This is a genomic window from Myxococcus sp. MH1 (assembly GCF_059738865.1).
Genome location: NZ_AP026947.1, coordinates 3,194,195 through 3,251,237 on the forward strand (window position 1 = coordinate 3,194,195; position 57,043 = coordinate 3,251,237).

Here is a 57,043-nt window from a genome sequence, read left to right on the forward strand (position 1 = left end):
AGCGCGTCTTGTTCTTCGCGGACACCTGGGACTCGACACGCAGCGACAGCACGTCGTTCCACCGGACGTCGAGCCGCGCCTTGCGTCCCAGGATGGGCGGCAGCGAGAGCCTCCGCTCCCGGCGGTGGAGGCGGACCTCGTAGTGGCCGGCCTTCTTCCGGGCGTGGAGGTAGCGCCCGACGAGCAGTCCGCACGCGAAGACGACGACCCAGGCCGCCACGCCCGCGGCCAGGGGTGGGTTGACGCCCGCGAGGGTGCTCGTGAGCACGACGCAGAGCAGGGCGGAGGTCGCCATGGTGATGGCCGCCGAGGTGGCCGTGTCGGGTGCGTCGAGCACCACGCACTCGCTGCCGTCCTCCCGTGTGAAGGGGGACAGCAGCGGCGACTCCGGCTTGAAGGACCCCACCACCAGCTTCAGCAGCCAGAGCCCCACCAGGTTGAAGGGAAGCAGTATCAGGAGCACGACCAGCTCCGTGCCCCCGAGACCCGCCTGGAGGACCGCCTCCGAGGGGTCGCCCGGCGCGTGGTGCACGGTGACGCGAGCCCCGACGGGGTACCGGGCGACCAGCGCCTGGGCCTCCTCGAGGTCCCCCGAGCGCGAGGTCATGATGCGGTACTTGTGGCCCTCGTGCCGTCGTCCGTCGACGGAGTACGTGTAGGTCAGCTCGAGGCCGTGCGTGGTGCTCTTGTTGCCGCGGACCGAGCGCACCTCGCTCGCGGTGATGGTGCCCTGCGCGGTGGGCCAGCTCGCGGACTGGGCCTGACGCCTCACGCTGGAGCCCGCCATGTAGTCGGCGAACCCGGTGATGGCCCACCACGGCAACGCGAACACGAGCAGCACGACGGAGGAGCCCACGCGAGCAAGCATGGCGCGAGTCTACTGGAGTCCTCCGGAATCAACGAAGCAGGGGGAGGCCGGCCGCCCGCGCCCGGCGACGTCTGGCGGCGGATTCCGACCGCTGGTCGGGAGCGTCGCCGCCGTGCTCGTGCAGAGGTGCCACCTTGTCAGGGCTTCACGCCGTGCTCATCGCCCGTCGAACCGGAGCCCCTCCATGTCCATCTCGATTCCCCGAACCTCGTACCGCGCCGCCGTCGGCCTCTCGCTCTTCGCCGTGTCCTGCCTCGTCTGGCTGAGCCTCGGTGTCGGCATCATCGGCTCTGACGGTGCGCGCGTGAACCTGCTCCATGGTGGGGTGGTGCTCATCGGCGTGGCCGGTTGCTTCATCACCCGGCTGCGCGCGGCAGGCATGGCGCGGACGCTGGTCGCGATGGCCGTCACCCAGGCCGTCATCGGCCTCGTCGCGGTGCTCGCGGGCTGGGGCTTGCCGTGGAGTCCTCCGGCCGAGGTGCTGGGGCTCACCGCGGGCTTCGTCTCGCTGTTCCTGGGGGCTGCCTGGTTGTTCCAGCGCGGCGCGGGTGGTCGCGCCGTGGCCTCGTGAGCACTCGGGGGCCCTTGCCAGGTCGCTCGACGTCGCGTCGCACGTCTGGGAGCGGTCCGGCGTGCGCCTCCAGGCCTGCTGGTGGCGCCAGAGGGTGATGGCCACCCGGCGCGCCGTGCGGTGGGCTCCGCCTGGACGAGAGCCCTGAGCCTCGGGAGGCACCATGTCGCGCCTGTTCAGGAGCCTGTGTCACCTCGGGTGGGCCGTCATGGTGTGGGTCGTGTGCGCGTGTGGCGAGAAGGCGTCGCTCGCCTCGCCGCACTGGCTGCCCGCCTTCACCGCGCCGATGCACCCGTCGGCCTCGGCCACGGTGGGAGGTGAGCTCGCCGGACCGAGCTTCCGCGACCAGACGGTGCGCATGTTCGTGCGGCCCACGCTGGCGGGCCCCCGGCTGCGGCTGGTGTTGAGCAACCAGTACGGTACGCAACCCTTGCAGGTCGCGTCGGTTCGCGTCGGATTGAGGACTCAGGGCGTCTCCATCGACCCCTCGACGGACCGGCAGGTCCGCTTCGCCGGCACGGCGTCCGTCAGCATCCCTCCGGGGAGGACGGCCACCAGCGAGCCCGTGGAGCTCGCGATCGATGGCCTGCGGGATGTGGCGGTGTCGCTCTACTTCCTGGAGCGCTCGGGGGCCGTGTCCTGGCACCTGGAGGGCACGCGGAGCACCTATGTCTCTGGCCGTGGCGACCACGCTGGGTCCGCGAGCTTCGTGCCCGCGCTCACCACGCGCAGCCTCTACTTCCTCACCGCGCTGCACGTCGACGCCGTGGCGGATGCGTCCCTGGTCGTGGCGTTCGGCGACTCCATCACCGATGGTGTGGGGACCACGGCGGACCAGGAGCGCACCTGGCCCGCGCGCCTGTCGCAACGCCTGAGGGCGCGAAGCGGACGCGCCGTGGGCGTGCTCAACGCGGGGCTGTCGGGCAACCGGCTGTTGGAGGACGGCTATGGCCCCAGCGGCTTGCGCCGCTTCGAGCGCGACGTGCTGACCCAGCGCGGCGTGAAGGCCGTCATCCTGCTGGAGGGAATCAACGACATCGGCCGCCCGGGGGCGGCATCCGGGGCCGAGCGCATCACCCAGGCCTACGAGCAGCTCATCCAGCGGGCGAGGGCCCGGGGCATGAAGGTGTATGGCGGGACGTTGACGCCGATGAAGGGTCATCCCTACTTCACGGCGGCGAGCGAGGCCACGCGCGAGGCGGTGAACCAGTGGATTCGCACGGCGGGTCGGTTCGACGCGGTGATTGACTTCGAGGCCGTGCTGAGGGACCCGGCGGACCCCGACGCGATGCGAGCGACGCTGACGGTGGACGGACTGCACCCCAACGATGCGGGCCACGCGCTCATGGCGGAGGCCGTGGACCTCCACCTGCTCGAGTGATGTGCCAGGGTACGGGAAAGTTCTCCTGTCGACGAATGCCGGACACGCCTGACACGTCAAGTGCCCGCCCTGACGCGTCAAGTGTCTGGAGGGGGTTCGCAAATGCCTGTGTTTGCGTTGGAGTCCGGCTCTGGCGTGCTGGCATGTCTTCTGCTCCGAGGGAGTGCACCACCCCCAATGGAGGAACTCCAGATGAAGGTCGTGCAGCCCATCAATCCAGGCGGCAGCTACAACATCATCCAGACGGTCTACCGGCTCTCGCGGTTCTCCGGCCTGGGGGACCAGCTCGAGGACACGGCCTCCAACATCGCGCTCGCGCTCGGGCCCATCATCGACAGCGCGTTGACCCAGAATGCGCAGCAATTGGGCGTGTGGACGCGGGTGTGGGGTCCTTGTGTCTATCAAACGGACAAGGACTGCTCGGGGAAGGGGCGCGTGTCGAAGGTGGCCGACAACGTCATGTACGTGGCCTACAACGCGCAAGCGGACTGCTATGTCGTGGCGGTTGCTGGAACCAACGGGAATCGGGACACGACGTACAACTGGTACGACACGGACTGTCTGGACAACAACGTCTCGGTCACCGTGCCCTATCCGATGGGCATCACCCCGACGAACAGCACCAATCCCAGTCGTTCCAACATCGGGAACGTCTCCCAAGGGGCGGCCTGGGGGACCACGAATCTGCTGAACATGCTGGACCCGCGGACGAATCAGTCGCTGCAGACCTTCCTGGGGACGAAGGAGTCGCCCAAGTCGACGCTGGTCTTCACGGGGCACAGCCTGGGAGGCTCGCTCAGTCCGACGTTGGCTCGCTGGCTCTATCCGAGCATCTTCGATGTGAAGCGTTGGAACGACGTCTTCGTGCTGCCGACGGCCGCGCCGACGACGGGAGACCAGGGCTTCGTCAACTACTTCAGCGGGCTCTTCGTTCCGACGTACATCACCGGCATCGCGAATTATGGCTACTGGAACCAGGTCATCACGAACGTGTACGACGTGGTGCCGCATGGCTGGACCAACCTGATGAACGTCCAGCCGCACAGCGTGCAGAATGACGTCGTGTGGGATTACGTCAAGAACCAGTCCATCCAGACGCTCTACGGCCCCCTCACCGGTGTCTTCGGGCTCGACGCCAACCTCGCCTATGGGACCATCCACCCGCTGTACGAGCGGGTCCCGAACCCGAATCCCTACGTCAGGCTGCCTTCGCAGTTCTTCATGCCGTCGCCGCTGCCCGCCCAGCCGGCGGACTTCGCGGACTTCATGACGACGGTGGGGCAGCAGCACATCGACGCCTATGACGCCTTCTTCGGGGTGCCCGCCACCGTGGCCAGGCCGAAGGTGAGCCTCCTGAGCGCTTCACCCGGCGCGGGGACGACGGAGGGCTCCGCAGCGGTGCGGAACATCGCCTGAGGTCGAGAAGGCGAGCGGCCCCCGTCGGTCAATCGGCGGGGGCCTGCTTCGAAAGCAGCGGCGCCAGCATCGCCACGCTGCGCGGCCCAGGTCTCCACGATGACGAGCATTCGCATGAGCGGGATGTGGCCCGGTCAAGGGGGGGCGGTTGCCGTGGAGCTGGCTCGCGAGGGTGGGGACGTCCCGCGGGAGGGGGCGTAGCGACGGAGCGGCTGTCGCGCTCACCGTGCCCACGGGACAGGTGACCACGGGCAACCACCTGGAGTCAGAGCACTTGAACGAGGCTCAGGGACAGGAGCCCGTTGAGCGAGGACAGCCCTTCGGGCGAATCACAGGCCGCGAGGTCCGTGGAGACGAAGGTCGCGGTTCGTACCGAGGTGGCGCCCTCGAACTTCCCCGACAGGACGGTGCCGGTCTCCTCCGCGATGGCCACGGCCGGCTCGGAAGCCACCCGCACCTGCGTGCTGCGCAGGGTCGAGGTCTCGCCTGTATTCCACGTCAGCGACAGCGTGGTGGAAGGCGTCTTGAGGAGGTTCGCGCAGGAGAGGCCCGGCTCGTTGAGCTGCCTCCAAGCGGTCGCCGAGGTCACCGGCGAGCCCAGGAGCGTGACGCAGTTGCTCAGGACGCCCGTCGAGGTGGTGACGACGTCCTGGGGCGTCCGTCGCAGCGGCGGGTCGAACGTCACCGTCACGGAGCCCACCGGACAGGTGACGAGCGTCGACAGGCCCTGCTCGACGGAGGCAGGCACCTCGCCCTCCGCGGAGCCGCCCTGATGCTCACCGCAGCCCACGTACAGCATCCCCGTCGTAACCACCGCAACGAGCCAGCCAGGCTTGACCATCGAGACCTCCAGAGGGGTTGCTCCACGAGGCTAGCGGCGCGTCCGACTCAGCGTCTCCGAAGCGGTCCGCGGCAGCGTTCGTCGCCTGACGCTGGCCCTGTACGATGGTCCCATCTTCCCTGCATGGAGCGGCTGCTCCACCCACCCACCCCTCGCTCACCTCCTCCTCGCCTGCTCGAGGCACCAGGGGCGAAGGGCGACGCCCAGCGCTCTGTCAGCCCATCTCCACGCAGGGTGGACCTCAGGCGCGCCGTCCGAGGCCGTCCGAGAATCACGAACTCGGGTTCATCCGGCCACCGCGACGGCCTTGGCCTTCTGTTCCTCCAGCCAGGGGAGGTAGTGGCGCGCCATGAACTCCGGCTTGAAGTCGCGGTAGCTGCTGATGGCGCCGAGCCAGTGCGCGCCGCGGATGCACTGCCAGGCGGGGTCGAACTGGTACGGCAGGAAGCCCGCGCGCGCGCCTTGCGGATAGAGGTGGTGGTTGTTGTGCCACTCCCCGGTGATGAGGCCCGGCCAGCGCTGGTTGATGGACTGGTCGCGCCGGTTGAAGTCCACCCCGTCACGCCGACGGTCCTTCCCACCCCCGTGCCCGTCATAGTTGAACGTCCGCACGCCCACGACCCACACCCCGGACCAGCCGAAGAGCGCCAACGCCAGCGCGTGCCCGCCGAGCAGGAAGAACACGCCGTACCAGACTGCCCAGTTCGCCAGGAAGTGCGCCACCGTCCAGGCCGGGTGACAGAGTGAACCCCACTTCTGGTACTGCGCATGGCTGTTGAGGTGCACCCCCGTGTGCTCCATCAGCTTGCACAGCTGCGCGTAATCCCTGGCGTTCAAGTCCTTGCGGATACCCTGATGATTCGCGTCCGCCAGGAAGCAGTAGAGCCAGCCGGCCTTCGCGTTGTAGGGGTCGCCCGGCTGCTCCGACCTGGCGTGGTGCACGTGGTGGGAGATGACATAGGCCTCCTCCGAGATGGTCTTCACCACCAGGTTGCGGCACAGCTCCCGGAAGAAGGCGTTCTTGAACTTGAACGCACGGTGCGTGGCATAGCGGTGGAACCAGATGGTGCCGTGGGTGCCCAACACCACCATGCTGTAGACGAAGCCCGCCAGCAGCAGCCACACGCTGAAGTGATGGGTGAAGAAGAGCGCCAGCGGGATGCCGAACCCCAACGTCGTGGCCCACCCCGTCAGGGCCAGCCAGTTCTTACGGGTTCGTAGAATGTTCAGTCGGGAGAAGAACTCCGAGAGGATTTCCCGGTGGGTGGGCACATGGAGCGCGCCGTTCTTTTCGTAGCCGTAACTCGGAGGGTCGAGGATGCGATCCAGAAATGACATGAAATCCTGAGCAGGCTGCCGGACGCGTGGGAAAGCGTGAGTGTCTCATGAAACTCCGGCGGTCGTGCCAGGTGTCACCCGATATTTGATTTCGAGGGGGCAGGCGCGAGCGTCGCGAGGGAGGAGACGCGCTCCCCGGCCTCGTGAAACGTGCCGGGGGGCCCTCCTCATCCTGCCGGTCCGCGATGACTCAGCCTCTTGCCTGGCGCGCGGCTGTCAGCGAGGGGTGGCCTCACCGGCTGCCCTCAATCTGGCCCGCGGCGCCATGCCCCGCGTCGATGGCCTGGCGGAAGATGCGGGCGACGAAGCGGGGCACCGCATCGCTGATGCCATCTTCCTGAGACAGCTGCACCAGCCGGGGGATGTCGTTGCCCGCCGTCTCCCAGCGTGCTCTCGGGGTTGGCGTAGCCCGCGGTCTGGAGCTCCTTCGCCATGTGGCGGGCGTCCTGACCCAGAGTGGGAGCGAGCGCGTGCAGCGCCCCGCCGAAGGCCGTCGCGTCCAGTTCCTCGGCGCGGCAGACGCGCGCCATGGGCAAAGCCCATCCAGTGCGTGGCCAGATACGTCAGCACCGCCGAGAACATCGCGCAGGCGGCGCCTATCGCCTCGCCCATGTGAGCGTGCCGCCCAGGGCACGCAGGACGCCCTCATGTCGGCGCAGCACCTCGCGGGGGCCCGAGAGCACGATGGCGCCGTCCTCGGTGCCAGCCTGTCGAGGCAGGCGAGGACTGCCCCGCGGAGCAGGTCGATGTCCCGTCCGCGCGCCCAGGTCTCCAGGTCGCGAGCCTCCTTCCGTGTGCTGGAGCTGAGCTGCACGAACGTGTGCCCCGACAAGGCCGAGGTCACCTCCGGCACCTCGAGGATGTCGCGACCACCACCAGCGGGCTGGCCTCTACCGCCGCCGCCGCGCTGGGGCCACCACCGCCCCGGCTTGTCGCAGAAGCTCGGCGCGGCTCGCGGTGCGGCTCCAGACCGTCACCCGATGCCCGGCCCGGAGAAAGGCTCCCGCGAGAGCCGAGCCCATCTTGCCCAGCCCGATGACCGTCACGTCGCCGCGTGGATTGCTCATGTCGGCTGTCCCCGGGGGCGCTCCTTTGGATGCGTGCGTCTGTTATTTGGATGAATCGCGGCGCGGCACAAGTCCTTACAAAATTGTAAGTGCCGGACGAGGAGGAGACGGGAACATGGTGAGAAGGCAATCGGCCGCGGACTGCGACCTCGGTGTGGCGCGGGCCTTCATCGGAGGCAAGTGGAAGTCGGCCATCCTGTGCGAGCTGTACGCGGGGCCAGTGCGCTTCGGCGAGCTGCGACGTCGGGTGCGCGGCGTCAGCGAGAAGGTCCTGTTCGAGCAGCCCCGGGAGCTGGAGGCCGCTGGCGTCGTCGGCCGCGCGGTGTTCGACGAGGTGCCGCCCAAGGAGGAGTATTCGCTCACGCCCACGGGCCTCACGCTCGCCCAGGCCGCCCACCCCCTGGTGGAGTGGGGATTGCGTCACGCGGCCCAGGTATCGGCCGAGCCGCACTGAGGACGCCTCCGGTCCGATTCGATTGAAGGCGGGAGTGCCGGCCCGCATATTGGGGGCGGACTCCACACAGGTGAATCATGGGACAGAGCACTGAATCCTCGAAGACTCCTCCGTTGGTCCTGACGAATCCGAAGGGGTTGTTCGACCCGGCGCCCTACGGCTTCTCGCACGTGGCGCAGGTGGCGGCCGGAACCCGGCTCATCTATCTGGCGGGGCAGGGCGGCGAGCGTGAGAGCGGCGCGCTGGAGCCCGACTTCCGCCTCCAGGTGAGGCAGGCGCTCCAGAATGTCCGCACGGCGCTGGCGTCGGTGGGAGCGGGCGTCGGCGACGTCGCCAAGCTCACGATGCTCGTGGTGGACCACACGGAGGAGAAGCTCCGCATCATCGGCCCCGAGCTGGACGCGGCCTGGGGGGATGGAATGAAGCCGACCTGTACGCTGATTCCCGTGCCCCGGCTGGCGCTGGACGGGATGCTCTTCGAGGTGGAGGCGGTCGCCGTCCTTCGGACCTGAGGAGCCGACGCTCCGGCTCGGGAGACCCTCGTGCGAGGCGGCCTTCGTCGTCACGCTTGCCGATGGAGGGGGGGCTCCACGGGCTCTCCTCGGTGACTCAGGGCCAGGGTTTGACGGGCGCGGCGAGAATCCGCCCGAGGGATTCGTCCCGGGCGGCGTCATCGTCTTCCGTCAGTGCGCGCAGGAGCGTCAGTCGCTCATCCTGGTGCGCCAGGTCGTAGGCCCACAGGCCATGTCGCGTCATCAGCATCTCGGCGGCGTCGAGCAGCATCGACTCCCGAGGCCGCGTGCGGATGAGCCGCGCCAGACGCGCGCTGGCATCGCTCGATGGCGAGGCCCGGCGCAGCCCTTCCGTCGCGATGCCCTTGGCCCACGGGTCCTGGATTCGGGCCACGGTGTCCTCGAGCAGGTCCAGGGCCAGCGGTTCGCCCGTGAGCACGCCGAGCGCTGATGCGACCTCCAGGTCGAAGTACTCGCGCCTCGCTCCGGGCTTCCACGGCAGCGGGAGTGCTTCACGCAACAGTGTGACGGTGGCTGGTGTCGGGGCCAGGAGGGCCAGCGCCACGGGGGCCCGTTCCTCCCGCTCGGAGAGCAGCCGCGTCAACGTGGCGAGCACCTGGAGGTGCTCTTCTGGCGTGAGGTGTCGAAGGTTGCCCAGCGAGAACCCATCGGCACGCTCCCGTCCCTGGGCATCGACCTCCCGTAGGAACAACTCGTAGGCCGCCGTCATTCGCGAGCGCCTCCAGGGACTGCGTTCCGTCGACCCGAGGCCACGTCCACCACCGACAGCACGGCCCTGGCGTGGCCCTCGTGCAGGTCGTCTTCGGGGAAGACCTCCAGTTCCTGCTGGGGAGGGATGCCGCGTGCCTCGAACAGCTGCCCCTTCGGGTCGAGATAGCGCTCGTTGGAGAGCTCCACGCTCCATCCATTCGGGAGCGGCTTGACGAGCACGTCGGAGAGGGCGCCTCGGGTGGTGGTGCCCACGTGGGTGACATTCGGCAGCGCGCGCATGGCGAGGGTGAAGACTTCCCCGGCGCTCACGGTGATGTCGCTCGTCACCAGGTAGACAGGACCGGTGTAGCGCGGTCCGGAGGCGGGCTCGACGTGGAAGGCCTGGGGAGGCACGTCGGAGTTGAAGGGGACCTTGGTGTAGGCGAGCCGCCGGGTGTCGGTGAAGCGCGCGGCGATGGCTCGGGAGATGACGTCATGTCCGCCCCGGTTGTTGCTCACGTCGACGATGACGGCCCGTGCGCCCTGGAAGGATTGCAGCGCCGTGTCGAGCGCCTCGTCGAGGACCCGGAGTTCCTCGCGCGGCGGGACATCGTCCTCGTCGACATAGCCCCCCATCGTCACCACGTTGAGGTAGCCGACGTCGCCCACGAGCCCATGGAAGATGCGCTTGTTCGCCACGTGGTGGCCCGCGCCCTTCAGCACCGTCTGGAGGATGCCGTCGCGGTAGGCGGCGAGCCAGGCGCGCTGGGCGTCCCGGGATGACTGTCCCGCCTTGCTCCCCTCGGCGTCCACGCGCTCCAGCGTCCGGGCCTCTCCCTCTGCGTGGCCGAGTGTCTCCCCATCCACCTCGGCGGCGATGCGGGTATGCGCGTCCCCGAGTCCCGTCGTCAGCGCCTGGAAGACTCCGAACAACGCACGGGGCTTTGTCGCGTCGGTGACCCTGGGGCGGAGCGCGGCGACACGGGCGCTGAAGTCCACGTGGCGCTCCGCGAAGAAGGCGTAGTGCTCCGTGAAGGTCGCGGCGAAGAGCTCGAACAGCCGCGGTGGCGTCCACTCGGTGTTCGCCGAGCACTCCGGGGGCAGGGCGGGGAGCCGCTCGAAGAGGTACCGCGTGTCGCCGGGGACGGCGCTGAGGGACAGGCTGTCGGGAGCCGAATCGGGCATCACGTGGACGAAGCCCGACAGCGCTCCGGGTTCTTCGCCGGGCTGCGGGTAGCAGCCGGCGGCTGTCGCATGGTGCAGCTTCAGGTCCTTCGCGGAGACGGTCAGGACGTGCCCATGGCCGCGCGAGCGCCAGACCCCCCGGGCTGCCTCCGCGGTGACGCCGTCCTGGACGAGGAGCACGGGCTCCGCCGAGGTGGAACGGACGCGCGAAGGGGAGGTGGCGCAGCCTGGAAGGCCCGCGACGAGCAGGAGGAAGACGGTGGATTTCACGAGGTGAGGGCGCACGAGGGTGCGGCCCACGCTAGACCAACTCCCGCCCGGGGATGCGCGTGTGGCCAGGGGCCTGGTCGTCTGCTGGCCCAGGTGGGAGTCCGTGGGTCTCCCACCTCGCGTTCAGTTCCCGCCAGCCTTCAGGACGCTTCCACTATGCCGGGGCTCCCCCGGCCTCGCTGTAGTAGGTTGGTGTGAATGGTACGTACTTCTGTGCTGGTGTTGATGGGGTTGTGCATCCTCGCCTCCGCCGAGGCCTTCGCCGCGCCTCCGGAGCCCGGCGCCGCGAAGTCCATCGCGGAGGCCACGAAGAAGGTGGAGTCGGCTCGCGCGGCGCTCGCGACGGCCGTCCAGAAAATCGAGGTGGAGCCGCCGCGCAACGCGGACCTCGACGCCGCCGTCGTGGCGGTGGAGGCGCTGAAGGACGCGCTCAACGCGGGGGCGAGCTTCGAGACGGAGGACCTGGAGTACGCCAAGCTCGTCCTCGCCGCGCGCAAGCAGCTGCGCACGCAGCGTGAGTACGTGGACGAGCGCCGCGCCAAGGTCCACATCCACGAGTTCCGCCGCCGCATCGACGGCGCGCTCGCGCCCCTGAACGAGCGGATGGCGAAGCTCGTGAAGGAGGACTCCGGCTCCAAGGGCATGGACGAGGCGCGCGCCGCGGTGGATGGGCTCAAGAAGCTGGCGGAGGAGGGGCGGCCCTTGAAGAGCCAGGACCCGAAGTTCGCCCAGTACCTCACCGAGGTCGACGCGACCATCGCCCGCCACGAGAAGACGCTCGACGAGCGGTGGCTGCAGCAGTCGGCGCAGAAGCAGCGCGGGCTGTTGGACGAGAGCCGCAAGTCGCTGGCGAACGCGCTCGCCGAGGTGAACAAGGCCTGGTCGGACGAGAAGTTCTCCGCGACGGACAAGGCCACGGTGGCCCTGCAGAAGACGCTCGACGAGGGCACGCCGCTGGAGGCGCGTGACAAGGCGTACCGCGCGGAGGCGGACAAGGCCCGCGCGGAGATCACCCAGGCGCGGCGCCGGATGGATGAGCTCGTCGTTCAGGCGGGTGTCTCCCGGGTCAAGGTGGAGCTGGAGCCCGCGCACGAGGAGCTGCGCGCGTCCGCCAAGGCGCTCCGGGCCCGCCGTCCGACGCCCGAGCAGCTCGCCGAGGCGAAGACGGCGGCCTTCGTCGCGCGCAAGCTGGTGGACAAGTACGAGCCCCAGGCGGCGAGGAGCCAGGCCATCGGCCAGTACCTGGGCGAGGTGAAGAACACGCTCGTCGAGGTGGAGGTGGCGCTCCAGGTCCGCACGCTCGACGCGGCCCGCGCCGAGGTGGTCCAGGCCCTGCGCAACGTGGAGAAGCGGGCCGTGACGCCCGAGCAGTTCGAGGAGGCCAAGACGGCGATGGTCGTCCTGGAGAAGACGCTCGAGACGGTGCACGTGAAGAACCCGGCCATCAGCCCCTCGGCGGCGGAGGCGCGGCAGCTGCTCAAGGACGGCCGGGCGACGATGGAGCGGCGCCGGTACGAGGTCGACCTGACGCAGCAGCGGATGAAGGTGGACGAGGCGCGCAAGAACGCTGCGGCGCTCGTGACGCAGATCCAGAAGGAGTCTCCCACCCCGGCGCAGCTGCAGGAGGCGGACAACGCCGTGAAGCAGATTGGCGTGGTGCTGGAGGCGGGGGCCGCGTTCGTGAAGAAGGACCGCGACTACGCCATCTACGCCAAGGAGACGAAGGAGCGCATGGCGGAGCTGGCGGAGCGGATCAACCGCCGGAAGATCGTCCTGTCCGCGGCGGACGCCCGGGCGCAGCTGGCCACGCGACTGGCGCTGACGAAGGAGAAGCTGGAGGCGGCCAAGAGCATCTCCGCGACGGACGGCGACGTGGAGACGGCGTCGAAGGGCGTGGACGAGGTGATGCAGTTCTTCGAGGCGAACGCGGCGCTGGAGCGGCAGGACGCGGGCTACGCGGCGAACGCGGAGCGGGGGCGCGCCGAGTGGCTGAAGCTGGTGGAGGCGCTGGAGTTCGCGAAGCAGGCGAGGGCCTTGCGGCAGCTGACGGGGGAGGCGCTGACCGCCGCCGGCAAGGCGTTCGCGTCGGCGGCGTCCACCAAGGATTTGCGCAAGCGCAAGGAGCTGTACGCGAGCGCGGCGGAGAAGCTCCGGGCCTGCCAGGACGAGGGCGCGAGGATGGTGAAGGAGAACGCGAGCCTCGCCGGGGTGGACGTGCTGGTGGAGGGGATTCCCACCCGGCCGCAAGACGTGATGGCCCAGTGCGCGCAGACGGCGGAGGCGATCCAGGCGCCGCAGAAGAAGGCGGACGTGGAGCTGCGCTTCCAGGAGGGCCAGCGCAAGGCGTATGACACCGCGAAGGCGCTGCTCTCCAAGGGCAAGAAGCCCGAGGCGCTCGCGCAGCTCAACGACTGCATCGCGGAGGGGCGCATCCTGGAGAACGGGTACCCCGACTTCAAGGACCAGAAGTTCGACACCGGCAACGGCAGCATGAGCATGATTGAGCTCATCCAGCTCTGCGCCAAGGAGCGCAAGGCGTTGCAGGCCTCGCACTGAGCGGACAACCCCTGTTCGGGTTCATCCAGACCCGGTCGGCACCCGTGGCCGGCCGGGTCTTTCCTTTTCGAGCAGGGGGGCCGCTATCATGGTCGCGCTGTCTGGACATGACTGCTTCCCGGAGGTCACATGCGAAGAGTGCCTTGGATGGGTGTCTCGTTGCTGGTGGCGGGTGTGTTGATGGGATGTGGTGGGGTGGAGTCAGAGGCGCCCGCGCCCGCCGATGCCACACAGGAGCAATCCCTCGAGCCGAGTTGTCCCTCGGGATACACCTCGCTCTATCTCTGGCAGTGCAGGCGACTGGCGGCACACACCGCGCCCTGCAACTACGCCGGGCCCGGGAACTACAACGTCCTGCATCTGTATTGTGAATCGGGCTCGGCGTCCTACGACGCGGGCCCGACGAGCACCTACGCCTGCGGGGATTGCTTCTAGCCCGCGCGCGTTTCCGGTCCCAGGCTCGCATCCGGGTCCGCCAGCGCGGCGTCCAGCGATTCCAACAGCTCCGCATGGATGCGCGCCGCGGTGGTGGGCTCGAACAAGTCGGTGTTGAACTCCAGGATGCCCGAGAACCCCTCGGGCGTCTCCGTCAGCGCCAACGTCATCTCGTAGGTGACGGAGCCGCGATTGACGGGCTCGTTGAGGACCGTGAGCCCCGGCAGCTCCAGCGGCGCGGTGGGTGCGTTCTGCAGCACGAACATCACCTGGAACACGGGCGGGCGGTTGGCGGGCAGCTCCACCCCGAGTGAGGCCATCACCTGGTCCAGCGGGACCTCCTGGTGGGCATAGCCCGCCAGGGTCTCCTCGCGCACGCGCTGGAGCAGCTCCCGGAAGGCGGGGCGGCCCTGGAGGTTGACCCGCAAGCACAGCCCGTTGACGAACATCCCGATGAGCGGCTCCAGCTCGGGACGGAGGCGATTCGCGATGGGCGAGCCGATGACCACCTCCTCCTGCCCTGCATTCCGCGCCAGCACCGCGCCGAAGACGGCGAGCAACGCCATGAACGGCGTCACCTGCTCCTGACGACAGAGCGCATTCAGGGCCTGGCTGCGCTCCACGCCCAGCGCCACGGTCAGATTGCGCCCGTTGAACGTCCGCACCGAGGGCCGCGGCTTGTCCGTGGGGAGGTCGAGCCGCGTGGGCGCTCCGGCGAGCGCCTTCTGCCAGAACCCCAGCCGCTCCTTCAGCTCCGCCCCGGACAGCCAGTCGCGCTGCCAGGCCGCGTAGTCGGGATACTGGATGACCAGCGGCGGCAGCCCATGCTCTCCCCCCGTGACGCTGGCCGTGTAGAGCCGGCCGAGCTCTCGCGCCATGACGCCCATGGACCAGCCATCCGCCGTGATGTGGTGCATGCAGCAGAACAGCAGGTGCTCCTCGTCCTCCAATCGGAGCAGCATCCCGTGGAGCAGCGGCCCGCGCGTCAAATCGAACGGACGCAGCGCGGACTCCAACATCAGGCGTCGCGCCTCCTCCTCGCGGTCCTCCCTCCCTCGGAGGTCCACCTCCCGGAAGGGGAAGTCCATCGATGCATGGAGGTGCTGGAGCGGCACTCCGTCCTCCTCGGAGTAGGTGACTCGCAAGGTCTCATGTCGGGCGATGAGCCCCTGGAACGCCGCCTCGAGGTGCCGCGCCTCCAATCGTCCCTTCAACCGGAACGCGCGCGGGATGTTGTAGGCGCTGGACTCGGGAGCCCGCTGGAAGAACCGCCACAGGCGCTCCTGCGCGAACGACACCCGCAGGGCTCCTTCCCGGGACACCTTGCGCAGCGGAGGCACCGGCCGCGCGAGCGTTACGGGAGGCTCCGCGCGGGAGACGTGCCTGGCCAGGTCCGCCACCGTGGGCGCCGCGAACAACGTGCGCAGCGAGACCTCCACTCCCAGCTCGGCGCGCACCCGCGAGACCACCTGTGTGGCCAGGAGCGAGTGCCCACCCAGCTGGAAGAAGTTGTCGTGGATGCCCACGCGGGCCATCCCCAGCAGGGACGCCCACATCCGGCACAGCGTCTCCTCCGTGAAGGTGCGTGGGGCCTGCTGCGTGGAGGCATCTCCCTGGGGCGCCTCGGGCGAGGGCAGGGCCCGCCGGTCCACCTTGCCGTTCGGCGTGAGCGGCAACGCGGGCAGCACCGTGAAGGATGTCGGCACCATGTGCTCGGGCAATCGTTCCCGCAGCCACGCACGAAGGGACGACTGCGCGGGCGCCTGTCCCCGCGACACGAGGTACGCGGCCAGCTTGCGGTCCCCTCCCACCTCCAGCGCCACCACCGTGCAGTCCTCCACGGAGGGGTGCTGCCGCAGCGACTCCTCGACCTCGCCCAGCTCCACGCGGAAGCCGCGAATCTTCACCTGCAGGTCGGCGCGGCCCAGGTACTCGATGCGGCCGTTGGCGAGATAGCGGCCCAGGTCGCCCGTCTTGTACAGCCGCCCGCCCGGTTGGGTGGTGAAGGGGTCGGGCACGTAGGTGCGCGCGGTGAGGTCCGGACGATGGAAGTAGCCACGGCCCAGCCGCTCACCCGCGACGTACAGCTCCCCGGGGACACCGATGGGCACCGGCCTCAGGTGCTCGTCCAGCAGGTAGACCGGGCCGTTGGTGATGGGCCGCCCGATGGGGACGGGGTGTCCGAGCGGCGGCGGTGAGTCGATGGCGTGGAAGGTGGAGAAGACGGTGCATTCGGTGGGGCCGTAGCCGTTGAGCAGCCGGCGCGGCGGCCCGTGTCGGAGCACCTCTCGCAGCGCCAGCGGGTCCGCGGCCTCGCCTCCGAACACGAGCGTGTGCACGTCGCGGAACGCCTCCGGAATCTGCCGCGCCAGCAGGTGGAGCACCGCGGTGGTGACGAACATCACCGTGATGGCCTCGTCCCGAATCTGGGCGGCCAGCTCGTGAGGCTCACGCGCCGGGTCCGCGGTGATGCCGACCAGCCGGGCCCCGTTCAGCAGCGCCCCCCAGATTTCGAAGGTGCTCGGGTCGAAGGAGGCGTTGGAGGCCTGGGCGACGCGGTCCTTCGGCGAGAAGCGCACGAAGTTCGTCTGGAAGAGCAGGGCCGCGATTCCTCGATGGAGGATGGCGCTGCCCTTGGGCCTGCCGGTGGAGCCGGAGGTGTAGATGACGTAGGCGAGGTTGTCGGAGCAGACGCTGGAGACCCCCGGCAGCTCGGAGCACCGGGCGATGGCCTCCCGTTCCTCGTCGATGCGGACCACCGGCCCCGCGAAGGGGGGCAGCTGCTGGAGCCTTGACCCGTGGACCAGGAGCAGCGAGACGCGGGCGTCCTGGAGCATGAAGGCCAGCCGCTCGGTGGGATAGGAGGCCTCGAGCGGAAGGTACGCGCCTCCCGCCTTGAGGATGCCGAGCATGCTGACGACCAGGTCCACGGAGCGCTCGACGCACAGACCGACGAGCACCTCGGGCCCCACACCGAGTGAGCGCAGGTGGTGGGCGAGCTGATTGGAGCGCGCGTCCAGCTCCCGATAGGTGAGGTCCTGCCCGCCGTAGGAGACGGCGATGGCGTCCGGAGTCCTCGCGGCCTGGCGCGAGAACAGCTGGTGGACGCAGACGTCCCGGGGGAAGTCCGCGGAGGCGCTGTTCCAGTCGCGCAGCACCTGGTTGCGCTCGACGGGCGTGAGCAGGGGCAGCGCCGAGAGCCTCTGGTGCGGGTCGGCGGCCACCGCTTCGAGCATCACCTGGAGGTGCCCGGCCATGCGCTCGATGCGTGCCTCGTCGAAGAGGTCCGTGTCGTACTCGAAGGTGGCGCGCAGGCCCTCGGCGCTCCTCGCCATGTAGAGGACGAGGTCGCACTTCGAGGTCCCCGTGTCCGTCTCCCACGGCTCCGCCAGGGCGGAGAGCTGGAGTGAGGCGGACGGGTCCTCCTCCAGCGCGGGCGCCTTCTGCAACACGAACATCACCTGGACGAGCTGCGCGTGGCTGAGCGTGCGCTCGGGTTGGAGGGACTCGACCAGCTTCTCGAAGGGGAGCTCCTGGTGGGCGAAGGCTCCGAGCGTCGTCTCGCGCACCCGCGCGAGCAGCTCGGTGAAGCGGGGGTTGCCCGACAGGTCATTGCGCAGCGTGAGCGTGTTGACGAAGAAGCCGATGAGTCCCTCGACCTCCGGCCGGATGCGTCCGGAGATGGGCGAGCCGACGAGGAGGTCCTCTTGTCCGGAGTAGCGGTGGAGCAGGGCGCAGAAGCCCGCCAGCAGCGTCATGAAGAGCGTGGCGCGCTCCTGGCGGCAGAGCGCATCGACGGCCAGCGCCGTCTCCTCGCGGATGTGGAACGTCCGCCGAGCACCCCGGAAGCGCTGGAGCGGCGGACGGGGGCGGTCCGCGGGGAGTGACAGGAGGGCGGGGGCTTGGGCGAGTCGCTTGCGCCAGTAGGGGAGGAGCCGCTCCTCGGCCTGCGCGGGCAGCCACTGTCGCTGCCATGCGGCGAAGTCCGCGTACCTCACGGGCAGCTCGGGGAGCGAGGACGACCGGCCGGCGGCGAAGTCCTCGTAGTGGGTCCGCAGCTCGCGCAGGAGGACGCCCACGGACCAGCCGTCGGACACGATGTGATGCATCGTGAGCAGGAGTCGATGCTCCCGTGCGCCGAGCTTCAGCAGGGTGCCCCGGATGATGGGGCCGGTGCGGACGTCGATGGGGGTGTGCGCCTGCTCCGTGGCGAGGCGCGATGCCTCCTCCTCGCGTGTGTCCGCGGAGAGGTGGCCCAGGTCGATGACGGAGAGCGGGAAGGCGCCAGGAGGCGAGATGCGCGCGATGGGGCCCGACTCGGTGGAGGCGAAGGTGACTCTGAGCGACTCGTGGCGACGCAAGACTTCGTCGAGGGCCCGCTGGAGCACGCCGACGTCGAGCGCGGAGGTGATGCGATAGGAGAGGGGGATGTTGTGGGTGGCCTGCCCGGGGTGGAGCTGCTCCATGAACCAGAGCCGCTCCTGCGAATAGGAGAGCGGCGCTTCACTCGTCCGGGCACCCGGGCGCAGCTTGAGGTCCATGCCGGAGGCGGTGGCTCCTCGTGAGGCGTCGATGGCCGAGGCGAGCTGCGCGATGGTGGGCGCATCGAAGATGCTCGGCAGGGGCAGGCGCAGCTGGAATATCTCGTTGATGCGCGAGACGAGCTGGGTGGCGATGAGCGAGTGGCCGCCGAGCTGGAAGAAGTCGTCGTGGACGCCGACCTGCTCGACCTCCAGCAGCACGCTCCAGAGTTCGCACAGGACCTGCTCCGTCTGGGTGCGAGGTGACTGATTGCTGCCGGTGTTCGCGGAGGCGAGCGTCATCGGAAGGGTCCTTCTCGGGTGGGACGGGTTGGGGGCGACGTGCGTGGCGTCAGCCGCTCACTTGTGCAGGGCGGCGGTGCTGCCGTCGGCGGAGACGACCTGGATGCGTCGGGGGCGCTCGGCGAGCCGCAGGAGCCGCGAGAGCGCCTCGGACACGTGCTCCAGGGGTCGGCCCTCGTCGGCCACGGTGAGGATCATCTCGTAGTCATCTCCCTCGGTGCCGGAGACGACCTGGGTGCGCGCCGTGAGCACTCCCGGGAGCGTGGTGGCCAGGCGCCGCACGGAGGCCATGCAGATCTTCTCGCTGCCGCGGACGAGGAAGTCGGAGAGCCTCCCCTGGAAGTACAGGTAGCCATCCGCGTCGATGTCGAAGATGTCGCCGGTGGCCAGCAGCCGGGGACCGCGCCACGCGTGCAGCTTGTCGCCCTCCACCAGGCCGATGCGCCGCTTCATCAGCGTGTCCGAGGAGACCAGCAGCTCCTTCTGCCCCCCGGGGCCTCGGGGGACGAGCGACACCTGCGTGCCGGGCAGGGGCCGTCCCACGGAGGCGTAACGGTGCGGGGGCTCCGCGTGGGCCGAGAGGGTCGCGACCCGGGGACCGGCCTCGGACAGCCCATAGGTGAGGTACAGCTCTCCGCGTGGACGCAGGCGGAGCAGCTGCTCCACGTGCTCGGGGGAGAGGACGTCGCCGCCGACGCCGAGCGAGCGCAGGCTCTCGGGGAAGGCGCCGCCTTGCTGGAGCAGCGCGCGCACCAGGAGGGGCGTGAGGGCGGACACGGTGATGGCCTGCTCGGCGAGCAGTCGCAGATAAGCCGTGGGCTGGAAGGGCGGTCCGCTGATGACCAGGTCCGCGCCGCGGAGCAGCGAGGCGAAGGCCTGGGCCACCATCGAGTACGAGTAGTAGAGCGGAAGGTTCACCAGCACGGTGTCGCCCGCACGCAGGCCCACTGCGTCCGAGTGACGACGGGCGTTGCGGAAGAGCGCCTCCAGGTCGAACACGCAGCCGCTGGCGAAGCCCGACGTGCCCGAGGTGAGCAGCACCATCTCTCCAGGCTGGGCGCCGGGAGGTTGTGCCTCGGAGAACAGGGCGACCTCCGCTCCACCCAGGTGGAAGCGGTCCACATCCCGGGCCAGGGGCGCGGGGCGGCGCATCGTCACGAGCGCGCGTGCCGGGAGCGCCTCCACGAGGGCTTGTTGTCGCAAGGCGGGCGCGGAGGGTGATACCAGCGCGGGCACGCCCCGGGCGGCGAGGATGGCGAAGAGCTGCGCGAGCAACTCCGCTCCGTTCGGCAGGGCCAGGAGGACGACATCGCCGGGCCTCAGTCCATGGGCTCGCCACGCCTCCGCGAGTGGCTCCACCCGGTGCCGCGTGGACGTGCCTGTCTCACAGGTCAGGTCCCGGACACGGTCCAGGAACGCCTGGATGGAGGAGAGCGGGATGTCAGCGAGCTCGGTCATGGGGCATCACCTGGAGAACAGAAGGGACTGGACCAGCCGCGCCGGGTCCACGGGAGGACCTTCGCCACGTGAGAGCACCACGCATGCGGCGCGGGGCTGCTCGCCGGGCACCGAGGCCGCCGTCGCGATGAGCGCGTAATCGACGACACCGCGCGTGAGCCAGGCCGTGGAGAGAGACAGCGCGAGTCCGGCGCCCTCCGCCACGGGCAACGTCAATGCCAGCGTCGGGCCGCGAATCCCGTGGACGATGCACGCCAGCCCCGTCGGCGCGCTCGGCGGCGCGGCGGGGAAACGGATGGGCGATGCGAAGCCACGCAAGGCTTCCCTGGCGGCGCTCGACATGGCCTCCGGCGGCGCCTCGGGGCCCACCTGGATGAGCGAGCACCGGTCCGCCGAGGCGCGGAAGTCCTCCCCCAGCGACTCGAGGACCTCTCCCACCGCGAGCACCAGCGTCCACGCCATCGGGTCCGCGTAGCGCACGGAACCCTTCACCCGCGCCACGTAGGGGTTCGCCCCGCCACCGCGGGCCCGCGCGCCGCCACGGAGCACCAGTGAGGTCGTCGGGTTCATCGCGCCGCCTCGAAGACGAGCGCGGTATCGAACCCACCGAAGCCGAGCGTGAGGCTCAGGCCGAGCCGCTCCTCGTGCCGCACCGGCCGCCCCACGGGGAGCGGGCAGGGGAAATCCTCGTCCGGCTGCTCCAGTCCGACGATGGGCGGCACCACGCCCTCGCGCAGCGCGAGGATGAGGGCAATCGCCTCCATGGCCCCCGTGGCCCCCAACGTGTGTCCGAAGGCCCCCTTCGTCGCGAAGACACACGGACGCGGCCCCGTCCCGAAGAGCGCCCGGAACGCCTCCGCCTCCGCGCGGTCGTTCGCCGGCGTCGCCGAGCCATGCGCGTTGATGACCCCGATGTCCCGAGGCGACACCCGCGCGTCCTGCAGCGCCCGCTCCATCGCCAGCCGCGCCCCCATCGCCGCCGGGTCCGGCGACGTCATGCTCGCCGCGTCGTTGGCCGAGCCCGCTCCCCGGAAGAGCGCGAGCAGCGAAGCCGAGCGTGCCCGCGCGTGCTCCAGCGACTCCAGCACGAGGAACCCCGCGCCCTCGCCCAACAGCATGCCGTCATGCCGCGTATCGAAGGCGCGCGAGCGGGTGGGGGACATGGTGGAGAGCGCCGAGTGCGCCAGCCGCTTGCTCGGCGTCATGACATCCACCCCGCCGCAGACACACACCTCCGCGGCGCCGGAGCGGATGAGCTCCGCCCCGACGAGGAGGGCGTCCGCCCCCGAGGAGCACGCCGTGGAGAGACTCACGGGCCGCTCCCGCGCGCCCACCGCCCGAGCCACCTCGTCCGCCCAGGCGTGGAGCGGCGCCGTCCACTCCCCCTCGTCGTCGAGCCACGCGCCCAGGCTCGTGCCCAGGACCAGCCGCGTCGCCTCTCCGCTCGCCTCCAGCCCGGCCTCGCCCACCGCGCGACCCAGCGTCTCCACCGCGAGCCGCCGCAGTCGCGGCGCGGGGCCCTCCCCACGCGAGGGAATGACCGCGGCCAGCGTGTTGCGAAGCCGATGCGGAGAGGCCACCTCGACGAAGCCGTGCTCACCCGCGAGCAATCGCCGCCACACGTCGTCGAGCCCATGGCCCAGGGCCGTGCTCCACGCGGCCCCTGTCACCGCGACGGGCGCTACCATAGCGGCGAGCCCAGCTCGGAGACCTTGGCGCGGATGAGGCTCGCGCGGAACGCCGCCACCCGGCGCGTGCCCACCATCGCCTTGCCCGAGTAGACGAACAGCCCTCCGGCGAGCCGGTTCACCTGGACGCGCAGCACCACCTGGTCCCCGGGCACGACGACCTGGAGGAAGCGGCTCTCCACCGAGCCGATCAAGGTCAGCTCGTCCTCGGCCAGGGGCGAGGTGCTCATCTGGTAGAGGATGATGCCCGCCTGGGCGAAGGCCTGGATGAGGTTGCTGCCGGGGTAGATGGCGCGCTCGGGGAAGTGGCCCGCGATGCAGTCCAGGTTCCCGGAGATGGAGACGAGCGCCTCCAGGAAGCCGCCCGGCTCGTGGTCGACGATGCGGTCCAACAAAATCATCGGGTGGCGGTGCCGCAGCCACTCGCGCAGCGCGGTGAAGCCCAGGGGCCTGGGCTGACGCTCCGCCTTGTTCAGGGGGACGGGGACCGCTCGAGGGCGCTGCTGAGGTTCGGGGGAAGGCATGTGGGGTCTCCGCTCTCACGATTGACGACAGCCAGGTCCAGACTTCCGGAGGCGAGCAGCACCGGCTCGGGCGCGGGGCCCTCGCGGTAGACCGCCACGCCCAGCTTCAGACTCGCGGGGCCCACGTGCTCCAGCCGGGCCTCCAACCGCAGCCAGTCCTGGAAGCGCGCGGCCTCGCGGTAGCGGATGCGCAGCTCGCGCACGCGCAAATCCAGGCCCTGCCCCTCCAGCTTCACGAGGTCCGAGCCGCGCCGCTCCAGCTCCTCCAGCGCCGCCGTCTCCAGCAGCGACGCGTACCGCGAGAAGTGCACGACGCCCGACGCATCGGTGTCCACGTGCTCCACCCGGTGGCGCCGGGGCGCTGACGCGGGTGACTCAAGCCTCATGGCCCCGCCTCCACGAAGCGCCGCGCCCCTTCGCGGATGCGCTCGACGATGCGGCGCAGGTCCTCGTCGTTCGCGATGAGCGGCGGGGCCACGCGCATGGCGGGGAACAGGTAGCGCAGCCCGTGGGAGCGCCTGCCCGCGCCCGCCATGAACTCGACGAAGACACCCGCCTCGAGCAGGCACTGGCGCAGCCGGGACAGGCCGTGCGAGGCGCGCTCGGTCAGCTCGACGCCGTTCATGTAGCCCTGTCCCCGCACCTCCAGGAACAGCGCCGGGAAGGCCTCCACCACGTCGCGCCGCAGCCGCTCGCGCAGCTGGGTGCCCAGCGTGCCCGCCCGCTCGATGAGGCGCTCCTCGGCGAGGTAGCGCAGGCCCGAGCGCATCAGCGCGCACGTGAGCGGACGCAAATCGGAGGTGGACACCGCGCCGCTCGGGCGCACGGTGAGCTCCCGGCGCGCGATGACCATGGACGTGGAGACCGCGCCCATGCCCAGGCTCTTGCCGATGACGGTGACGTCGGTGGGGATGGGCCCCTGCTCGTCGGTCATCGCGAAGAAGCGGCCCGTCTTCGCGAAGGTGAGCACCTCGTCCGCGACGAGGAGCACGTCGTGCTCGCGGCACAGCGCCGCCAGCCTGCGCAGGTAGCCCGGCGGTGGGACGAGGATGCCCGCGTCGCCCTGGATGGGCTCGACGATGACCGCGGACAGCCTCGAGCCCTGCTCGGCGAAGAACCGCTCCAGGAGCGCCGCCTCGCCAAAGGGGAGGAAGGCCACGTCCAGGCCGAAGGGAGGCTCGGCGCCCGGCAGCGGCAGGCCCAGGCGGTAGTGTCTGCGATTGAGCAGGGGGACCAGCCCTCCCGTCCAGCCATGCCACGCGCCCTCGAAGGCGAGCACCGTCCTGCGCGCCTCGCGGCCCGCCTTCGCCGTCAGCCGTCGCCGGTCGAAGCCCGACTCCAGCACCAGCCGCAGCGCGAGCTCCAGGCCCTCCGAGCCGGAGTTGCGGCCGCTGGCGTGGTAGTCCCGGCCGGGGAAGCGGTCCGCCCAGCGCCCGCCGGGGCCGAACAGCTCCTCCAGGAGCAACGTGCGCTCCAGCGAGCCCAGCTCATCGGTGACATAGCCGCGCTCGAGCCCCTCGCGGAACGCGGGCTGGAGACACGGGTGCGCCGCGCCCAGGCACGCGCTGGCATAGCCGCCGCTCGCGTCCAGCACCTCCAGCACCTGACCGGCGCTCTCGCCCTCCAGGGGCACCATGTGCTGGACGAGCCCTCGGGCCTGGAGGGAGACGAAGGGCAGGCGCCCGCCGCCATAGTGGTCCATCTGCAGGGCCTGGCCCGCGCGCAGGCGCTCCAGGTCCGCGGGCGCGAGGCTGCCTCCGGGCGCGGGCGCCCTCACCACGCACCTCCCTGGGCCGCGGTCTTCAGGCCCACGATGAGGGACACGAGCTGGTTCACCGTGCGGAAGTTGTCGGTGTTGAAGTCCTCGTCGGTGATGCGGACCTTGAACACGTCCTCGCAGAGCACGCGCAGCTCCAGGAACCCCACCGAGTCGAGCCCGATGACGGACTGCAGGCCGTCGTCCTCGCCAATCTGCTCCGGGGGCAGCTCCACGAACAGCTTGTCGATGAGGATCTGCTTGATGCTTGCCGTCAGCTCTTCATGCATGGCTGTCATTCCTTTCCAATGTGAGAACGAGCTTCCCGATGTTGCGGTTGGCTTCCATCTCTCCCAGCGCCACGTTCACGTCCTCCAGGGGATGCCGCGCGTGGATGACGGGGCGGAGACCGCCCATGGCGAGCACCTCCATCCATCGCCGCCGGAAGCGCGCGTTCACCTCGCGCTTCTCCTTCAGGGGCCGCAGCCGCAGCGACGAGCCCTTGAGCCGCAGCCGGCGCTGGACGATGCGCAGGAGGTCCACCTGCGCGGACATGCCGTCGAGCAGCCCCACCAGGACCAGACACCCCTCGTGCGCCAGCACGCCCAGGTTGCGCTCCAGGTACGCGCCGCCGATGAAGTCCATCACCAGCGGGACGCCCTCGCCTCCCGTCAGCCGGAGCACCTCCTGGACGAAGTCCTGCTCCCGGTAATCGAACACCGCGTCGGCGCCCAGCGCGCGCACGGCCTCCACCTTCCTGGGCGTGCCCACCGTGCAGTACGTGGTCGCGCCCACGTGCCGGGCCATCTGGACCATGGTGGTCCCGATGCTGCTGGCGGCCGCGTGGATGAGCACCGCCTGGCCCCGCCGGAGCTGTCCCAGGGTGAAGAGCGTCTCGTTCGCGGTGAGGCAGGACTCGGAGGTGGCGGCGGCCTCGGCGAAGTCGAAGCCGGCGGGGATGGGCAGCGCCATGCCCTGGTCCAAGAGGCAGTAGTCGGCGAACCCGCCTCCCTCCACCACGCCGAAGACGCGCTGTCCCCGGGTGAAGCCCTTCACGTCCTCGCCCCACGCCTCCACGGTGCCCGCCACCTCCACGCCGGGGATGGCGGACTGTCCTTCCGGCACGTGGTACTCGCCCTGGCGCTGGAGCAGGTCCGCGCGGTTGAGCGCCGTGGCGTGCACCTTCACCAGCAGCGCCTCGCGCGTGGGCACGGGCCGGGGCACCTCCCGCAGCTTCACCACCTCCGGCCCACCGAGGCCCTCGAAGACGACGGCGCGCATGGCGTCAGTACCTGGCCCTTTCCTCGACGGCGTGCGCGCGGGTGGGGACCAGGAAGCTGCGCTCGAAGGAGAGGAACACCTCGCCCTGGGAGGTGAGGCCCACCGTCTCGCAGGTGATGATTCCCTCGCCGGCGCGGCGGGTGGACAGCCGCGCGGCGAGGATGCGGCTCTCCGCGTAGAGCGTGTCGCCCGCGAAGACGGGGCGGGTGAGGCGAATCTTGTCCCAGCCCAGGTTGGCGGTCGCGCGGCCGCTGGTGCTGCGCACGCTCATCCCGCAGACGATGCTGAAGGTGACGAGGCTGGAGATGAGCGGCCGGCCCCACACCGTCTGCTCGCAGTACGCGGCGTCCAGGTGCAGCGGGGACGGATTCATGCACAACGTGTTCATCAGCACGTTGTCGGCCTCCGTCACCGTCCTGCCGGGGCGGTGCTCGAAGACGTCCCCCACGGTGAAGTCCTCGTAGTGGAAGCCCAGCACCTCGCGGTAGCGCTGGGGGCCGAGCTGCTTGTAACCGGTGATGGCGCTGGCGTGCATGGCGTGGCTCCTCGTCGGCGGGGGCGCGTCTTAGAAACGGGAGAGGATGTCCTGCACGTCGTCGCAGAAGACGCGGACCTGCTCCTCGCTCATGTCCGCGCGCATCATCACGCGCACCCCCGCCTCGCCCCGGGCGACGACGGGGAAGAACACTGCCGAGCAGTAGTAGCCGCGCCGGTACAGCTCCGAGGACAGCCGGATGGCGCGCTCCTCCTCGCCCACCTGGATGAGGCGGATGGGCATCCCGTTGCCCGCGTTGGGAGAGGGGAAGCGGCTGTCGAAGAGCTGGATGTTGCGCGCGAGCCGCCCCTGCAGCTCACGCAGCTCCGGCGTGCGGTGCAGCGCGATGCTGGCGAGCGACGCGCCCACCGACGGCATCTGGAGGTTCTGCGACCAGGCCAGCGGCCCCGCGTTCCGGTAGAGGAAGTCGAAGCTCTTCTCGCTGCCCAGCATGGCGATGCCGCCGGAACTGCCGAAGGCCTTGGCCAGCGAGGCGACCACCATCGTCAGGGGATTCATCTTCAGCCGCGAGCGCACGTAGCCCTCGCCGCGCTCGCCCGTCAGCGCCAGCGAGTGCGAGTCATCGATGTAGAGGAACAGGCCGTAGCGCTCCTGGAGCTGGAGCAGCCCCTCCAGCGCGATGAGGCCGCCCATGGAGTAGGCGCCGTCGGCGACGTAGGCCACGCGCGGGTACTTCTTGCAGACGTCCTCCAGGTAGTTGAGGTCGTTGTGCGGACTGGTCAGCACCAGGCTCTCATCGCCGCAGATGGGCTTGATGTAGGCCATGGAGAAGTGACAGTAGCGGTCGAACACCATGACGCGCGGCTGGCCGTCGTCGGTGAGGTGGCCGGAGGCGAGCAGCGGGAGGATGCCCGCCGTCAGGGCGCTGCAGGTGACGCCGGGCAGGGTGGGGCAGCCGTACAGCTCGCGCAGCTCCTCCTCCAGCCGCGCCATCAGCTTCAGGCGGATGCGCAGCGTGGACATGGCCAGGCTGTTGGTGCCCGCCTCCTGGAGCGCGTCGATGGCGCCCTGGAGGATCTTCGGGTGGTGGTTGAGGCCCAGGTACGAGCATGAGCAGAGCGTCATGAACTCGTGGCCCGACGTGGTGTCGACGAGGCGGTTGTTCGACTCGAAGTCCACCTTGATGCCGATGAGCCCGTTGTCCTTGGCGTGCTGCCAGCCCCGGTCCCCCACGGCGATGAGCTTCTCGTTGTTGCGATAGCGGCGGGGACCCAGGACGCTCTGCTCGCTGCTGGTTTCCATGTGGATTCCTCCTTGGGGATGGGGTGGGGTGTCAGAGGGAGCGCGACGGGGTGTCGGCCTCGCGGGGGCCGAACTCCTCGAGCGTGCGCTTCGCCGCCTCGACGAACGGGGCACCCATCATGGTCCCCTCCACCACGCAGATGTTGAAGTCGCGGGCCTGGCTCTCCTGGACGATGGTCCGCGCCTTGCGCAGCGTGTGCTCGTCCGGGGAGAAGGCCTGGTTGATGACCTCCACCTGGCGCGGGTGGACGGCGGCCTTGCCGCTGAAGCCCAGGCTCCGGGCGAGCTGGCACTCGCGGCGCAGCCCCTCCACGTCGGACATGTCGAACAGCGGCGAGTCGACCACCTGCACGTTGGCGGCGCGCGCGGCGGCGACGAGCCGGGAGCGCGCGTAGTACAGAGGCTCCCAGGCCAGCGACGCGCCGATGCTGAAGGAGTAGTCCGCGGAGCCGAACACCAGGGCCTTGAGGCGGGGCGTCGCGCAGGCGATGGCGTGCACGTTCTCCACGCCGCGCGGCGTCTCCACCAGGGCGAGCAGGTCCACCTGCGAGCAGCTGGCGCCGAGCACCTGCTCGACGATTTCGAGGTCCCGCGGTGACTCCACCTTGGGCACCAGCACGGCGTCCGGCTTGACGGCGTAGTGGCGCAGCGCGAGCAGGTCCTTCAGCCCCTCCGGCCGGGTGACGGTGTTGATGCGGATGGCGCGGCGGCTGGGACCCTTGGGCGCGGAGAAGAACTCCTCCGCCTGCTGACGGGCCGTGTCCTTGTGGCTGGCGGCGACCGAGTCCTCCAGGTCCACCAGGCTGATGTCCGCGCCGGATTGCTGTCCCCGGGCGAAGCGGTCCACGACGAGCGCGGGAGTGAACAGGATGGAGCGGCAATACCGGGTGAACTTCATGGTCGCCTCCGGAGGTGGGCCTGCCCTGCTCGCACCCGTCACGTCGCCGCCCGTGAGACTCCAGGCGGCCCGCTCGAGGCGCGATGAATCAATGCCTGTCTGGGTACTCTCGTTGCCCGGGAGGCGTCAAGAAAATCTGCAAGCAATTGCAGGGGTGGTTCGTGCTATGTCTTGATATGTCTTTCTGCATGTGAATAGGTGTATCCACGTGCTGCCATGTTTTTGTGAGACTGGATTGAGACTGGAGTTGTCAGGACCCAGGGGCGGGTAACCCGTATGAAACGGCGCCCGATTCACCGTGAATGGGTGACACGCCATGTCATCGGATGGAGGCGCTCGCACAGGGGAGCGTCTCCGTGGCCAGTGATGGCCGGGTGGCGCTACTTGAGCTCCGAGAGCAGGGCGTCCCGGGCTGGGGACCCCGTGGCGCGTGAACTACCAGGGCAAGGCGGTGTTGAAGCCCTCACGACAAGACCTTCCGGAGACGTCAGAGTAGGACGCTAGGGTGACCCGCGTCAGGCAATCCGCCTGGCACGACTCGTTGAACGAGGTCTCCTGATGCGTCTTCTCGTTCCGCTGCGCGCGTTGCGCGCCGCTTCTCTGTGTCTCGTGGGTGCCTGCTCGTTCCTCACCGCGTGTGATTCCGATGACAAGCCGCCCCGGCCCACGCCCCCCGACACCTCGCCGCGCAAGCTGACGCTGCTGCAGACGAGCGACCTGCACACCAACATCTTCCCGTGGGACTACTTCAGCGGGAAGCCCGATGCGAAGCGCGGCCTCGCCAAGGTGGCCACGCTCATCAAGCAGGCGCGAGAGGCGAACCCGGACTGCACGCTGCTGGTCGACACCGGCGACACCATCCAGGGCACGCCGCTGGGCACCTACTACGGGCTGGTGGACAACACGCCCCGCCACCCCATGGCCGTCGCGATGAACGAGCTGGGGTACGTGGCCATGGCCGTGGGCAACCACGAGTTCAACTATGGCCTGGGCGTCCTCGACAAGTTCAAGAGCGAGGTCGACTTCCCCGTGCTCGGCGCCAACGTGCGCAAGAGCGCGGACGGCACCGAGGCCTTCCAGCCCTATGTGCTCACGGAGGTCTGCGACGTGAAGGTCGGCATCCTGGGCCTCGTGACGCCGGGCGTGACGACGTGGGAGCGCGCGGAGAACATCCCCGGCCTGCGCTTCGACGACCCGGTGGAGACGGCGCGCGCCTATGTGCCGAGGATGCGGGAGGCGGGCGCGGACGTCATCGTGGTGGCCATCCACGGTGGCCCCGACAAGCAGCCCACCGGCAGCGCGAGCAACCCCGACTCGTGGCTCGCGGACTACGCGGACGAGTCGAAGTGGGCGGACCGGGGCAACCTGCCCGGAGAGAACCCGGCCGTGCAGATTGCCCAGGGGGTGTCCGGCATCGACGTGCTCCTCACCGGCCACACGCACCAGCCCATCCCGAAGATGCTGCTGAAGAACCCGGAGGGCCGCGAGGTGCTCCTCACCCAGCCCAACCGCTGGGGCAGCCACCTGGCGGACGTGGAGCTCCAGGTCACCTGGCGCGGCGAGCGGTGGGGCGTGGACACCCACGACTCCCGGCTCCACGTCGTGGACGAGAAGGTGGCGGTGGACGCCGCCGTGACGCAGCTGGCGCAGAGCTACCACGACACCACGGTGACGTATGTGAACCAGAAGATCGGCTCGACGACGGCGGCGTTCCCGGGAGGCTTCGCCGCGCGCTACGTGGACAGCCCGCTGGGGGACCTCATCAACATCGTCCAGGAGGAGGCCGCGCGCGAGGCGGGCTTCGACGTGGACTTCTCCCTGGCGGCCATCTTCACCAACGACGGCGCGCTGCCGGCCGGCGACGTCACCCTGCGCGACGCGTACAGCATCTACATCTACGACAACACGCTGTATGTGATGGAGATCAACGGCTCCATCCTCCGGCGCGCGCTGGAGATGAACACGCTCTACTTCGCGAGGCTCGACGCGGCCAACCTGCCCGAGCGGCCCGAGGGCGCCAAGGCCAGCTCCCCGGTGGTGGCCGACTACAACTGGGACCTCTATTCGCGCATCGAGTACGGCTACGACCTGACGAAGCCCGCGGGCTCCCGGCTCACGCACCTGCGCTTCGAGGGCGCGGAGGTCCGGGACGACCAGGTCTTCGTCGTCGCCATCAACAACTACCGCGCGGGCGGCGGCGGCGGGTACTCCATGTTCAAGGAGGGCAAGGTGCTGTGGACCTCCGCCGACGGCGTGCGTGACTACGTCGCCCGCTACATGCAGGCGAACCAGGGGCTGTCCCCGGACCGGGTGAACACCTGCAACTTCACGCTCGCGCCGGACCTGTACACGCGCTACTTCGCGGCCACGCTCGGCCCCGCGAAGTGCGCGCCCTGAAGCCGGGGCGCTGACGTCGGAGTCCTGGGGGGAGGCGCGCGCGGCCTGGGCGCGCTCGTCCCCCCGCGCGTGGGGGTGAGGGATTCGGGGTGGGACGTTCGTTGAGGCAGGGCGCGTCCGTGACGCGATGCCCCGGAGGGCCCACGACCATGAGAAGCGTCCTGTTCCTGTTGCTGCTCGCAGGCTGTGCCACGCCCTCCAGGCGCGCGGAGGGACCTGGCGCCACGGAGGTCGACCGCGTCGTCCGGGACCTCTGCGACAAGCGCGTGGCGCTGCTCGGAGAGGACTCCCACCACGGGAGCGCCAGGACGCTCGACGTCAAGGTGGAGCTGACCCGCAGGCTGGTGGAGGAGTGTCAGTACGACGCCTTCTTCATCGAGGCGGGCGTCTATGACTTCCTGCGCATCCAGGAGCGGCTGGACGCGGGCCAGCCCATCACCGAGGACATGGTCTCGGACGCGGTGGGGGGCATGTGGGCCAACGAGGAGGTGGCGCCCTTGATTCCGCTGCTGACGCGGTGGCTCCGCGAGGGAGCCGTCGTCGCGGGGGGCATCGACGACCAGGTCAACCGGGGCACCTACGCACAGCGGGAGATGGCTCCCGAGCTCCTCCCCGCGCTGGCGGACTCGCGGCGGGCCGAGTGCGGCGAGGAGATCGAGCGCTACCTGTCCTGGCGATACGACGACGCGCATCGCTTCACGGCGGCGAGCGCGGCGCGCATCCAGGGCTGTTGGGCGGAGCTGGCGGCGGGGGCCTCGACCTCCCGGAGCCACGGATGGATGGCGCGAAACCTGGAGCGCTTCTTCGCGCGTCAGGTGGCCGTGATGTCCCGTCCTCCTCCTCCCGAGGGCAGCCCCACGGACTGGAGCACCTTCAACGACCGCGACCAGTCCATGTTCGCGAACCTGCAATGGCACCTGTCTCGCTCACCCGGTCCGCGCAAGGCCATCGTCTGGCTCGCCACGGTGCACGCGGCCAAGGACCTCAAGCACATGGACGATGGCGGTGGGCCTCCGGTGCCCTTCGGCTCCCACGTGCGGGCGAGGTTCGGCGAGCAGGCCTTCGTGCTGGGCTTCTCCGCGCTCCAGGGGATGTACTCGCTCGCCAGCACGCCCCGCACGTACGACCTCGAGCCCGCACGCGCCGACTCCCTGGAGGCCTGGGCCCTGTCGAGCCCCTCCGCGGACAGCCGGTACGTGGACGCACACCAGCTTCGCGAAAATGGGACGAGGGTGGCCCGCGCCGTGAACTACCGCTGGATGATGGCTCCCTGGGCCACGGTCATCGACGGATTGCTCGTCTTCCGCGAAGAAGCACCACCGCGTCCGCGGGCTTTGCCGTCCTCGGCGCGCGCGGAGTGAGGGCGGGCGACAGCCGCCGCGCACGGACGGTGTGCCGCTGTCGATAACGGGCCTCCGCGACGCAATCGTCGGCCACCGCCTTCGTAGGCGCCCATCGAGGCGCCTACCGAGGTGCCCGGAGGTTTCTTGCGTGGACATCCTTCTCAGTGGCCTGCGGCAGACGCTGCGCGCGCTGCGACGCAGCCCAGGCTTCACGCTGGGGTGCATCCTGTTGCTCGCGGTGGGCATCGGCGCGAGCACCGCGCTCTTCAGCGTGGTGGAGGGCGTCCTGCTGCGCCCCTTGCCCTATCCGGACTCCGAGCGGCTCGTAGAGCTCTCCCAGCTCGGGGTGAAGGGCCAGACGATGCGGTTCTCGGACCCCAACTTCGAGGACGTGCAGGCCCGGAGCCGCACCGTCGAGTCGCTGGCGCAGGTCTCGGGGCCGGCCAGCGTCGCCGTCACGGGCACGGACGAGCCCACCTTCGCCGCGCTGTCGTGGGTCTCGCGCGGGTTCTTCCCCGCCTTTGGCGTGCCGTCCGTCCAGGGGCGCCTGTTCGCCGCGGACGAGCAGCAGGAGGGAGGCGCTCCGGCGGTGGTGGTGAGCCACGGCTTCTGGAAGCGCTACCTGGGCGCGCGGCCACTGCCCATGGACCGGACGCTCACCTTCGAGGGCCGCGCCTACACCGTGGTCGGCGTGATGCCCGAGTCCTTCGACTACCCGGCGGGCACCCAGTTGTGGATTCCCCGTGAGCTGGAGCGGCGGCTGACGAGCCGGACCGCACACAACTGGCGGGTGGTGGGGCGGCTGGCGGGCGGCGTGAACCTGGAGGCCGCGCGGGCGGAGCTGACCGGCATCGCGCGCGAGCTCGTCGGGCTTCATGGTCAGGAGACCAACATGCGCGACGTCGCCGTGATGTCCCTGCGCGAGAGCCTGGTGGGCCCCGTCCGCCCCACGCTCTACCTGTTGCTGGGCGCCGCGGCCTTCCTGCTGCTGGTGGCGGGGGCCAACGTCACCAACCTGCTGCTCGCGCGGGGGGCGTCGCGGGGGCGCGAGCTGGCGGTGCATGTGGCGCTGGGCGCGGGGCCGGGGGCCCTGGTGCGGCGCTTCATCGCGGAGTCGCTCGTGTTGTCGCTGGCGGGTGGGGCGCTCGGCGCCTTGTTCGCCACCTGGAGCGTGCATGTGTTGCTCGCGCTCGAGCCGGGCCACCTGCCGCGCGTGGCGGAGGTGGACGTGAACGCCACGGCGCTCCTGTTCGCGCTGGGGTTGTCGCTGGTGCTCGCGGTGGGGCTGGGGCTGGTGACGGCGCTGCGCTCGGGGCGCCAGAGCCCGTGGGCCACGTTGACGCAGGCGGGGCGCACACAGACGGGCGGAGGGAGCGCGGACCAGGCGCGGCGTGCCCTGGTGGTGGGGCAGCTCGCGCTCGCGCTGGTCCTGCTGGTGGGCGCGGCGCTCTTGGGGCGCAGCATGCTGGGCCTGCTGTCGCTGGACCCGGGCTACCGCACCGAGGATGTGGCGGTGCTGAGCCTGGTGCTGCCTCCGGTCAAGGACAAGGACGCGCCGCAGGCGAGGGACAACATCCAGCTTCAGGATGCGCTGCTGTCGAGGCTGGGCGCGCTGCCCGGCGTGCGCGCGGTGGGGGCGGTGAATGTCTTCCCGCTCGAGGGCGGCTCGGGCGGTGACGGCACCTTCCTGGTGCTCAATCGTCCCGACGAGGTGAAGAACTTCGACGACTTCGGGCGGCTGGCGCACGAGCCCGAGCGCACGGGCGCGGCCGAGTACCGCGTGGCGAGCGAGGGCTACTTCCACGCGATGGACATCCCGCTGGTGCGCGGGCGCCTGTTCGACGCGAACGACACGATGGAGTCGCCGCACGTGGCGCTCATCAGCGAGTCGCTCGCGAAGGCGCGGTGGCCCGACGAGGATCCGCTGGGCAAGCTCATCCAGTTCGGCAACATGGATGGGGACCTGCGGGCCTTCACCATCGTCGGCGTCGTGGCCGACGTGCGGGAGCGGGGGCTGGACGAGGCGCCGAAGCCCACGTTCTACGGCTGCTCGCGGCAGCGGGTGCGGGCCTTCTCCCGCTTCCATGTCGCGGTGCATGGCTCCATCGGCTCCAAGGCCTTGGTGAGCGCGGCGGGGCCGGTGTTGCGCGAGCTCGCTCCGCAGCTGCCCTCGCGCCTGAGCACGGTGGAGAGCCTGCTCACGGGCTCGCTGGCTTCGCGGCGCTTCAGCCTGCTGCTGCTGGGGGCCTTCGGCGCGGTGGCGCTGCTGCTCTCGGTGGCGGGGCTCGGGGCCGTGGTGTCCTACGCGGTGGCGCAGCGCACGCGGGAGTTCGGCATCCGCTTCGCGCTGGGGGCGACGGCCGGGGACGTCCTGCGACTGGTGCTCCGGCAGGCGGTGGTGCTCGCGGGGCTCGGCGTGGCGCTCGGGGTGGTGGCGGCGTTGGGGCTGGGGCAGGTGCTCCAGGGCATGGTGTACGGCGTGAGCCCCACCGAGCCGTGGGTCATCGTGGGCGTGGCGGTCCTCCTGCTGGGCGTGGCCCTGCTCGCGAGCTGGCTGCCGGCCCGACGCGCCTCCCGCGTGGACCCGATGACGGTGCTCCGCTCGGAGGCGTGAGGCCAGCCGCTGCCGCCGTCCACCGGATGACGCGCCTGGCCCGCACCGGGACCAGGCGCTGTCGCGTGTGAGATAGGCCAGAGCCATCCGCTGGCCCTTGCCTCCTCGGACGACGTAGCGAGGACGGGTGCTCCCACGCCTCCTCGTCCTCCGGTTCGCGCTGGCCCTCGGGCTCGCGCTCGTGTCGTCCGGCTGTGCCACCTCGTCGCGTGGGCTGGCGCGTCAGCGCGCGGAGCCGGACTACTGCGTCCCCGCGCAGTCCCCGCGTGACGACTCCGCCGGGCGACTCGACGTGGAGGCGCCCCTCCCGGAGTCCCCCGAGCTCCAGGCTCGCTTCACCCGCCAGGACCTGCTGCTGGCGCACGCGGCCGGAGTGCTCGTGCCCCTGGAGACGCTGGCGCGGCTGGCGCCGGGGACCGACACCCGGGCCCAGCGCGACGCGCTGTTGAGGGACATCGAGCTGCGGCTGCTCCTGTTCTCGACGACGCTCTCCAGCGTGTCGGCGGAGCTGGAGTGCGAGGCGCGGCGCACGGCGCAGATGGCGAGGCTCCTGGATGCGAAGGAGACGCGGCGGCAGACGCTGCTCACCGTGTCCTCCATCGTCGTGGGCGCGCTGACCACCACCGTCACCGCCATCTCGAACGATGACCGCGCCAACGACATCATCGACATCACCGGCGGCGCGGTGGGCGCGGGGCTGGGGCTCGCGGCGCTCTTCTCGTCCCCCTCGCTGGACTTCGAGCACCCCAGGAACCTGCTCGCGGACATCTGGCGACAACCCGCGCGCTCCGGGGACTTCCCCGCGTCCCTCTGGTTCGTCCTGAGCCACAAGGACTTCAGCAACGCGCAGCGCCACGCCATCCGCCACAACGTCCGCGCGCGGTGGATTGCGTCCGGGTACGTGGAGGAGACGGGCGGCGACGCGCCGTACTTCGGCCGGGGCGGGCGCTACACGCTGGACGCCCTCCAGACGCGGGCGAACATGCTCGGTGAGCTCCAGGCCGCCGTGCGCCTCATCCACCAGAACCTCCAGGTCCTCCTGACGAAGCTCGTCACGGTGTCGGGACAGGGTGACTGACGTGTGACGTGAAGAGCGCTCCCCACGAGAACTCTTCACCCGCGCCGTGCTCGCGGAGGCTGGAGGTCAGGGCTTCCCCGCAGGGACAAAAAAGACATCGCGAGGTGTGACGCCCGAAGACGTGGTTCGAGGGGGTGTCGAACCTGTATCGATGTTTCGGATTGCGCATCGCGAAATGCTGCGGGCGTCGCGAGTTGCTATTGCGGGACGTGAGGTCTGACGACCTTGCTGTCTTTCATTGTGGGGGGTTCAGATGCGTGCATGGATTCTAGGAGCGTGTGCCTTCGTGGCATTGCCCGCGATGGCGCAGGTCCCGGCTTGGATTTGGCACCGAGGCACCGCGAACGCGGACCGGGGGCGCGCGGTGGCGGCGACCGCCGAGGGCGTCTACTCCACGGGCGAATCGACGGGGTCATTCGATTCGAGTCTTCCCGTGGGAGGCTCCGACGTCGTCGTCACCAAGCACCTGGCCAACGGCACCAAGGTCTGGTCCGTGATGCTCGGCACGACCTCCCTGGAAGTGGGGACGGGCATCGCCACGTACACCGTGCCAGCCACGCCGCAGGTCTACGTCACCGGTTACACCACGGGAGGCTGGGGTGGGGGATTCCAGGGCGTGCAGGACGCCTTCCTGGCCCGGGTGAATCCAGCCAACGGAGCCCTCCAGTGGGTGCGTCAGCTCGGCACCCCGGCGCTGGACCAGGCCCAGGGGGTGGCCACGGACCCCGCGGGCTCCATCTACATGGCGGGGCACACGGCGGGCACGCTGCCGCTCAATACCAGTGCTGGCGGCCAGGATGGGTTCCTGGCCAAGTACGACTCCGCTGGCAACCTGCTCTGGGTCCGCCAGTTCGGCTCGCCACAGTCCGAGGTGGTTCGGGGCGTGGCCGTGGACGCGAACAACGATGTCTATGTCGTCGGCTCCACGACGGGCTCGTTCGGCGCGACCCATGCCGGCTCCACGGACCTGTTCATCGTGAAATACAACAGCGCGGGCGTCCAGCAGTGGCGAAAGCAGATGGGAACGACGGGGTCGGAGTCCATCTACGGTGTCGCCACGTCGCGGCTCGCGAGCGGCGCCATCAACGTCTACGTGGTGGGCTACACGGACGCGGCCTTCGACCTGCAGACCCACCAGGGAGGCCAGGATGCCATCGTCGTGAAGTTCGATGGCGCCGGGAACCGCGTGTGGTCCCGTCAGTTCGGAACGCCCGGCAGTGAGCTGGCCCTCGGCATCGCCTCCGACGGCGGCGCGAACGTCTACATCACGGGGCGCAGCAACTACGACTTCGTCACCAACCTGCCCAACTCCTCGCACGACTTCTTCATGCAGAAGTACGACTCGGGAGGTGGACTGCTGCTCACGCGTCAGTTCGGCTCCACCAACATGAACGACCCCGCGATGCAGGATGACATCGGCAACGGCGTGGCCGCGGACATCAATGACAGCGTCTACGTCACGGGCGCCACCCAGGGCGAGTTCGCCAGCTCCCCGCTGCCGAACGCCGGCGGCGATGACTACGTGGTGTTCCGCTACGAGGATGGCTGTCAGATCAACACCCCGGGTCAGTGCGGTATCGGCTACGGCTGGGGGGACCCGCACCTGGTCACCTTCGACAACCGCCACTACGACTTCCAGGGCGCCGGTGAGTTCATCTTCGTGGAGAGCACGGACACCAACGCGCCCCTGGTCGCGCAGGCGCGCATGCAGCCGTGGGTGAACAACAACCGGGTGACGGTGATGACGGCGGTGGCGACGCGGCTGGGCGCGAGCCGGGTGGGCCTCTACCTGACGACCAGCGGGCACGAGCTGCGCGTCGACGGCGTGCTGACCTCCGTGCCCGTGGGGGACACCATTCCCGTGGCGGGCGGCGGACGCGTCCTGCGTCCGGACGCCGCGTCCTACGTGCTGTCCTACCCGGGCGGGGACAAGGCGCTCGTCAGGCTCAACGGCACGTACATGGACTTCAACTTCGCCCTGAAGCCGACGCGGCGCGGCCGGATTCGCGGCCTGCTGGGCAACTACGACGGCGTCACGACGAACGAGTACGCGCTGCGCAACGGCACCCAGCTGACGCCGACGCTGTCTTTCACCGAGCTCTACGTGGGGCCGACCAGCTTCGCGGCGAGCTGGCGCATCTCCCAGGCGGAGTCCCTCTTCGACTACGCCTCCGGGCAGAGCACGGCGACCTTCACCATCCCGGACTTCCCGGCGGCGCCCGCCACGGTCGCGGACCTGCCCGCGACGGAGCGGGACGCGGCGCGCAACCGGTGCCTCGCGGGGGGCGTCCAGACGGGCGTCTTCCTCGACAGCTGCACCGTGGACGTCGCGGTGACGCAGGACACGGGCTTCATCGCGTCCACGGCCCGGGTGCAGGCCCAGGTCCAGGCCCAGCGCGGCCCCCAGGCGCCGGCCCCCGTGCCCGCGGGGACCCGGCTGTACTTCGCCAACTTCGGCGCCGCGGTGGGCCAGGAGTGGAACACGAACCTCATCTCCAGGTCCCCCAATGGTGCGCAGGCCTTCCTCGGCCCGTTCACCACGGAGGCGGTCCGTCTGACGCTGCCGGCCACGGGCAGGCCCGGCGTCGTCTCGCTCAGCTTCGACCTGTACATCCTCGATGCCTGGACGGGTGACAGCGCTCCGGGGACGAACACCTGGTACCTGCAACAGGGGGCCGCCCTGGTGGGCGGAACCTTCTCCAACACGACGAGCACCCAGTCCTACCCGCGTGTCGGCAGCGCGGCCCGCACCGGCTCCATCGCCAACAACACGCTGGGCTACCAGGACGGGGACTCCACCTACCGGTTCAAGTGGCGGTTCGACACGAGCGGGACAACCCCCATCGTGTTGACCTTCTCCCGCTGGAACAACGGGGTCGCCCACCCGCTGCTGGCGGCTCCTTCCTGGGGAATCGACAACGTGGAACTCGCCCAGGAGTAGCGGCCTGTTCCCGACGCCTCCTCCGGCCGCGGCCGCCGGAGGAGCGCGGAGGAGGCAGGGGGCCTCCTCGTGCGCTCACCGCCCGGAAGGCCACGCGAGCATGGCGGTGTCGATGATGGCGTTCAGCTTCTGGGCGGACGCGCCATCACGGGCCTGGATGGACAGGCCCTCCAGCACCGCGGTGTAGAACGCCGCGAGCTTCTCCACGGGCGTGCCGGCGGGCAGCTCCCCCTGCTCCACGCCGCGCCGGAGCCTGCCCTCGAGCGCGCGCTCACCGCTCCGCCGGTTCTTCGCGAGGAACGTCCGGACGGGCTCGTTCTCCGGCGCGCCGAGCAACGACGCGAGGACGATCATGCAGCCCCGGGGCTTGTCGCTGGCCGTGTAGGCGCGTGCGTTGGCGCGCAGCATCTGCTCCACGGCGGCCCGAGCGGTGGGGGCCTCCTCCAGCCCGCGGGAGACGGGCTGCCCCTCGGTCTTGTCGAAGAGCTCGACGGCCTCGCGGAAGAGCGCCTCCTTGCAGCCGAAGATGGCATAGAGGCTGGGCTTGTTGACGCCCATGGCCTCGACGAGGTCCTGGATGGAGGTCCCCTCGTAGCCCCGGGCCCAGAACACGCGCATGGCGGCCTCGAGCGCCTCGTCCCGGTCGAAGCTGCGAGGCCGGCCCAGCGGACCGGCGGACTTCTTGCGCGCCTTGCGAGTCGTCATCCTTCCAGGGCCCTCAATCCCGCGACACCGACCCCAATCAACACCAGGCAGAGGATTCGCGCCAGGGAGACGGGCTCGCCGAGGAACATCATCCCCACGAGCGAGACGCCGGACGCACCGAGGCCCACCCAGACCGCATAGGCCGTCCCGATGGGCAGGTGCTTCAACGCGAGGCCCAGCAGCACGAGGCTGGTCAGGGCGATGCCGATGCCGACGACGCTCGGCCACAAGCGCGTCAGTCCCTCGGACTGCTTGAGCGCGAGCGCCCAGGCAATCTCCAGGGCACCCGCGACCACCAGGAGCAGCCACGCCATGGGGGCCTCCTCCTTACCCTGGGCTCAGGCGTTGGTGCCGCTGTCCACCGCGATGGACGCGCCGGTGATGAAGCGTCCGCCGGGGCCCGCGAGGTGACCCACGGTGGCGGCGATGTCGTCGGGGCCGGCGAACTGCTTGATGGCCATCAGCGCCAGCTCCGCTGCGGCCTGGGGCCCGTCGGCCGGGTTCATGTCCGTGTCCGTCGGCCCGGGGTCGACCACGTTCACCGTGATTCCGCGCCCGCCCACGTCGCGGGCCAGCCCCTTCGTCAGGCCAATCAGCGCCGACTTGGTCATCGCATAGAGCGTGACGCCGCCATGGGGCACCCGCTGCGCGAAGCACGTGCCGATGGAGATGATGCGGCCGCCGTCCTTCATGTGGGCGAGCGCGGCCTGCGAGGCGACGAACACCCCCCGGACGTGGATGGAGAGCGTCCGGTCCAGTTCCTCCACGGTGACCGCCTCGAAGGGGCCGAAGGGGAAGACCCCGGCGTTGTTGACCAGGATGTCCAGCCCGCCGAGCTCCGCCGCCGCGCGCTCCACGCTCCTTCGCACGGCGTCCACGTCGCCGCTGTCCGCCTGGATGGCCACGGCGCGCTGTCCCTGTGCCTCCAACTCGGCCACGAGCCGGGCCGCCTTGTCCTCCGAGCGCACGTACGTGAAGGCGACGCGCGCACCCCCCTTCGCCAGATGCCGGACGATGGAGGCGCCGATTCCTCGCGCGCCGCCCGTCACCAATGCCGCCTTGCCCGTGAAGTCACCCATGTGTGTTCTCCCGACTTTTGAACCGGTCGTTCAGAAATGATTACGAGCCGGGGGCCGCGTCGGCAATACTTTCGAACCGAGCGGTTCTAAAACACTGCGTCAGGGCGCCGGCGGGGCCAGGTCCGGGACCATGGGGACCCGCCGGGTCCCGGGGCCATTGGGCGCGGCCACGCTGTCGTTCGCGAAGGTGCGCATCTCGTCTCCTGTTTCGCGCTCGGTCGGGAAATCGCGTTTTGAAAATCCATCCAGGAGAAGTCTGGGATGAGAAGTCGCGCCTCCGCGATGCGCGTCCCGGCGGAAATCTTCACGTGGAGGGCGAATCGAACACTTTGTGGTGACGTGGAGGGCGGGTCGTTACGCTGGCCGGAACTTTCCCCCGTCCCCCCGAGACGCCCCATGCCGACCCTCTTCGACCCGACGAACGCGGGTGACCTGCGACTCTCCAACCGCATCGTGATGGCGCCGCTGACGCGCAACCGCTCGCCTGGCGCCATCCCGCCGGACCTCGCCGTCACCTATTACGCCCAGCGCGCCACCGCCGGCCTGCTCATCAGTGAGGCCACCGCCATCAGCCATCAGGCCCAGGGCTATGCGGACGTCCCGGGGCTGTACGCCCCCGAGCAGCTCGCCGCGTGGAAGAAGGTCACCCAGGCCGTGCACGAGGCGGGCGGCCGCATCGTCACGCAGCTGTGGCACGTGGGGCGTGTGTCGCACACGGAGCTGCAGCCGGGCAACGCGGCGCCCGTGGCGCCCTCGGCTGTCGTGGCGAAGACGCGGACGGTGCTCTTCCGGGACGGCGTCCCCACGTTCGAGCCCACCTCGGTCCCGCGCGCGCTGGAGCTGACGGAGCTGCCCGGCATCGTGCAGGACTATGTCCGGGCCGCGCGCGCCGCGGTGGAGGTGGCGGGCTTCGATGGCGTGGAGATTCACGGCGCCAATGGCTACCTGCTGGACCAGTTCCTGAAGACGGGCTCCAACGAGCGCACGGACGCGTACGGCGGGAGCATCGAGAACCGCGCCCGGCTGCTGTTGGAGGTCACCCGCGCGGTGGTGGACGCGGTGGGCGCGGGGCGCACCGGCATCCGCCTGTCGCCCGTCACCAACGCCAACGACGCGTTCGACGCGAACCCCCAGCCGCTGTTCGAGCACGTGGTGCGCGAGCTGGCGAAGCTGGGCCTCGCGTACATCCACGTCATCGAGGGTGCCACCGGAGGCCCGCGTGAGCTGGATGACCGCCCGTTCGACTACGTCGCGTTGAAGAAGGCGTACCGCGACGCGGGCGGCAGGGGCGCCTGGATGGTCAACAACGGCTACGACGGGGAGCTGGCGCGCAAGGCGGTGGAGGCGGGCGCGGACCTGGTCTCCTTCGGCCGGCCGTACATCTCCAACCCGGACCTGGTGCGCCGGCTGCGCGAGAACGCGCCCCTGGCCCCGCTGGACAAGAAGACGCTCTACGGCGGCGGCGCCAAGGGCTACACCGACTACCCCACGCTCTGAGTGGAGGCTGGCGGCGCCGGGCACGCCTCGACGGTGGAGGCGTGCCTTCGGCTCGGGGCAGGGTGCCCCTCAGGGCCCCCACACCGGTCCGCTCGGGGTGACGCTCATGCCCTGCACGTCCGAGCGCAGTGGCGTCAGGGCGACCGCGCCACTGGCGGCGTAGCCGAACGCGCCGCCCGTGCTCTGGATGCCCTTGTCGAAGCGCACCACCGCGCTGCCTTTTGTCGGGTGTGTCATCGTCACCGTGTACGCGGTCGACGTCTCGTCCAGCGCCAGCGTCAGGTTCGCGGCCGCCGTGTCCTTGGCCTGGACCACGTGCAGGAAGTGGCTCACCACCTGGCCCTGCGTCTCCACCTCGCCGCGGAACTGGCCGACGGGGTAGGTGTACGTGCCATTGGGGCGCAGCGGTCCGCGCTCGTCGATGACGCGCCGGGTGGGGCTCGCCGGGACGAGCGTGCTCACGCGCAGCTCCTGCGTCCCGCTGGTCGCGGACCAGGTGTTGCCCGTGAGCACCGGGCTCGACGGGAAGTGGATCAGGAACGTCTTGTCCACCGAGGCGTCGCCCTGCGAGCTCTCCATCCGGTCGAACACGACGAGCGTGTCGAGCGGCCGCACGAACAGCGCCTCGCGCACCACCCGGCCCGCGGAGGGATTGCCGACCTCCGCCTCGCGGTGCGCCCAGTCGTCGCTCACGTCGTACGCGCCCGTGAGGTCCACCACGGCGTAGTGGGCGTGCGTGGACGACTCCAGGCGCAGCATCCGCGGCGCGTGGTGGTAGTAGCCCACCGTGCCCAGCCCGTCGAAGAGCAGGGTGTTGTGCGCCACGGGTGACTCGGTGTCCACGGCCCCCGTGCCCGCGTAGCCGACAATCTGGTTGGCATAGCCCACCGTCTCGCGCGCCAGGAACTCACCGGCCCGCCACAGCTGGAAGCTGCCGGAGTCGCGGTGGGCGTGGCCCGCGTTGGAGGTGATGCCGAACTGCAGGTTCACCATCGTCGCGTCGGGCGCCCACGCCGTCTTCGCGTACACCTGGCCCAGGCCCACAGCGCGATAGTCGAGCGGCAACGTGGACAGGTCCCGCGCCTGCACCGACGCCAGCGTGTCGCTGTAGACGTAGCGCACCCACCGGTCGTCAATCGGGTGGCCGGTGAGCTCCAGGAAGCGCTTGGCGTAGCCCGCGATGGGCTGGTCCGCCCACTCCTCGATGAGCGGCGCCAGGTAGCTGCCCAAGGACGTCTGCGCGGTGTTGCTCGGGTCCCACCGGCTCAGCCAGCGCTCGTCGTCGTTGAACGGGAAGGTCTCATACAGCTGGAACTGTCCCATCCGGCTCGGGCCCGGCGTGGTGGAGTAGATGGACCAGAAGACGGACTCCTTGAAGAAGTCGGTCTGGTCCCACAAATCCTGGCCATACAGGCCGAGCGTGGTGAACGGCACCGTCATGTAGCCGAACGTCCGCCGGCCATACGTGGAGCCCTCGTGGGGCGCGCCGCCCGCGGCCGCTCCGTCGAGATAGGGCTTGAGCGAGAACTTCCAGCGCGAGCTCATCGCGTACTGGAGGAGCTGGTGGGCGTAGGGCTGGTTCTCGTGCCAGCTGGCGATGGCCCACAGGAGCGAGTTGCGGAAGTAGCCCGTGTAGTAGTTGTTGCCCTCCATGCCGATGCCGCCCCAGGGATTGTCATTGAGCGCGGCGATGACGGAGTTCCACCGCGTCAGCAGCAGCGTCTGCTCCGCCGGGAGCAGGTGGGCGAAGCACCAGTCGTAGGTGAGGATGACGGCCTCGCCGTACCAGCGGGCCGGGTCGCTGGAGATGGTGTTCTCGCTGATGGGGACCTGGGTGTTCACCGCCCAGGTGATGGCCGAGCGGCAGGACGCGGCGGCGCCGGTGATGAGCGAGTGCATGGCGGCGTCGATGGCCTGCTCGGGGCCCTGCACGTTCGCCACGGGCGTGTACGGGTTCTGGGCGAAGTACGCCTGGGCCCGCGCCAGCCGGGACGCATTGAACCAGACGCGCGGATGCGCCACCGGGATGGAGAGCACCACCGGAGGCCCGTTGGCGATGGTGAGCTGGATGGGCGCGGAGGTGGTGAGGTTGCCGGCGCGGTCCCTCGCCACCGCCGTCACCGGGAAGGTGCCGTCACCCACCAGCGTGGTGGAGAGGTTGAACCAGTACGGGTAGCTGGTGTCCTCGGCGCCCTGGTCCTGGCCATTCACGCGCAGCCGCACGCCGGCGACGCGGATGTTGTCGTGGGCGTCGACGCGAATCTGCACGGTGCCGCCCACCGTGGTGCCCGTGGCGGGCGAGACAATCTGCACCTGGGGCGGTGTGGTGTCCGGCGGCGGCGCGCTCACGGTGATGGAGATGGGCGCGGAGACGGTGACGTTGCCCGCGGCGTCACGCGCCACGGCGGTGAGCTGGCGCGGGCCGTAGGGCTGGAGCGTCTCCGTGTCGAGCGTCACGGCCCACGGCGCGGCCAGGTCCGCCTCGCCCACCTGGACGCCGTCGAGCTGCACGTGCACCCGGGTGACGCCCACGTCGTCCGTCGCGCTCGCCCGCACGGTGAACGGGCCGCTCACCGTCTCGTTGGGAGCGGGCAGGGTGACCTGCACCTGGGGCGGCGCCGTGTCGACCAGCACGTTGTCGACGGTGATGCGCACCGAGGCGGAGGTGGTGAGGTTGCCGGCCGCGTCGCGCGCGTGCGCCGTCAGGACATGGGCGCCGTTGCGCAGCAGGCGCGTGTCCAGCGCCGCCGACGACAGGTTGCGCCCGTCGATGCGCAGCTGCACGTGGGCCACGCCCACGTTGTCGCTCGCGCTCGTGACGACGTTGATGACTCCGGCCACCGTCGCGCCCGCGGAGGGCGAGGTGATGGCGACGGTGGGCGGCGTGGTGTCCGTGCGGGGCACGGGCGGGGTGTACTCGAGCGTGAGCACCGGCCTGCGCTCCGGCTGCGTCGCGAGGCCCGTGAACACCTTGGCCACCCGGCCCACGCGGGTGTTCGCCAGCATCACCCCCTGGTTGGTCGACGGGTCATCCACCCAGGACTGCACCACCGCCACGTCGAGCGGCACGTCGATGACGTTCACCACGACGGGGAACGCATCCAGCACGAAGGCCTTCCCCGCCACCTGGTCCGTCCCCGCGCCGACGGCGCCCAGCCGCTCCCACTCCAGCCCGTCGTCGCGGAACTGCCAGCCCAGCCCCGCCGCCGTCGCGCTCCAGGGCGCCTGGACATAGGTGCCCCGCAGCTCGAAGTCGCCGTTGTAGGTCTCCACGGCCACGCGCAGCGTCGCGCCCTGCACCACCGCGCCGCTCGGAATCCCCAGCTGGGGGAAGCGCAGCAGCGTCTGGACTTCGTAGTCCTCCGTCTGGAACACCCCCAGCAGCGCCTCGTTGCGGTGCGCCGCGCCGTTCTGGGTGATGCCCTGGCTGGTGATGGCCACGGCCTCGGAGGCCGTCACCGGCGTCGTCACCGCCTGAGCGCGGCTCTCCGTGGTGGAAGGCGCGTCTGGCGTCTTCGTGCATCCGAGGAGCACGAGCGCGGCGTACAGCCCCATCCACCCGACAAGGCGGCTTGTTCCTGAGTTCATAGGATGACAGTTCCTAGCCTGTCGTTGCGGGGGCGTCCACCGCGTCGCGGGCCTGGGCTGTCACGTGCCGCCCGGGGGTTTCCCGCTCAGAGCGTGGGCTGGTGTCCCTGGAGCTGGGCCGCCACCTGTCGCTTGAGGGCCTGCAGCTGTTGGAGCTTCGCCTTCAGCTCCTGGCGCATCTCCCGCTCGTCGGTGTGGAGGACCTCGTCGTGCAGCTCCTCGATGCTCTCCGCCAGATTGGCATTGAGGAGGTTCATCTGCTGCTGGGAGAGCTCCAGGACCATGGGACACCTCTGTGTCAGCACAGGCGGAACACGGCAAAGCCTAGCATGCGTGTGCTCGGCGCCCCCAAACCGCGCCCGGCGCCAATGCCTGTCGGAGTGTCGGCTGGCCCACAGCCTGAATCCCGAGTCCCGGCCGGCGTCGCGCGTCATCGACGGGCGCGAGCGCTTCCAATGGACTGGGGGGAGGACCCCACCCCCTACGGGCTTCCCGAGGGGATGGGGCACTGCCTGTCGGCGTGGCGCCCCGGTGAGTCGGGGCGCCCGTGCCGCTTGCTTCGGGGACTAACGCAGCGCGATGAGCGAGGCGACCAGCAGCGAGACGACGCTCATCACCTTGATGAGGATGGCGACGCCCGGGCCGGAGGTGTCCTTGAACGGGTCGCCCACCATGTCGCCGACGACGGCGGCCTTGTGGACGTGCGAGCCCTTCGCGTGGCCCGGCAGCTTGCCCTTCTCGATGTACTTCTTGGCGTTGTCCCACGCGCCGCCGGCGTTGGCCATGTAGAGCGCCATGGTGGCGCCGACCACGAGCGCGCCGGCCAAGAGGCCCGCGAGCGCCTGGGGCCCGAGCAGGTAGCCCACCACGGGCGGGGCGACGACGGCGATGAGGCCCGGGAAGATCATCTCGCGCAGGGCGCTCTTGGTCGCGATGTCGACGATCTTCTTCGGGTCGGGGTCCGCCTTGAGCTCCATCAGGCCCGGAATCTCACGGAACTGACGGCCAATCTCCTCGACGATGGCGCCGGCGGCGCGGCCCACCGCGAGCATCGTCGACGCGCCGACGAGGAACGGGAGGATGGAGCCCAGCAGCATGCCCACGATGACGTTGGGGTTGGTGAGCAGCAGGCTCATCTCCGGCAGGCCGGCGGCGACGCGCGTGTGGTTGACCTCCAGGTTGAAGGCGGAGAACAGCGCGATGACCGTCAGCGTCGCCGAGCCGATGGCGAAGCCCTTGCCGATGGCCGCCGTGGTGTTGCCCACCGCGTCCAGCTCGTCGGTGATGGCGCGGACCTCGGGGCCCAGGCCGGACATCTCGGAGATGCCGCCGGCGTTGTCGGAGATGGGGCCGTACGCGTCCACCGTCATCACGACGGCGGTGCCGCCGAGCATGCCCACCGCGGACAGGGCGATGCCGTACAGGCCCAGCGCCTGGTCGGCGATGTAGGCCACCAGGGCGATGGTCGCCATGGAGATGCCCACGCTCTCCATGCCCACCGCGAGGCCGCGGATGAGGTTGGTGCCGGCGCCGGTGATGGAGGCCTCGGCGATGCGCTGCACCGGCCGGGCGGAGGTGTAGTAGTCGGTGACCAGGCCGATGATGGCGCCGCCGAACGCGCCCGCGGCCAGGGCCACGGTGATGTTCTGGGACAGGCCGAACACGTTCATCATGACGAACGACAGGCCCACCAGGATGACCGGCGGCATGATGAGCGCGCTGCGCAGCACCTGCGCGGGGTTCATGGCCTTGAGCGCGCGCGCGATGAAGATGCTCAGCACGCTGACGACGAGGCCCACCGCGGAGAGCACCAGCGGCAGCACCACGCCGGCGACCTTCGCCGTGCTCGCGGACGTGCCCTCGACGGCCAGCCGCGACAGCTCCGTGGCGTTGGCCGTCAGGGCGATGGCCATGGCGGCGACGATGGCGGCGACCATGGACTCGTAGATGTCCGCGCCCATGCCGGCCACGTCGCCCACGTTGTCACCCACGTTGTCGGCGATGACGCCGGGGTTGCGCGGGTCGTCCTCGGGGATGTTCTCGATGACCTTGCCGGCGATGTCGGAGCCGACGTCGGCCGCCTTGGTGTAGATGCCGCCGCCCACGCGCGCGAACAGCGCGATGGAGCTGGCGCCCACGGCGAACGAGTGGAGGATGGGGGACAGCTCCGGGTGACCCTGGAAGGCGTAGTAGATGCCGCCCATGCCCACCAGGCCCAGGCCCGCCACCGCCAGGCCCATCACCGCGCCGCCGTCCAGCGCGACCAGCAGCGCGTTCGGCTTGGAGCCCGTGCGCGCGGCCTGCGCGGTGCGCACGTTGGCGAACGTGGCGGCCTTCATGCCGATGTAGCCGGCGAGCAGCGAGAGGAACGCGCCCACCACGAAGCTCACGGCCGCCAGCTTGCCCAGCGCCAGGCCGATGAGGACCGCGAGCACCGCGCAGTAGATGGCGAGCACCTTGTACTCGCGCACGAGGAACGCCATCGCGCCTTCACGGATGTAGCCCGCGATGCGGTTCATCGTCGCGTCGCCGTCCGGCAGGGACTTGACGCGGAAGTAGAAGAACGCAGCGAAGAGCAAGCCCACGGCGCCGACGACGCTTGGTGCGACTGCCCAGAAACTCGACTCGAGACTCGACAACTCCATCCATTCTCTCCAGAGCAGTCCCGGGGATTGACGTCTCGCCCCCGCTGGGTCGCTCGTTGCCGCACAGTTGGTGTGCAGGGCCTATACGGGATTTCCGTACGCGCTGGGAGCCTCCTCTGAGCGGATAAGGGGGTGGGGCCGCCCCCGGGGGGAGTGGGGTGGGGCCGGGGGGATGGTGGGTCGGCCGGGCTTCGGGGGCCTCCCGAGAGGAGAACCCGCTCTCACGGGCGGCCGCTGGCGGGGTGCGCCATGGCGTTGGTTTGAGTCGGAAGGAAATTCCAGGAGGGGAATTGTATGGGACTGTCGGTGAATATCGGCGGTCCGGGCGCCCTATCGTGGCTACCATGGGCGCGGGAGCTTCCCTGCTTCCGTAGGACCTTCCACGTCCGTTGCCGCCATGGAACTGCAGGTCATCGAGGTGATGCTCAACTCCCAGGACCTGGCGAAGGTGCCGCTGGGAGGCCATGAGGGCATCGCGGCGCGCTTGCGGGAGGCGCTGGCGGCGGTGGGGTTGGGGACGGTGACGGGCGCGAGCGCCGGGGGCGGCGTGGCCATCGTCGACGTGTCGGTGCCGAAGGAGCGCGTCCCGGAGGCGCTCGGCTTCCTGAAGCAGCAGCTGCGCTTGTGCGGCGCGCCGCGCACCACGGTGCTGAGCGTGGATGACACGGAGGTGCCCATCGGCGGGGACGAGCCGTGGGGGAGGCGGACCTCGCGTCCGGACTGAGGCCCCGGCACGCGCCCTCGCTGGGAGGAGGCGCGCGCTCGGGGGGGCTGCTTCGCTCAGAGGATGGGCGGCAGCTCCTGCTGGAGCTCGGCGCTGGTGCGCCAGCCCGCGGGCTTCAGGGGGGTGACGAACTCCAGGGTGCCGTTGGAGAGCGACACGCCGGCGGTGGTGTCCGCGCGCAGGTGGATGCGCTGGACCTTCTCGTGCAGCGCGCGGCGGGCCTCTCCGTCGCGGGCGAGCGTGCCCAGCGCATCGAGGACCCGGGTGGCCAGGAACGCGAGCGCGCGCAGGGCCTCGGCGCTGGTGGCGCTCGAGCCCGGGGTGAGCGCGAGGGGGACGGGGCGCTCCAGGAGGGCGCCCAGCTTCTCGCTGTCCTTGAGCAGCTGGCGGCGCAGCTGGAGCGGGGAGGGGATGGGGGCGTCGTCGACGCGGATGAAGCCCAGGTAGCCCGCGTCCAGCACGCTGACGCACTCGATGTGGTTCACGTTGACGATGACCGCGTTGGCTTCGCGGTCCCGCTCCTCCTGCAAGAGCAGGGAGCGGCCCTCGCGCGAGTCCTCGAGGATGTCCCGGACGGTGCCCGTGAAGTACGTGCCGCTGTGCAGCGACACCGTCACGCGCGGGGGGAGCAGGGGGATGCCCGCCTGTCGACGGCTGGCGATGCGCAGGAGCGCCTGGAGCGTCGTCTCCAGTCCCCGGGGCTTCATGTCCAGGAAGGCCGCCAGCGGGTCGTCCGGGCGCGACAGCTCCGGCTCGGACTGCAGGGCGCGCTGGATGCCCTCTCGGCGGTCATGGATGTCGTCCAGGTTGGTGCAGGGCTCGTGGTCCAGGGTGAGCACGCCGTCGACGAACGAGGCGAAGCTGGAGCCGGAGACGTTGCCCGCGACGTTCTGGATGACCAGGCGCTTGAGCGAGCCCTGGACGAACTCGCGGCCCAGCTCGTCCTCCGTCAGCGATTCGAGCGCCTGGAAGAGCGGCGTGAAGTACACCTTCGTCCACGCCTCCTCGTAGATGTCCGCGTAGCCGTCGGCGCAGAGGCTGGCCCAGTCGACCTTCACCGGCACCTTGAAGCCGGCGACCTCGGCCAGCTGCTTCTCGAGCTGGGGAAACTGCGTCTCCTCGAACGACTTCGCCGCCTTGCGCTCCGCGAGTCCCATGGATGTCTCCGTTGGTGTCGCGCGGCAGTCTCGCCCGGACGGCCCATGCCCTTGCAAGTTTGATGATGCATTCGCGGACTCCAATCCGATGAGAGGACTGGAGTCCGCGAGACCCGGTGCTACAGGAAGGTCACCTTGCCATTGCGCTGAAAACAGACATGCGGCGTTCCATCCGTGGGGCGGATGGCGATGCTGGGCCGCGTGCCGTCCTGGATGGTGCCCAGCTGGGTGTATGTCCAGAAGCCGCGGGCGTCCGGGGTGATGAGCTCCAGCGTCGTCCCATGGCGCTGGGCGATGACGGGCTTGCCCGCGCTGTACGCCAGGTCATTGGAGCCGGCGTTGTAGTCCCCCTGGGACGTGCGCGCGGTGCTGGTGGACAGGGGCGTGCCGAGCGTCACGTCGAAGAGGCTGCCCCAGGCGCCGGTGGGTGTCCCGTTGGCGAGCACCAGCAGGTGCTGGTCCGGCGTCAGCGCCAGGGAAGACCAGCTGGTGATGGAGGAGAGCCCGTTCAGGGAGAAGGTCTCCACGACGGTGCCCTTGACGGCGGTCAGCAGGTTCCGGTTGGTGAAGTAGAGCGTGCCCGCCGCGTCGAAGAGGGCCTCGCTCGTCATGGCGCCCTGGAGGAACAGGGGCGTGCTCCACGTGTTGGTGCCGGTGCGGGCGGTGATGCGCGCGCCCGACGAGCTGTCGCCGTAGGCGATGACGGGCTGGTGGCCCTGGGTGGGGTTGAGCGTGACGGACAGGTTGACGGCGTTGGTGCGCTCCGCCACGTCCACCACCTCGCGCACCCAGGTGCCGCCGAAGCGGGTGGCATACGCGACGCGCATGAGCTCCCCTCGTCCCTGCTCCCCGTTGCCCTTGAGGTAGGCGATGTGCGGCGTGCCGGTGGCGGGCTCGACGGCGATGACGGGCTTGAAGGTGAACTTCCCCTCGTTGTTGAAGCCCGCGCCGTCGATCTGCTCCGTCGTCCACGACGTGCCGTCCCAGAGGCCATACCAGAGCGAGCGGTGGGTGTCGTTGAAGTAGACGATGTGGCCCCGGCCGGCGGTGTCGAACGTCAGCTCGCAGAAGCCGCCCGTCACGTCCGGGCTCGGGTCGATGACGGTGTTGAGGAGCGTGTCCGTGGTGGACTCCACGTTGAAGTGGAACTCGCCCTGGGCCTTCTTCCCCGACTGCGTCTCCACCGAGACGGACAGGGTGGCGACGCCCTTGGGCGGCAGCTTCCAGGTCACCCGCTCCGAGTCCGGCTCGAGGACGCCGGAGGTGGCGCTCCAGCTCACCGACCTGAAGACCTCTCCGGAGGCGGAGACCTTGAAGCGCTCGGCCGCGCCCTCGACGAAGCCTCCCTGTCCGCCTTCCCGCTCGATGAGCAGCGCCAGCGTGTTGTCCGTGCGTGAGGGGATGACCTGCGTGGGCGCGTCGCCCGGCTCACCGGCGCAGGCGGTGAACAGGCTCACCGCTCCCGCCACGAGCAGCCTCTTCATGATGTTGTTGCGCTGCTTCAATGCGTCGCTCCTGGCTGAATGGGCTGGCGAGGGCATCCCGCCAGTCCGACACGGTCGTCGTGTCGGGCTCCTTCAACGGCTGTCATTGCGGAAGGGTCTATCCGGATACAGATGCAATGGCGGAACAGGAAATGCGGTGGTGGCTGGAACCTCGTGTGTGCTTCGCGCGTCGGAACCCGTCCGGGGTGTGCATGTGCTTCCGGGGGGCGGTCTGGTAGACGGGGGGCATGAGTCGACGACGTGCCCCGGAGGACCTCTCCGCGTTGTTGGGAGAGCCGAAACCGGACTGGGAGCGCCTCACCCAGGCGCTCAAGAAGCTTCCGGAGGACGTGGACCCGGCGCTCGCCGCGGGGGCGGCGCTGCACCTGCTCCCAGAGGACCGCTCGTCCCTCTGGGCCTTCGGGCGTCACTGTCAGCAATTGCCCGCGCCGGTCATCCGCGCGGTGCTGGAGCGGCTCGCGGACGACCTGCGTCCGGGGGTGTTCTTCCTGCGCGAGAGCGTGGACCTGGAGGGCTCGGATGAAGCCCTGCGCGAGTCGTGGCGGATGGCGCTCCAGGGGTTGTTGGATTTGGACGTGACGTATGGCTGGGGTTCGAGGCAGCGCAAGGCGAAGCTCCAGGGGCTGGCGGCGAACCCGGTGTTGCTCCAGTCCCTCCAGACGGTGGTCGTGGCCAGCGAGGAGGTGTCCCGGGACATGCTGGCGGTGTTGACCATCGACGCGTCCGAGGCCTCGCTCGACGCGCTCATCCCCCATGTCGAGCGGGCGGTGCAGCGCCAGGGGTGGGAGCTGGACCGGCTGGAGGACCTGCGGACGCACGCGCGCTCCACGCCGGCGTTGGAGGCCCTGTTCGAGCGGATGGAGGCGGTGCTCCAGGCGCGCCGCGCGCGCTCGCCGGCGCTGGAGCTGGCGCGGGCGCTGGGCTTCGGCGAGCCGGGCGTCTTCTGGTTCAAGCTGTATGCGACGGGCGGGGAGGAGGGGGACGAGCGCTCGATGACCTATCGTCACCACTGTCACCTGTCGGTCGACAGCCGGGCTCCGGACTGGCTCAGCTTCTCCATGTCCTCCTGGGACTCGGACGGGGAGCCGGGGAGGAATGTCCCGGTCTACGACCTGGATGGCACGGGGCTCCAGAACGACACGCTGGGGCTGGGGGACTGCGAGCCCACGCGCATCCCCGAGTGGATGGCCCGGGCCGCGGAGCGGTTGAAGACGGAGTGGCACTTCGAGCAGCGCGCGGTGATGACGAGCCTGAGGGGCCGGCAGCGCACACGGCTCTTTGAGTGGCTGACGGGGCGAAATCCTCCGGGAAAATAGACCGATGATTTCCGGCCGGGTCGGCAGTCAGAGGGGTAGAAACCTCATCCCACCCCTGGAGACACCCATGAAGCCCAGCCGTCCCCGCAAGCTGTTCCTCAACCTGCCCGTCGCGGACCTGAAGCGCTCGGTCGATTTCTTCACGAAGCTGGGCTTCGAGTTCAACAAGGACTTCACCGACGACAGCGCCACCTGCATGGTGGTGGGCGAGGACGCGTACGTGATGTTGCTGACGGATGCGCGCTTCAAGGAGTTCATCAAGAAGCCGCTGCACGACGCGACGCAGAGCACGGCGGGGACGTATGCGCTGTCCGCCAACAGCCGCGCCGAGGTCGACGAGATGGTGAAGATTGCCTTGTCGTCCGGAGGCTCGAAGGCCGCGGACGCCATGGATTTGGGCTTCATGTACGGCGGTAGCTTCTACGACCCGGACGGCCACCACTGGGAGCTGGCCTTCATGGAGCCGGGGCAGATGCCGCCGCAGTAGCACGGCGGCCCGTGGGCTCAGGGCCCGCCCACCACGCTGGCCTGGGAGGCTGGCGCCTTCGCTTGTCCTTCCCTGCGTCGGCGCCAGTACAGGAAGACAGGGACACCCGCGCCGAGCAGGAGGGTGCCCTTGAGCGCGTTGAGGGGATTGGACGCGGTGGAGCCCACCACGACGTAGAGCGCCGCCGCGATGAAGAGCAGCGGCGTGAGGGGATAGCCGGGCACCCGGTAGGACACGCGGGGCGCCAGTCCCCGCTTCTCCCGGGCGCGGTAGACGAAGAGCGTGGCCGCCGTGGCGCCGAAGACGAGCCAGTCCGCGAACACCACGTAGTCGAGCAGCTCGCCGTAGGTCCCCGTGCCCGTCAGCAGGATGGCCCACGCGGCCTGGAAGATGATGGCCGCCGCCGGCGTGTGGTGGCGCGGATGCAACCTGGCCATCCACGGGAAGAACAACCCGTCCGCCGCCATCGCCTGGTACACGCGCGGCGACACCAGGATGACCAGGTTGAGGAAGCCGAAGGTGGAGAGCGCCACGCCCGCCGTGATGAACGTGCGGCCCGCCGGGCCCAGGAGGTGCCCCAGCGCGTCCGCCGCAGGCGCCGTGCTCGCCGCCAGTCCCCCGGCACCGAGCGTGCGCAGGTAGGTGAGGTTCGCGAGCAGGTACACCCCCACCACGCCGATGACCCCCAGCAGTAGCGCGCGAGGCAGGTTGCGCTCCGGGTCCACCAGCTCCTCCGCCACGAAGTTGGTCTGCTGCCAGCCGCCATAGCTGAAGAGCACCGGCACCAGCGCCGCGCCCAGCGCCAGCACGATGGAGTCCGGCGGCTCGGGCGCCACCGTCTGCACTGGCGCCGCCCCCGACAGCAGGAGCCCCGCGCCCACGAGCACCGCGAGCGCCACCAGCTTGAGCACCGTGAAGACGTTCTGCGTGAGCGCCCCCGGCCGCACCCCGAAGGAGTTGATGCCCGACAACAGGACGATGGCGCCGATGGCCAGCGGGAGCCGGTAGTCCGCCGGCCACCCCGTCCACGCCAGCGTGTAGTTGGCGAACGTCACCGCCACCGCGGCGATGGCGCCCGTGGCAATCATCAACAGCAGGCCCCACGCGTTGAGGAACGCGGGCAGCTCGCCGAAGGCGTCGCGCAGGTAGACGTAGCTGCCCCCGGCCTTGGGGATGCGCTGCCCCAGCTCGCCGTAGATGAACGCCCCGATGAGCGCCACGCCGCCGCCGAGCAGCCATGCTCCCAAGGTGAGCCCTGGGGTATGTACGCGCTGGGCGACGATGGCGGGGTTGAGGAAGATGCCCGAGCCGATGATGCCGCCGATGACGAGCATCACCCCCGAGAACAGCCCCACCCGCCGCGAATAGCTTCCACCCGACGACGCCTTGGCCTCATTCGCGGCAGGAGCGCTCATGGTCCCCGAGCATAGTCCGGGCGCGAGCGCCTCACGACATGGCGGCTGTCACAAGGCCTACCGACAGCCACACCCCTGGCCCACGACCCAGAGGCAGCACGAGGCGTCCGCGAAACAAGCGTCCCGGTTCTTGCCCGAGCACTCGCAGCCCGACGCCGACGAGCAATGGACCTCGTCGCCGGTGTCCTCCTCGCACGCCACGCCATCATGGTCCGCGTCCAGGTCCGCGCGGCACTCCGGGTCGGCCTCGTAATCCAACTGCGCGGCCATCCGGGTGGGGTAGTCACTGCAATTCGTATCGTCACAGTCCAGGCCGAGCAGCCGCCCACAGCCCATGAGGAGGACGGCCAGCAACAGCGAGACACGCAGGAAGGAGTGCATCGCCCAGGCTCTACCGAAGCCTTGTTTTCATTCACATACCTCGCGAGGAGTAGAGTGTTTCCGACCCCTCCCGCGGTGGGAGGCATTGCCGGAGGAGCCCATGTCGCGCGGGCTCACCTTGATGTTGCTGGCCGTGCTCATCGCCGCTGTCGGCGCGGCGGGCCCCGTGGACGACGCGAAGCGGCTGGTCTCGCTCGAGGTCTCCGACGACGAGCGGGAGGCGCTGCGACAGGGCCTGGCGAGCGCGCCACTCGCGGACATCGCGCCCGTGCTGCTGCCGACGCTGGTGGAGGGGCCCGGTGTCTCGCCTGCACCTTGTGAGTCGCTGCTCGCGGGGGCGCGCTCGCCCCGGAGCAAGGCCTTCTGCGCCGCCCACGGCCTCTGGACCAGCCAGCTCGCGAGAGGCGACGCGCGGGCCGAGGTGCTCGTGAAGCTGCTGTCCTCCGCGAAGGACTCGCGCACGGTGTCCTTCCTGCTGACGGACGTCTGCGCCGAGTCCACGTGGAGCCCCCGGGCCGAGGCGGTGGTGACCAAGGTGCGGGACGCGGACGCCGAGGGCGCGACGCGTGAGCAGGCGGCGCACTGCCTGCTGCTCCGGGGAGATGTGTCGAGACTCGTCTCCCTGGCGCTGCGGGTGGTGAAGCGCGCGGAGCCGGGCTCGTCCGGCACGTGGCGGAGGTCCCAGGTCTACCGTTCCGTCTTCAACATCGGCGACCGAGTGCACCTGCTTCCGACCGCGAAGCGGGAGGCGCTGGTGGACTCCGTCTTCCACCTGCTCGCCCAGGACTCGGCCGATGGCGCCACGGATGCCGCGTACTTCACCGCGCGCCACCCGGGCTTCGTGCTGAAGGTCCCCGGTGAGTTCGCTCCGGACGCCACGCCGCAGAAGTACCAGGGTCCGCACGGCCTGAGCCCCCAGTCCTTCGCGGACACCGTCCGCGCTGCGCTGAAATGGCGAGAGGCCTCGGGACGGTCGTCGAAGCGGGCGTGTCCCGAGCGTGTCCTTCAACCTCATCGACTGGAACCGTCACACCCGTGTCAGGACTGACGCTCCACACCAGCGCGCGTGTCCTGGGGACTCCAGGCGCGGGGGGGACAACACCCTGGACGTGGCGACGGCGCCCATCGTCAAGGTGGAGGCCCGGCTGTGGCCGCCTCGCCGCCCCCATCAATCAGGCTTCTGGGGCGCGGCTCCAATGTCAGCCAGCGCACAGTCTTCCTGGACTCACGGCGTGCGTCGGGGCTTTTCGTTCGGGTGGTGCGGACACCATCTTCCAGGAATGGAGCCCCGGGCCGAATCCCCAGGACGAGCGAAGGAGGAGGACCGCGCGCGCGCCACCATCCTCAACGTCAATGACACGCCCGCGGTCCTCTACCTCACCAGCCGCATCCTCACGGTGGCCGGCTACCACGTGGTGGAGGCGACCAGCGGAACGGAGGCGCTGCGGCTGGCGGGCGGCCGTCCGGACATGGTGTTGCTGGATGTCCACCTGCCGGACGTCGACGGGTACGAGGTCTGCCGGCGCCTGCGGGCGCGCGAGGAGACGCGCGACCTGCTGATTGCACACCTGTCCGCCGTCTCCGTCAGCCGCGAGGACCGGCTGCGCGGGCTGGCTCAGGGAGCGGATGCCTACTGGACCACCCCCCTGGGGGATGACGAGCTGCTCGCGAACGTGGAGGCGCTCCTGCGCCTGCAGTCCCGCGCCCAGGCGGCGGTGCACGCGCGCGACGAGTTCCTGTCCATCGCGGCGCACGAGCTGCGCACGCCGCTGACGGCGCTCCGGCTCAACCTGGAGCGGCTGGTCCACCACCTCACCCGGGTTCCCGGTGACGCGGTGGCGCGGCGCACCGTGGAGGCGAGCACCACGCCCGCGCTGCGGCAGCTGGTGCGACTGCAGCAGCTGTTGGACACGCTGCTGGACGTGTCGCGGGTGGGCAGCCGCAAGCTGCGGCTGGACATCGAGGTGTTCGACCTGGCCGAGGCCGCGCGCGAGGTGGCCGGGCGGCTGGCGATGTCGGCCCGCGCGGCGGGCACCGAGCTGTCCCTGGCGCTCCCCCTGGGGCCCGCGCTGCTCATGGGAGACCGGCTCCGGCTGGAGCAGGTCATCAGCAACCTGCTCGCGAATGCCTTCCGTTATGGGGATGGCAAGCCCATCTGGCTCACGGTGGAGGAGCACCCGGACGCGCTGTGGCTGAGCGTGACGGACCAGGGCATCGGCATCGCGAAGCAGGACCAGTCGCGCATCTTCAACCGCTTCGAGCGCGCGTCGAGCACGGGCCGCGCGGACGGCCTGGGCCTGGGCCTGTTCATCGCGAGGGAGATCGTCGTCGCCCATGGGG

At 70.0% G+C, this 57,043-nt stretch carries 45 protein-coding genes and 1 pseudogene (2 of these 46 cut by a window edge); 18 read left to right on the plus strand and 28 right to left on the minus strand.

All coding sequences use genetic code 11. The annotated features are described in order from the left end of the window. A protein-coding gene (locus tag AC6JA9_RS13005) for a DUF3592 domain-containing protein (protein WP_497959824.1) crosses the window boundary here: on the minus strand, positions 1 to 868 show its 5' portion. The gene continues 158 nt to the left of window position 1, outside the view; only the first 868 of its 1,026 coding nucleotides appear in the window; its start codon is at positions 866 to 868; its stop codon lies off the left edge, out of view. Between the two features lie 184 nt (positions 869 to 1,052). Between AC6JA9_RS13005 and AC6JA9_RS13010 the strand changes: the two genes are divergently transcribed. The 3 genes from AC6JA9_RS13010 (at position 1,053) to AC6JA9_RS13020 (ending at position 4,236) form a co-directional block, all read left to right on the plus strand. Further along, positions 1,053 to 1,439, plus strand: a complete 387-nt coding sequence (locus AC6JA9_RS13010) for a hypothetical protein (protein ID WP_223748877.1) — start codon at positions 1,053 to 1,055, stop codon at positions 1,437 to 1,439. Between the two features lie 163 nt (positions 1,440 to 1,602). Beyond that, complete coding sequence (locus AC6JA9_RS13015; protein WP_497959826.1) at positions 1,603 to 2,820, plus strand: SGNH/GDSL hydrolase family protein; 1,218 nt, start codon at positions 1,603 to 1,605, stop codon at positions 2,818 to 2,820. Between the two features lie 192 nt (positions 2,821 to 3,012). After that, on the plus strand, positions 3,013 to 4,236 hold the full coding sequence (locus tag AC6JA9_RS13020) for a lipase family protein (protein WP_497959827.1): 1,224 nt from the start codon (positions 3,013 to 3,015) through the stop codon (positions 4,234 to 4,236). A gap of 265 nt (positions 4,237 to 4,501) precedes the next feature. Here AC6JA9_RS13020 and AC6JA9_RS13025 read toward each other — a convergent pair whose 3' ends face one another. The 3 genes and pseudogenes from AC6JA9_RS13025 to AC6JA9_RS13035 all read right to left on the minus strand — a co-directional run. After that, positions 4,502 to 5,077: a hypothetical protein gene (locus AC6JA9_RS13025; protein WP_497959828.1), complete on the minus strand. Its 576-nt coding sequence runs from the start codon at positions 5,075 to 5,077 to the stop codon at positions 4,502 to 4,504. A gap of 285 nt (positions 5,078 to 5,362) precedes the next feature. Then, the gene (locus AC6JA9_RS13030; protein ID WP_223748881.1) at positions 5,363 to 6,415 is read right to left on the minus strand and encodes a fatty acid desaturase; all 1,053 of its coding nucleotides are present in this window, start codon (positions 6,413 to 6,415) and stop codon (positions 5,363 to 5,365) included. Positions 6,416 to 7,305: 890 nt separating this feature from the next. Further along, positions 7,306 to 7,488, minus strand: a pseudogene (locus AC6JA9_RS13035) (NAD(P)-binding domain-containing protein); the annotation flags it as partial. A gap of 109 nt (positions 7,489 to 7,597) precedes the next feature. On the opposite strand from AC6JA9_RS13035, the gene AC6JA9_RS13040 reads away from it, so the two are divergent. Further along, positions 7,598 to 7,936, plus strand: coding sequence for a winged helix-turn-helix transcriptional regulator (locus tag AC6JA9_RS13040; protein WP_497959830.1), 339 nt, complete (start codon positions 7,598 to 7,600; stop codon positions 7,934 to 7,936). Positions 7,937 to 8,013: 77 nt separating this feature from the next. After that, positions 8,014 to 8,448 carry a RidA family protein gene (locus AC6JA9_RS13045; RefSeq protein ID WP_223785272.1) on the plus strand — a complete coding sequence of 145 codons (435 nt, stop codon included), beginning with the start codon at positions 8,014 to 8,016 and terminating at the stop codon, positions 8,446 to 8,448. 97 nt (positions 8,449 to 8,545) lie between these two features. On the opposite strand, the gene AC6JA9_RS13050 is transcribed toward AC6JA9_RS13045, so the two are convergent. Beyond that, positions 8,546 to 9,178, minus strand: coding sequence for a hypothetical protein (locus AC6JA9_RS13050; protein ID WP_223785273.1), 633 nt, complete (start codon positions 9,176 to 9,178; stop codon positions 8,546 to 8,548). Next, positions 9,175 to 10,644, minus strand: coding sequence for a S41 family peptidase (locus AC6JA9_RS13055; protein WP_223748887.1), 1,470 nt, complete (start codon positions 10,642 to 10,644; stop codon positions 9,175 to 9,177). Before AC6JA9_RS13055 ends, AC6JA9_RS13050 begins: the two co-directional genes overlap by 4 nt. A gap of 168 nt (positions 10,645 to 10,812) precedes the next feature. Here AC6JA9_RS13055 and AC6JA9_RS13060 point away from each other — a divergent pair, with 168 nt between their 5' ends. Next, positions 10,813 to 13,170, plus strand: coding sequence for a hypothetical protein (locus tag AC6JA9_RS13060; protein ID WP_267697098.1), 2,358 nt, complete (start codon positions 10,813 to 10,815; stop codon positions 13,168 to 13,170). A 129-nt stretch (positions 13,171 to 13,299) separates the two neighbouring features. Beyond that, complete coding sequence (locus tag AC6JA9_RS13065; RefSeq protein WP_267697097.1) at positions 13,300 to 13,605, plus strand: hypothetical protein; 306 nt, start codon at positions 13,300 to 13,302, stop codon at positions 13,603 to 13,605. Here the strand turns inward: AC6JA9_RS13065 and AC6JA9_RS13070 are convergent. Genes AC6JA9_RS13070 through AC6JA9_RS13125 form a run of 12 tightly spaced genes read right to left on the minus strand, consistent with a single transcriptional unit; the run spans position 13,602 to position 27,831 of the window. Continuing rightward, on the minus strand, positions 13,602 to 18,428 hold the full coding sequence (locus tag AC6JA9_RS13070; protein WP_497959832.1) for an amino acid adenylation domain-containing protein: 4,827 nt from the start codon (positions 18,426 to 18,428) through the stop codon (positions 13,602 to 13,604). The genes AC6JA9_RS13065 and AC6JA9_RS13070 overlap by 4 nt on opposite strands. 57 nt (positions 18,429 to 18,485) lie before the next feature. Next, the gene (amcH, locus tag AC6JA9_RS13075) at positions 18,486 to 19,886 is read right to left on the minus strand and encodes an adenylate-forming 2-oxoglutaryl-ACP ligase AmcH (RefSeq protein ID WP_408891113.1); all 1,401 of its coding nucleotides are present in this window, start codon (positions 19,884 to 19,886) and stop codon (positions 18,486 to 18,488) included. 6 nt (positions 19,887 to 19,892) lie between these two features. Continuing rightward, positions 19,893 to 20,456: a cispentacin moiety biosynthesis protein AmcG gene (gene amcG / locus AC6JA9_RS13080; protein ID WP_408891112.1), complete on the minus strand. Its 564-nt coding sequence runs from the start codon at positions 20,454 to 20,456 to the stop codon at positions 19,893 to 19,895. Beyond that, positions 20,453 to 21,574 (minus strand): cispentacin biosynthesis acyltransferase subunit AmcF, encoded by a 1,122-nt coding sequence (amcF, locus tag AC6JA9_RS13085; RefSeq protein WP_408891111.1) that lies wholly within the window; start codon positions 21,572 to 21,574, stop codon positions 20,453 to 20,455. Before amcF ends, amcG begins: the two co-directional genes overlap by 4 nt. Then, positions 21,568 to 22,098: a cispentacin biosynthesis cyclizing decarboxylase AmcE gene (gene amcE / locus AC6JA9_RS13090; RefSeq protein WP_408891110.1), complete on the minus strand. Its 531-nt coding sequence runs from the start codon at positions 22,096 to 22,098 to the stop codon at positions 21,568 to 21,570. Before amcE ends, amcF begins: the two co-directional genes overlap by 7 nt. Then, the gene (locus AC6JA9_RS13095; protein ID WP_141332068.1) at positions 22,047 to 22,484 is read right to left on the minus strand and encodes an acyl-CoA thioesterase; all 438 of its coding nucleotides are present in this window, start codon (positions 22,482 to 22,484) and stop codon (positions 22,047 to 22,049) included. The genes amcE and AC6JA9_RS13095 overlap by 52 nt, the downstream gene beginning before the upstream one ends. Next, positions 22,481 to 23,875 (minus strand): amipurimycin biosynthesis protein AmcC, encoded by a 1,395-nt coding sequence (gene amcC, locus AC6JA9_RS13100; RefSeq protein ID WP_408891109.1) that lies wholly within the window; start codon positions 23,873 to 23,875, stop codon positions 22,481 to 22,483. The genes AC6JA9_RS13095 and amcC overlap by 4 nt, the downstream gene beginning before the upstream one ends. Then, on the minus strand, positions 23,872 to 24,144 hold the full coding sequence (gene amcB, locus AC6JA9_RS13105; RefSeq protein ID WP_046712357.1) for a cispentacin biosynthesis acyl carrier protein AmcB: 273 nt from the start codon (positions 24,142 to 24,144) through the stop codon (positions 23,872 to 23,874). The genes amcC and amcB overlap by 4 nt, the downstream gene beginning before the upstream one ends. Then, entirely contained in the window at positions 24,137 to 25,135 is a 999-nt protein-coding gene (locus AC6JA9_RS13110) for an NAD(P)H-quinone oxidoreductase (protein WP_223748899.1), read from the minus strand. Before AC6JA9_RS13110 ends, amcB begins: the two co-directional genes overlap by 8 nt. A 4-nt stretch (positions 25,136 to 25,139) precedes the next feature. Beyond that, entirely contained in the window at positions 25,140 to 25,670 is a 531-nt protein-coding gene (locus tag AC6JA9_RS13115; RefSeq protein WP_267697090.1) for a MaoC family dehydratase, read from the minus strand. A gap of 30 nt (positions 25,671 to 25,700) precedes the next feature. Continuing rightward, the gene (locus AC6JA9_RS13120; protein ID WP_223785277.1) at positions 25,701 to 26,933 is read right to left on the minus strand and encodes an aminotransferase class I/II-fold pyridoxal phosphate-dependent enzyme; all 1,233 of its coding nucleotides are present in this window, start codon (positions 26,931 to 26,933) and stop codon (positions 25,701 to 25,703) included. Positions 26,934 to 26,964: 31 nt separating this feature from the next. After that, positions 26,965 to 27,831 (minus strand): HpcH/HpaI aldolase/citrate lyase family protein, encoded by an 867-nt coding sequence (locus AC6JA9_RS13125; RefSeq protein ID WP_223748902.1) that lies wholly within the window; start codon positions 27,829 to 27,831, stop codon positions 26,965 to 26,967. A 558-nt stretch (positions 27,832 to 28,389) separates the two neighbouring features. Between AC6JA9_RS13125 and AC6JA9_RS13130 the strand changes: the two genes are divergently transcribed. From AC6JA9_RS13130 to AC6JA9_RS13150, 5 genes are all read left to right on the plus strand, one after another. After that, the gene (locus tag AC6JA9_RS13130) at positions 28,390 to 30,228 is read left to right on the plus strand and encodes a bifunctional metallophosphatase/5'-nucleotidase (RefSeq protein ID WP_223785278.1); all 1,839 of its coding nucleotides are present in this window, start codon (positions 28,390 to 28,392) and stop codon (positions 30,226 to 30,228) included. A gap of 149 nt (positions 30,229 to 30,377) precedes the next feature. Beyond that, positions 30,378 to 31,589, plus strand: coding sequence for an erythromycin esterase family protein (locus AC6JA9_RS13135; RefSeq protein ID WP_408891108.1), 1,212 nt, complete (start codon positions 30,378 to 30,380; stop codon positions 31,587 to 31,589). 130 nt (positions 31,590 to 31,719) lie between these two features. Further along, complete coding sequence (locus tag AC6JA9_RS13140) at positions 31,720 to 34,185, plus strand: ABC transporter permease (protein WP_497959834.1); 2,466 nt, start codon at positions 31,720 to 31,722, stop codon at positions 34,183 to 34,185. Between the two features lie 127 nt (positions 34,186 to 34,312). Further along, on the plus strand, positions 34,313 to 35,263 hold the full coding sequence (locus tag AC6JA9_RS13145; RefSeq protein ID WP_408891106.1) for a hypothetical protein: 951 nt from the start codon (positions 34,313 to 34,315) through the stop codon (positions 35,261 to 35,263). A 286-nt stretch (positions 35,264 to 35,549) separates the two neighbouring features. Then, positions 35,550 to 38,204 carry an SBBP repeat-containing protein gene (locus AC6JA9_RS13150; protein ID WP_497959835.1) on the plus strand — a complete coding sequence of 885 codons (2,655 nt, stop codon included), beginning with the start codon at positions 35,550 to 35,552 and terminating at the stop codon, positions 38,202 to 38,204. 75 nt (positions 38,205 to 38,279) lie between these two features. Here AC6JA9_RS13150 and AC6JA9_RS13155 read toward each other — a convergent pair whose 3' ends face one another. The 3 genes from AC6JA9_RS13155 to AC6JA9_RS13165 are packed head-to-tail and all read right to left on the minus strand — an operon-like array spanning position 38,280 to position 39,988. After that, the gene (locus AC6JA9_RS13155; RefSeq protein ID WP_223748908.1) at positions 38,280 to 38,909 is read right to left on the minus strand and encodes a TetR/AcrR family transcriptional regulator; all 630 of its coding nucleotides are present in this window, start codon (positions 38,907 to 38,909) and stop codon (positions 38,280 to 38,282) included. Beyond that, a complete protein-coding gene (locus AC6JA9_RS13160) occupies positions 38,906 to 39,223 on the minus strand; it encodes a DMT family transporter (protein WP_223748909.1) in 318 nt (105 codons plus the stop codon). Before AC6JA9_RS13160 ends, AC6JA9_RS13155 begins: the two co-directional genes overlap by 4 nt. A gap of 24 nt (positions 39,224 to 39,247) precedes the next feature. Then, positions 39,248 to 39,988, minus strand: a complete 741-nt coding sequence (locus AC6JA9_RS13165) for an SDR family oxidoreductase (protein ID WP_223748910.1) — start codon at positions 39,986 to 39,988, stop codon at positions 39,248 to 39,250. Between the two features lie 396 nt (positions 39,989 to 40,384). Here AC6JA9_RS13165 and AC6JA9_RS13170 point away from each other — a divergent pair, with 396 nt between their 5' ends. Next, positions 40,385 to 41,485 (plus strand): alkene reductase, encoded by a 1,101-nt coding sequence (locus tag AC6JA9_RS13170; RefSeq protein WP_473569377.1) that lies wholly within the window; start codon positions 40,385 to 40,387, stop codon positions 41,483 to 41,485. A 69-nt stretch (positions 41,486 to 41,554) separates the two neighbouring features. On the opposite strand, the gene AC6JA9_RS13175 is transcribed toward AC6JA9_RS13170, so the two are convergent. The 3 genes from AC6JA9_RS13175 to AC6JA9_RS13185 form a co-directional block, all read right to left on the minus strand. Then, positions 41,555 to 45,073: an Ig-like domain-containing protein gene (locus tag AC6JA9_RS13175; RefSeq protein WP_497959837.1), complete on the minus strand. Its 3,519-nt coding sequence runs from the start codon at positions 45,071 to 45,073 to the stop codon at positions 41,555 to 41,557. 86 nt (positions 45,074 to 45,159) lie between these two features. Next, the gene (locus tag AC6JA9_RS13180; RefSeq protein WP_223748913.1) at positions 45,160 to 45,357 is read right to left on the minus strand and encodes a hypothetical protein; all 198 of its coding nucleotides are present in this window, start codon (positions 45,355 to 45,357) and stop codon (positions 45,160 to 45,162) included. 282 nt (positions 45,358 to 45,639) lie between these two features. Further along, positions 45,640 to 47,718 carry a sodium-translocating pyrophosphatase gene (locus AC6JA9_RS13185; protein WP_223785282.1) on the minus strand — a complete coding sequence of 693 codons (2,079 nt, stop codon included), beginning with the start codon at positions 47,716 to 47,718 and terminating at the stop codon, positions 45,640 to 45,642. Between the two features lie 397 nt (positions 47,719 to 48,115). On the opposite strand from AC6JA9_RS13185, the gene AC6JA9_RS13190 reads away from it, so the two are divergent. Continuing rightward, entirely contained in the window at positions 48,116 to 48,442 is a 327-nt protein-coding gene (locus tag AC6JA9_RS13190) for a hypothetical protein (RefSeq protein ID WP_141333038.1), read from the plus strand. A 56-nt stretch (positions 48,443 to 48,498) separates the two neighbouring features. On the opposite strand, the gene AC6JA9_RS13195 is transcribed toward AC6JA9_RS13190, so the two are convergent. Next, positions 48,499 to 49,599 carry a hypothetical protein gene (locus tag AC6JA9_RS13195; protein WP_223785283.1) on the minus strand — a complete coding sequence of 367 codons (1,101 nt, stop codon included), beginning with the start codon at positions 49,597 to 49,599 and terminating at the stop codon, positions 48,499 to 48,501. Positions 49,600 to 49,718: 119 nt separating this feature from the next. Further along, complete coding sequence (locus AC6JA9_RS13200) at positions 49,719 to 51,104, minus strand: hypothetical protein (RefSeq protein WP_223748917.1); 1,386 nt, start codon at positions 51,102 to 51,104, stop codon at positions 49,719 to 49,721. A 227-nt stretch (positions 51,105 to 51,331) separates the two neighbouring features. Here AC6JA9_RS13200 and AC6JA9_RS13205 point away from each other — a divergent pair, with 227 nt between their 5' ends. Together AC6JA9_RS13205 and AC6JA9_RS13210 are read left to right on the plus strand one after the other, a co-directional pair. After that, positions 51,332 to 52,420, plus strand: a complete 1,089-nt coding sequence (locus AC6JA9_RS13205) for a hypothetical protein (protein ID WP_497959839.1) — start codon at positions 51,332 to 51,334, stop codon at positions 52,418 to 52,420. Between the two features lie 67 nt (positions 52,421 to 52,487). Then, positions 52,488 to 52,907, plus strand: coding sequence for a VOC family protein (locus tag AC6JA9_RS13210; RefSeq protein ID WP_046712380.1), 420 nt, complete (start codon positions 52,488 to 52,490; stop codon positions 52,905 to 52,907). A gap of 17 nt (positions 52,908 to 52,924) precedes the next feature. Here the strand turns inward: AC6JA9_RS13210 and AC6JA9_RS13215 are convergent, their stop codons facing one another. Continuing rightward, on the minus strand, positions 52,925 to 54,322 hold the full coding sequence (locus AC6JA9_RS13215) for an APC family permease (RefSeq protein WP_223748919.1): 1,398 nt from the start codon (positions 54,320 to 54,322) through the stop codon (positions 52,925 to 52,927). Between the two features lie 57 nt (positions 54,323 to 54,379). Further along, positions 54,380 to 54,703 (minus strand): excalibur calcium-binding domain-containing protein, encoded by a 324-nt coding sequence (locus AC6JA9_RS13220; RefSeq protein WP_223748920.1) that lies wholly within the window; start codon positions 54,701 to 54,703, stop codon positions 54,380 to 54,382. Between the two features lie 100 nt (positions 54,704 to 54,803). Here AC6JA9_RS13220 and AC6JA9_RS13225 point away from each other — a divergent pair, with 100 nt between their 5' ends. Together AC6JA9_RS13225 and AC6JA9_RS13230 are read left to right on the plus strand one after the other, a co-directional pair. After that, positions 54,804 to 55,751 carry a hypothetical protein gene (locus AC6JA9_RS13225; protein ID WP_497959840.1) on the plus strand — a complete coding sequence of 316 codons (948 nt, stop codon included), beginning with the start codon at positions 54,804 to 54,806 and terminating at the stop codon, positions 55,749 to 55,751. Positions 55,752 to 55,983: 232 nt separating this feature from the next. Beyond that, positions 55,984 to 57,043: the 5' portion of a hybrid sensor histidine kinase/response regulator gene (locus tag AC6JA9_RS13230; protein ID WP_223748922.1), read on the plus strand. 83 nt of this gene lie beyond the right edge of the window; 1,060 of the gene's 1,143 nt are visible here — the first part of the coding sequence; its start codon is at positions 55,984 to 55,986; its stop codon lies beyond the right edge, outside the window.

Bases quoted from the DNA above. Each gene is read 5' to 3' on its own strand.
- AC6JA9_RS13215 (WP_223748919.1), bottom strand. From the start codon at position 54,322: ATGAGCGCTCCTGCCGCGAATGAGGCCAAGGCGTCGTCGGGTGGAAGC.
- AC6JA9_RS13190 (WP_141333038.1), top strand. From the start codon at position 48,116: ATGGAACTGCAGGTCATCGAGGTGATGCTCAACTCCCAGGACCTGGCG.
- amcF (WP_408891111.1), bottom strand. From the start codon at position 21,574: ATGGTAGCGCCCGTCGCGGTGACAGGGGCCGCGTGGAGCACGGCCCTG.
- AC6JA9_RS13205 (WP_497959839.1), top strand. From the start codon at position 51,332: ATGAGTCGACGACGTGCCCCGGAGGACCTCTCCGCGTTGTTGGGAGAG.
- AC6JA9_RS13020 (WP_497959827.1), top strand. From the start codon at position 3,013: ATGAAGGTCGTGCAGCCCATCAATCCAGGCGGCAGCTACAACATCATC.
- AC6JA9_RS13195 (WP_223785283.1), bottom strand. From the start codon at position 49,599: ATGGGACTCGCGGAGCGCAAGGCGGCGAAGTCGTTCGAGGAGACGCAG.
- AC6JA9_RS13170 (WP_473569377.1), top strand. From the start codon at position 40,385: ATGCCGACCCTCTTCGACCCGACGAACGCGGGTGACCTGCGACTCTCC.
- AC6JA9_RS13210 (WP_046712380.1), top strand. From the start codon at position 52,488: ATGAAGCCCAGCCGTCCCCGCAAGCTGTTCCTCAACCTGCCCGTCGCG.
- AC6JA9_RS13070 (WP_497959832.1), bottom strand. From the start codon at position 18,428: ATGACGCTCGCCTCCGCGAACACCGGCAGCAATCAGTCACCTCGCACC.
- AC6JA9_RS13175 (WP_497959837.1), bottom strand. From the start codon at position 45,073: ATGAACTCAGGAACAAGCCGCCTTGTCGGGTGGATGGGGCTGTACGCC.
- AC6JA9_RS13060 (WP_267697098.1), top strand. From the start codon at position 10,813: ATGGTACGTACTTCTGTGCTGGTGTTGATGGGGTTGTGCATCCTCGCC.
- AC6JA9_RS13030 (WP_223748881.1), bottom strand. From the start codon at position 6,415: ATGTCATTTCTGGATCGCATCCTCGACCCTCCGAGTTACGGCTACGAA.
- AC6JA9_RS13045 (WP_223785272.1), top strand. From the start codon at position 8,014: ATGGGACAGAGCACTGAATCCTCGAAGACTCCTCCGTTGGTCCTGACG.
- AC6JA9_RS13040 (WP_497959830.1), top strand. From the start codon at position 7,598: ATGGTGAGAAGGCAATCGGCCGCGGACTGCGACCTCGGTGTGGCGCGG.
- AC6JA9_RS13220 (WP_223748920.1), bottom strand. From the start codon at position 54,703: ATGCACTCCTTCCTGCGTGTCTCGCTGTTGCTGGCCGTCCTCCTCATG.
- AC6JA9_RS13115 (WP_267697090.1), bottom strand. From the start codon at position 25,670: ATGCACGCCAGCGCCATCACCGGTTACAAGCAGCTCGGCCCCCAGCGC.
- AC6JA9_RS13125 (WP_223748902.1), bottom strand. From the start codon at position 27,831: ATGAAGTTCACCCGGTATTGCCGCTCCATCCTGTTCACTCCCGCGCTC.
- AC6JA9_RS13160 (WP_223748909.1), bottom strand. From the start codon at position 39,223: ATGGCGTGGCTGCTCCTGGTGGTCGCGGGTGCCCTGGAGATTGCCTGG.
- AC6JA9_RS13180 (WP_223748913.1), bottom strand. From the start codon at position 45,357: ATGGTCCTGGAGCTCTCCCAGCAGCAGATGAACCTCCTCAATGCCAAT.
- AC6JA9_RS13095 (WP_141332068.1), bottom strand. From the start codon at position 22,484: ATGAGGCTTGAGTCACCCGCGTCAGCGCCCCGGCGCCACCGGGTGGAG.
- AC6JA9_RS13155 (WP_223748908.1), bottom strand. From the start codon at position 38,909: ATGACGACTCGCAAGGCGCGCAAGAAGTCCGCCGGTCCGCTGGGCCGG.
- amcG (WP_408891112.1), bottom strand. From the start codon at position 20,456: ATGAACCCGACGACCTCACTGGTGCTCCGTGGCGGCGCGCGGGCCCGC.
- AC6JA9_RS13010 (WP_223748877.1), top strand. From the start codon at position 1,053: ATGTCCATCTCGATTCCCCGAACCTCGTACCGCGCCGCCGTCGGCCTC.
- AC6JA9_RS13165 (WP_223748910.1), bottom strand. From the start codon at position 39,988: ATGGGTGACTTCACGGGCAAGGCGGCATTGGTGACGGGCGGCGCGCGA.
- AC6JA9_RS13065 (WP_267697097.1), top strand. From the start codon at position 13,300: ATGCGAAGAGTGCCTTGGATGGGTGTCTCGTTGCTGGTGGCGGGTGTG.
- AC6JA9_RS13025 (WP_497959828.1), bottom strand. From the start codon at position 5,077: ATGGTCAAGCCTGGCTGGCTCGTTGCGGTGGTTACGACGGGGATGCTG.
- amcH (WP_408891113.1), bottom strand. From the start codon at position 19,886: ATGACCGAGCTCGCTGACATCCCGCTCTCCTCCATCCAGGCGTTCCTG.
- AC6JA9_RS13185 (WP_223785282.1), bottom strand. From the start codon at position 47,718: ATGGAGTTGTCGAGTCTCGAGTCGAGTTTCTGGGCAGTCGCACCAAGC.
- amcE (WP_408891110.1), bottom strand. From the start codon at position 22,098: ATGCCTTCCCCCGAACCTCAGCAGCGCCCTCGAGCGGTCCCCGTCCCC.
- amcB (WP_046712357.1), bottom strand. From the start codon at position 24,144: ATGCATGAAGAGCTGACGGCAAGCATCAAGCAGATCCTCATCGACAAG.
- AC6JA9_RS13110 (WP_223748899.1), bottom strand. From the start codon at position 25,135: ATGCGCGCCGTCGTCTTCGAGGGCCTCGGTGGGCCGGAGGTGGTGAAG.
- AC6JA9_RS13225 (WP_497959840.1), top strand. From the start codon at position 54,804: ATGTCGCGCGGGCTCACCTTGATGTTGCTGGCCGTGCTCATCGCCGCT.
- AC6JA9_RS13130 (WP_223785278.1), top strand. From the start codon at position 28,390: ATGCGTCTTCTCGTTCCGCTGCGCGCGTTGCGCGCCGCTTCTCTGTGT.
- AC6JA9_RS13120 (WP_223785277.1), bottom strand. From the start codon at position 26,933: ATGGAAACCAGCAGCGAGCAGAGCGTCCTGGGTCCCCGCCGCTATCGC.
- AC6JA9_RS13135 (WP_408891108.1), top strand. From the start codon at position 30,378: ATGAGAAGCGTCCTGTTCCTGTTGCTGCTCGCAGGCTGTGCCACGCCC.
- AC6JA9_RS13015 (WP_497959826.1), top strand. From the start codon at position 1,603: ATGTCGCGCCTGTTCAGGAGCCTGTGTCACCTCGGGTGGGCCGTCATG.
- AC6JA9_RS13050 (WP_223785273.1), bottom strand. From the start codon at position 9,178: ATGACGGCGGCCTACGAGTTGTTCCTACGGGAGGTCGATGCCCAGGGA.